This is a genomic window from Sulfitobacter sp. (genome assembly GCF_036960155.1).
In the GTDB taxonomy this organism is placed as follows: domain Bacteria; phylum Pseudomonadota; class Alphaproteobacteria; order Rhodobacterales; family Rhodobacteraceae; genus Sulfitobacter.
This window is the reverse complement of the sequence record NZ_JBALWB010000019.1, coordinates 1-57,671: the sequence shown is the minus strand read 5'-3', so window position 1 is coordinate 57,671 and position 57,671 is coordinate 1. Positions and strand designations below refer to the sequence as shown.

Sequence of the window (57,671 nt, the reverse complement as noted above, 5' to 3'; positions counted from 1 at the left end):
TCGGGCGACACGCCACAGCGTGTGTTCGAAAGCGGTTCGATCATGATGTACCTCGCTGAAAAATTCGATGCGTTCATCCCCAAAGATCCCGCACAGCGCACCGAAATGATGAGCTGGCTGTTCTGGCAGATGGGCTCTGCCCCCTACCTTGGTGGTGGCTTTGGTCACTTCTACGCTTATGCGCCCGAAAAATTCCAATACCCCATCGATCGCTTCACAATGGAAACCAAACGCCAGCTTGATGTGATGGATCGCCACTTGGCCGAAAACGAATGGTTCGCGGGTGAGTACTCAATCGCGGATATGGCGATCTGGGCTTGGTATGGACAGCTGGTTCTTGGGCGCCTCTATTCGGCGGCTGAATTCTTGGATGTTGAGAGCTATGAAAACGTCATGCGTTGGGCCAAAGCCGTTGATGCACGTCCTGCCGTAACACGCGGGCGCATGGTCAACCGCGCCTTTGGCGATGATCTGTCGATGCAATTGCACGAACGCCATGACGCGTCCGACTTTGAAACAATGACCCAAGACAAAATCGCAAAAGAATAACAACTAGGGGCCAGTGGCCCTTTTTCCTTGCGAAATGGTAGCGGCCTCTTGAATATGTTTCATATATTCAAGAGGCCGCAATGCATCCAGACTTTGACCCCCAGCCAACGTTGACAGACGGCAATCTAACACTGAGGCCTTTGCAGGCAGATGACCGAGACAATCTGCATCAAGCGGCAAGTGACCCCGCCATCTGGGCAGGCCACCCCGCAAAAGAGCGACATCTGCGCGCCGTCTTTGATCCATACTTCGACGTATTGCTGGCTAGCGTTTCAACCCTTGTGATTGAACACCAAAATCAAATCATCGGCTGCTCTCGTTATTACGAAGCTCCAGACCACCCAAATAGTATCTCGATTGGATATACGTTCCTAAGCCGCCCTTATTGGGGCGGGCAAACAAACCGCGACATGAAAGACCTCATGTTCACCCACGCATTCGCATGTGTTGATACCGTCTGGCTGCATATTGATCCCAGCAATATTCGCTCCCAACGCGCCACAGCGAGGTTGGGTGCAACGCATGCTTATACCTCACAGCTTGATCTGGGGTTGGGTGCCACTGAAAGGCAGTCTTGGTCAATCAGCAATGCTGCATGGGTTGCTCAGCGACGGCCAACCTGACGGCAAATCAGGATCACAGGCAGCAATCCCATCGCGACAATAACAAGGCTAGGCACTGCGGCGCCTTCAAGGCGTTCATCGCTGGCCAAGCGGTAGGCCTGAACGGCCAGCGTGTCAAAATTGAAAGGCCGCATGATTAATGTCGCGGGCAGCTCTTTCATCACATCAACAAAGACGATCAGCAACGCAGTCATCAGACTCGGTGCAAGGATCGGTAGGTGCACACGACGCAAGGTAGCCACTGGCCCCTGCCCCAACGAGCGCGACGCAGCATCCATATTCACATGAACCATCGCCTGACCGCCCTCATAGGCACCCAACGCAGCCGCCAAAAACCGCACCATATACGCAATGATCAACAACCAGATTGAGCCCGTAATCAGCAATCCGGTAGAGATATCAAAGGTACTGCGCATCCACGCATCCAACGTATTATCGAACGCCGCAAAAGGCACCATCAGCCCTACTGCGATCACACCACCCGGCACTGCATACCCCAGACGGGCAACGTAGGCGGCGCTTTGCGACACGCGGCCACTACGCATACGTTGAAAGAATCCAACACTAATGGCAGCCGCCACCGTGACCACGGCTGCGATAGACGCAAGTGTAGCTGAGTTTTGTATGAAACCAAGATAGCGCGCACTTAACAGGTTTTGCTCTGACCCCAGCCCCATGGAGAACAACACAGCAATCGGCAAAATCGCCCCAAAGACGACGGGCACAGCGCAAAGCGTCATCGCCAATCCAGCATGCACTCCCCGCAGTTTCAACGCAGGCGCTGCCTTGGCGCGTCGCGCCGGATCATGATATTTGGCGTTCCCACGTTGAAGCCGTTCCAACATAGCTAACAGCAAGGCGAAGCTTAACAAACATAACGCAAGCTGCGCCGCACCTACGCGATCAAATAGTGAAAACCAACTGGTATAAATACCTGTAGCAAAGGTCTGGACACCGAAATAAGCAACCGTGCCGAAATCTGCGATCGTTTCCATCACAGCTAACAAGACGCCACCAGCAATTGCAGGGCGGGCCAAGGGCAAGCTCACCTTAAAAAAGGCCGCCCAAGGCGATGACCCAAGCGCACGCGCGGCCAAAAATGTTGTGCCACTTTGTTGTAAGAACGCAGCGCGAGCCAGTAAATAGACGTAGGGGTAAAGCACCAGAATAAGCATGGCTGCAGCACCACCGAGCGAGCGTATTTCAGGGAACCAGTATTCCCGCGGGCCCCAGCCCGTCACCTCTCGAAGGGTTGATTGCACAATACCAGGGTGATCCAAAACATGGGTATAGGCATAGGCCAATACGTAAGCGGGAAAAGCCAACGGAAGCACCAAAGCAATTTCAAAGATTTTGACGCCCGGGAAACGGGTCATCGTCACCAACCACGCAGCGCCTACACCAATGGAAAATGTACCAATTGCGACAAGAACAACTAGCGTCAGCGTGGTGCGCGCATAATCCCCCAAAACCGTACTTGCCAAGTGTTGAACAGTTTCTGTTCCACCCGACAGCGCCGCAAGCAACACAGCCAACATTGGAAGGGCGCAAAGGCCCGCAACAACAAGGGCGATCCACGATAGCGCGCGTGCGCCATCGCGTTTTTTCGGTGAAAGAAGGGGCGTCACATGTGCCATAGCCGTATGTCGACCATTTTACTCAGAAAGGAAAGTGTTTCGACATCATCGATCAGTCGTAAGTCCGTTGATCTTCGATCACCAAACCGTCTTTGGGCAAGCTACCGGGTGCCACTACTTCGATGCGGCCTTTGAGCTTGAGAAGCTGGCCCACCGATTGCGCATAGGCATCTGCATCGGGTGACGCGCTCTCGATGTGAACTGTCATCAAATCCTGCTCTCCCTCACGGGTGGCAATCACGCGCGCACGGGTGACTTCTTCATGATGCGCGACAAGCGCGGCAACCTGTTCAGGACGCACAAACATACCTTTGATTTTGGTTGTTTGATCGGCACGCCCCATCCAGCCTTTGATCCGCATGTTGGTCCGGCCACATGGGCTTTGCCCAGCCATGACTGCGCTCAGATCACCTGTTGCAAACCGGATCAGGGGGTAGTCTGGATTAAGAGTGGTCACCACAACTTCACCGACCTCACCTGTCGGAACAGGGTTTCCCGTGCCGGGTGTTACGATTTCGATGATGACGTTTTCATCGACGATCATGCCTTCAGCAGCGGGGGATTCGTAGGCAATATTGCCCAGATCAGCGGTGGCATAACACTGCAGGCAGGTGATGCCGCGCGCAGTGTACCAATCACGCAAGCTAGGGAACAGCGCGCCGCCACCTACCGCCGCGCGGGTGATGCCAAGGGTCACACCCATTTCATCCGCTTTTTCCAAAATGATCTTTAGGTAATCAGGCGTGCCAGCATAGGCAGTTGTACCAATGTCACGTGCCGCGATCACCTGCAGTTCGGTCTGGCCAGTGCCCGCAGGCAAAACCGCAGCCCCAACAGCGCGCGCACCACTTTCGAAAATCATACCAGCAGGCGTGAGATGATACCCAAAGCAGTTGTGAACGATGTCACCCGCTCCAATACCCATCCCATGCAGGAAACGTCCCATGCGCCACCAATCAGGATCAGTGGAGGAAGGTTCATAAATCGGACCCGGTGACTGGAAAACGTGAGAAAACCCATGCGCGGGTTTCGTCGTAAAGCCGCCGAATGGTGCTTGGGCTGCCTGCGCCTTGCCCAAATCAGATTTTCGCAGGACCGGCAAAGATGCCAAAGCACTAGCCTGCGTAATACTGGCGGCATCTACATCAGCAAGCGTATCGGCATAGCCGCTCAACGCTTGCGCGCGGGCAATTTGAGCGGGAAGCGCAACCGCAAGGTCTTGCGCGCGCTGATCGGGACTACGTGTTTCCAAATCGTCAAAATGGGTCATGTTGTTCACTCTGCTCATTCATTCGTTACTGCCAAAGCACTGCTTTGATTATTAAATTGATCGCTCTAAACCGACACGCCAAACAACCATCCCACCAAGGCGGTCACAGCCATGGCTAGGCCACCCCAGAACACGACACGCACAGTTGCTGGCAACAATGCCGCGCCGCCCGCCTTTGCGCCCAAAGCCCCAAGGCCCGCCAACGCAATCAACGTTGTCACCACAACGACAGGGATCACCACAGCCTGCGGAGCAAGTACCGCAGCGATCAGCGGGATTGCCGCAAAAATACTAAACGTCACCGCCGAAGTTACAGCAGCCAACAAAGGCTGCGCCGCTTGGGAATCGCTAAGGCCTAGTTCTTCGCGAACATGGGCGGCCAATGCGTCTTTTTGCGTCAACTCACGGGCAACCAATACTGCCGTTTCTCGCGATAGGCCTCGTTCTTGATAAATCTCGGCCAGCTCCGTTTCTTCGCCAACAGGGTCATCAATCAGCGCCTGACGCTCACGCTCAATATCTGCAGCCTCCAAATCGGCTTGGGACGAAACACTGACGTATTCGCCTGCTGCCATCGACATTGCACCAGCTGCTAAACCGGCAGTGCCAGCTATCAGTACGGCACTGCCAGTAGGGTCAGCCGCAGCGACCCCAACGATGATCGACGCCACCGATACAATACCGTCGTTCGCCCCCATAACCGCCGCACGCAGCCACGACACACGGTCGACCAGATGAGGATCATCACTATGCGCCGATGCTCCCAACTTAGGACAGCCAGCGTTTGCGGCGGCGATAGCTGCGCACGTCACGGAAGCTTTTGCGGCCTTCATCAGACATACCGAGATAGAACTCTTTTACGTCCTGATTTTCGCGCAGATCTTTTGCAGGGCCGTCCATCACAACGCGACCACTCTCTAGGATATAGCCATAGTGAGAATAGCGCAGCGCGACGTTTGTGTTTTGCTCAGCCAGCAAGAAAGTCACGCCTTCTTTTTCGTTGATCTCTTTGACGATCTCAAAAATCTGTTCGACCAATTGCGGTGCCAAACCCATTGAGGGTTCGTCCAGCAGGATCGTTTCAGGGCGGCTCATCAATGCGCGGCCGACAGCACACATCTGTTGTTCACCGCCAGAGGTATAGCCTGCTTGGGATTTGCGGCGTTCACGAAGGCGCGGGAAATAATTATAAACCATCTCAAGGTCTGCAGCGATCGCCGCCTTACCATCGGTCCGTGTATAAGACCCCGTCATCAGGTTTTCTTCGATGGTCAGATGCTCAAAACAGTGACGGCCTTCCATCACCTGCACGACACCTTTTTTAACCGTTTCGGCAGGATCCTGATGTTGGATCAAATTGCCACGATATTTGATTGAGCCTTTGGTGACCTCACCGCGCTCAGATGCCAGCAAACCCGAGATCGCCTTTAGCGTCGTCGTTTTACCTGCTCCGTTACCGCCCAAAAGAGCCGTGATACCGCCCTTTGGCACATTCAGGCTCACGCCTTTCAGCACAAGGATCACGTGGTTATAGATCACTTCGATGTTGTTCACTTCGAGCAGATTCTCGACCTGCACATCGGTGGTGGTTGCGTCCAACATGTCCCTTGTCCCCTTCTTAAAATTCTAAAATCTCCGGCCGCCACAATGCAGCGGCCAGAGGAAAGTTGGTTTACTTACAACCAGCTTCGATTTTGTTTTCCGCAGCGTATGCAGCAGAGTCTTCTGTGATCAGCGCGCCGATAACATCCATATCGCTTGGTGCGAACTCAGAAATCAGGCTCCATGTTTTGGCTGTCGCATCCCATTGGGTCACACCAACAAGACCATCACCACCGTGGTTTTGGCAGGACACTTTGAATGCTGGACCAAAGTTTGGCAGGCCAAGGGCCGCCATCTTAGCTTCGGTTATTTCCAGCGCTTCCATGCCATCACGCATCATCGCAGGTGTGATATCCATTTCGCCGTGAATCGCCTGTGCTGTTTTCACAGCTTCGGCAGCCAGCATCGCAGCATACAGACCACGGTTATACAGAACTGTACCGATCTGATCGCCAGCGCCAGCCGCATTACCCTTGTCTACAACATGCGCTTTGATATCGTCGAACACTGGGAAATCGGACCCAACACCGTGGAATGTAAGCGCCTTGTAGCCGTCTGCCGCAGGACCAGCCGCCAAAACGTCATTCTCGGAGCCGGACCACCAAACGCCGATGAAGTTTTCCATCGGGAAGCGGATGTTGGCAGCTTCTTGAACCGCAACTTGGTTCATTACGCCCCAGCCATACATGATCACATAGTCAGGCTTGTCGCGGCGAATCTGCAGCCACTGGGATTTCTGCTCTTGGCCTGGGTGGTCCACTGGAACACCTTTGAACTCAAAACCGTGCTTTGCAGCCAGCTCTTCAAGTGTGCGGATTGGCTCCTTGCCGTAGGCAGAGTTGTGATACACCAGAGCAACTTTTTTGCCCTTAAGATCACCACCGTTTTCGCCCAGCAAATAGTTGATCGCGCCGGACGCGCCATTCCAGTAGTTCGCAGGATAGTTGAACGTGTGGCTGAATACTTCGCCGTTTGCGGCGGACGTACGGCCATAGCCCATTGTGTGCATTGGAATGTTGTCAGCTGTGGTCTTCGGGATCAGCTGATACGTGATGCCTGTGGACAGCGGTTGATACACAAGTGAGCCTTCGCCCTTTGTGCTTTCATAGCATTCCACACCTTTTTCGGTGTTATAGCCGGTCTCGCATTCCAGAACGCGCGTCATAACGCCGCCAATACCGCCATCACGCTCGTTTAGCATGTTGAAATAGTCGGCGTAGCCGTCTGCAAACGGGATACCGCCAGCAGCGTATGGGCCTGTGCGATAGCTAAGTGATGGAAAAACAAGATCCGCCATGACGGGGCTTGCTGCCATAAGGGCCGCTACGGCCATTGTACCTAGTTTATATTTCATCGGTGTTTCCTCCCTTGGATTTAATCCGATTAGTCTTTTTGAACGGGGTTCTCCCCGTCTCCGTTTTCAGTGACCGCCCCGCGTTAGTGCGGGAAGGGCCACAATCTTAGTTTCTCTTTGGCCACGCGCCACAGCTGGGCGATGCCGTGCGGCTCAGCGATCAGGAATATGATAATCAGCAGACCAACAATCATCAGCTGCAAATGCGCTACGATATCCGTCGGCCAACCCAGCCAATCTACACCCACAACCTTCAGAGCAACAGGCAGCAACACAAGAAACGCCGCACCCGCGAAGGAACCAAAGATACTGCCAAGCCCGCCGATGATGATCATGAACAGGACAAGGAATGATTTTGTGATGCTAAACGCTTCGCCAACTTCGACGGCGCCAAGATAAACAGCGAAAAATAGCGCGCCCGAGATCCCAATAAAGAAGGAGGACACGGCGAAAGCTGTCAACTTGGCACGCAGCGGGTTCACTCCGATGATCTCGGCCGCGATGTCCATATCACGGATCGCCATCCACCGACGCCCAGCCGCACCACGCGTCAGGTTCCGCGCAACGTAGGCACAGATGATCGTGAAGAATAGGCAAAACAGATAAGCAGCCCAAGGCGCCACAGAAGGTCCTGTAATCAAGACGCCAAAAAGGCTGCGCTCGGGTGCGCTGATCTGACCAGAGGCGGAATAGTTGTAAAACCATGCAATGCGGTTAAACAACCAAACCAAGAAAAACTGAGCAGCAAGCGTTGCCACGGCCAGATAGAACCCCTTGATCCGCAGGCTAGGAAGGCCAAACAAGACCCCGACAATCGCGGTCATGATGCCGCCCATAATGACTGAGAAAAAGATGTTGAATTCCGGCAGACGGTACAGCAGCTCGCCGCCCCACCAGATATCAATGCCCGTCATGAACTTGTAACAGCTATACGCCCCCACAGCCATAAAGCCGCCCGTCCCCAAGGACACCTGACCGCAATACCCCACAAGGATATTCAACCCCAGCGCCGCGATCGCATAGATCAAGAACGGCAGCAGCAGTGAGTTCACCCAATAGTCGTTAATAATAAATGGGATCACTACAATCGCAATGAAAAGAACAACGTAATAGCGATACCGGTCAAACTTGATCGGGAACGTCTGCTGGTCTTCAGCGTAGGTCGTACTAAAATCGCCTGCTTCACGGTAGAACATTAGCTTACCTCCGCCAGAATAGAGTGCTTGGATGATGGAATAACGAGGAGGGATGTTGCGGCTAGTGAGCCGTAGCAGTTATCAAACACGCTCAATGATCTTCTCCCCGAATAGCCCTTGTGGACGGAACACCAAGAACAACAGCGCCAGCATGTAAGCAAACCAGTTCTCTGTCGCGCCACCAAGGAACGGTGCACCGATCAGGAATTCAAACAGCTTCTCACCCACACCGATGATCAAGCCACCAACGATGGCCCCTGGAATGGACGTAAACCCACCCAGCATCAGAACCGGAAGTGCCTTGAGCGCGATCAAGGACAGCGAGAACTGCACACCCGATTTTGCGCCCCACATGATACCTGCAACCAAAGCGACAAATCCCGCCAGCGACCAAACCAAAATCCAGATAAAGTTAAGCGAAACACCCACGGACAAAGCCGCCTGATGATCATCCGCCACAGCCCGCATCGCGCGGCCTTGTTTGGTGTACTGCGCAAACATCACCAATCCAGCAACCAGCAGCACCGCAATTATGCTTGCCACGATATCAAGATTATCAATAAAGAAGCCGTACCCGAATGCCTCATAGGTTGTCCCTTCGAGCCACATGTTCATGCCTTGCGGCAAACACGCGCCTTCTGCCGCACAGACGTTCAACGCCTTCAGCTCAGAACCCCACATCAGATCGGCAGCCCCTTCAAGGAAGTAAGCCAGACCAATGGTCGCCATAAACAGGATGATCGGCTCTTGGCCAACCAGATGTCGAAACACAAATCGCTGCACAGCCCACGCTAAGGCTATCATGACAAAGACCGTCAAAATGATCGCGAGGAACGAATGAATATGCCAGCCAAACTTGTGCACCTCAGTCCCAAAGATCGCGTTGATCAAATGCGCAAATGGTACCTGACCATTTTGGATTCCCACCAAGGTCATCGCGGCAAACAGCGCCATAACACCTTGCGCATAATTGAAAATACCAGATGCCTTGTAAATCAAGACAAACCCAAGTGCGACAAGCGCATACAGCACGCCCGCCATCAATCCGTTGAGGAATACCTCAATTGTGTAAGCTAGTTGTTCATTCATGACACAACTCCTAAAATATCAATCATGTGCCACACCCAAATACGCATCAATCACCTCTTGGTTGTTGCGCACTTCATTCGGAGTTCCGTCACCAATTTTCTTGCCGTAGTCCATCACAACCACACGGTCGCTCAGGTCCATAACCACACCCATGTCGTGTTCGATCAGTGCGATTGTCGTGCCAAATTCGTCATTCACGTCCAGAATAAAGCGGCTCATGTCCTCTTTTTCCTCAACATTCATGCCCGCCATTGGCTCGTCCAGTAGCAACAGCGACGGTTCAGCAGCTAACGCGCGCGCCAGCTCGACCCGCTTTTTCAAACCATAGGGTAGACGCGCTACTGGTGTTTTACGAATGGCCTGAATCTCCAAGAAATCGATAATCTTTTCCGCGACTTCACGGTTAGCAACTTCTTCACGTTCCGCTGAACCACGCCAGAATGTCTGGGCCAGCATGCCAGATTTCATATGCGTCAAGCGTCCGGTCATCACGTTATCCAGAACGCTCATCCCCTCAAACAAGGCAATGTTCTGGAATGTCCGCGCGATCCCCTGCTCGGCCACCTGATAGGGTCTCATGGGTGGCCGCGGCGCACCTTGATACCAGACCTGACCTTCTTGGGGCACATAAAACCCCGAGATCACATTGAGCATCGAGGACTTACCAGCACCGTTTGGTCCAATGATCGCACGAATTTCGCCCTCACGAATATCAAACGAGATATCCTTGATTGCCTCCACACCACCAAAACGCAGCGTGATATTCTTCATTTCCATGACAACGGGGCCAATCGTGCGCCCGTCTTCGGTCACATAGCTGTCTGCGGTATCTTTCACGCGATGCCCCCCTGCTTCAATTTACCAAACTGCTCAATTCCCGATTCCGCCACCACAATAACTTGGGATGGTGGGCGGGGCGTCGGCGCAGCCGCGCGTCGTATCATCATCATTCCGCCGCCATTTTATGTGCAACAGCCACAACCTTGGCAGAGCGCACTTCCAACGTCGCCTTGATCGAGCCCTTGCGACCATCTTCATAGGTCACTTCGGTTTCTGTGCTCACCTGCTCAGAACCGTCATAAAGAGCGGTAATAATATCGTGGTACTTCTCTTCGATGATCCGGCGACGCACCTTACGTGTGCGCGTCAACTCACCGTCATCGGCGTCCAGTTCTTTGTGCAACACAACAAACCGGTGCACCTGACAACCAGACAACATCTCATCCTCAGCCACACTCACGTTCACCGCTTCCACATGTTCCTGAATTTGGCCCATTACCTGCGGATGACGTGCCAACTCTTGATAAGACGCATAACCGATATTGTTGCGCTCAGCCCAGTTTCCAACCGCCGTCAGGTCAATATTGATGAATGCGGTGCACTCATCTTTGCCATTCCCAAAAACAACCGTTTCCAAAATATTTGGAAAGAACTTGAGCTTATTTTCAACATACTTTGGCGCAAACAACGATCCGCCCGCCATCTTACCAACATCCTTGGCACGATCGATGATACGAAGATGCCCTGTGTCAGGTTCAATGAAACCGGCATCGCCCGTCGCAACCCAGCCCTCAGCATCTTTGGTATCCGCAGTACTTTCTGCGTTCTTATAATACTCAACAAACACACCCGGAGAGCGATAGAAAACTTCGCCGTTATCGGCGATCTTCAGCTCAACTCCCGGGCATGTGACACCCACGGTATCGCTGCGCACTTGCCCATCCGGCTGCGCGGTGATGAAGACGGTCGCTTCCGTCTGCCCATATAACTGCTTCAAATTGATCCCCAGCGAACGATAGAAATCAAATATCTCAGGTCCAATCGCTTCGCCCGCAGTATACCCTACCCGCACCCGGCTGAAACCAAGCGTGTTCTTGAGTGGGCCGTAGATGAATAATTCACCCATACGGTATTTCAGACGATCACCAAAGCTCACTTCCTCACCATCAAGGATGGCAGGTCCAACCTTGCGAGCATGCGCCATATAGTAATCAAACAGTTTCTTCTTGAAAGGACTGGCATCTTCCATACGGATCATCACGCTGGTCAGTTGCGTTTCAAACACGCGTGGCGGTGCAAAGTAATACGTCGGCCCAATCTCGCGCAAATCAACGTGCATCGTGTCTGCGCTTTCAGGACAGTTTGTGCAAAAACCCGTCCACAGCGCCTGACCTACGGAAAAGATGAAATCTCCCACCCATGCCATCGGCAAGTAAGCAAGGATTTCATCCGTCTGACGCAGATTATCAAATTCGGATGACGACTTGGCCGTCTCGATGACATTCCGGTTACTTAACACAACGCCCTTTGGCTTGCCCGTTGTCCCGGAGGTATAAAGCATCACGCCCGTGCTATCGTAGTTCAATTTGGCCTGACGCGCCTCAAGCTCTTTGATGTGCTTATCGCGATTCTTACGGCCCATCTCCTGAACGGCTTGATACTGGTCCAGAACCGCATGATCATATTTGCGCAGGCCCCGTGAATCGAGATAGATCATCCGCTCAAAATCAGGCAACTCGGCCTGAACTTCGAAAATCTTGTCGACCTGCTCCTGATCACCCACAACGGCGAAACGTGCACCACTGTGGCTCATCACATAAGCCATCTCTTCAGCGTTAGCGTCCTGATACAACGGCACAGGAACAGCGCCGCACATCTCGGCTGCCATCATCGCCCAGTATAGGTAGGGGCGGTTGCGTCCGATGATGGAAACAAAGTCCCCCTCATTCAGACCCAGCTCCATAAAGCCCAGCGCCAACGCCTCGACTTCATCGCGTGTCTGGCTCCATGTCCAGGTCTGCCAAATACCGTATTCTTTTTCACGGTAGGCAGGCGCGTCCGCGAATTGCGATGCATTGCGATGCAAAAGCGCCGGAACAGATGCGGGTTGTCCCGCAGGACATTGTATCGTGGCCAAAGTGTATCCTCCCAGTCCCGTCTATCTCGACAGGCAGATCGCGTTTGCGCGATTCAGTATGGTGCCAAGAATGGCATGGATACTTTCGACGTCAACTTTTTCCTGATGTTTTCTCAAACCTTACGAATTGTAACAAGGCGCAGTGTTCCTTTGACACCCCTGCGCGCGGGTGCAAACTACACCTCATGCAATTCGGTGATGATCAAACCAAAACAATGACAATGGCGGGCCTGAACCTTATTGGGCAGGCCCTGACCATCTATGACCAAGACCTGCGTCTTGTCGTTTGCAATGCGCCCTTCCAGACCATCTTTGATCTACCGTCAGCGCTCGTAACACCCGGCGCCACGTTTCGCGATACGATCACCCACCTTGCGCAACGCGGCGAATACGGAGAGGTCACTGACGTCGAGGCTTTTGTTCAAGAGCGCATAAACCAAGCGCGCGCGTTTGAGCCCCATTATATGGAACGCACCCGCGCCAACGGGCGCACCATCTCGGTAGAAGGATCACCTCTGGCGGAGGGCGGCTGGGTAACGGTCTACACCGACATCTCAGCGACCAAATCACAAGAAGCGTTATTGCGCGCGCACTCTGATGCGCTCAGTGATCAAGTCCTCGCGCATACTGAAAAGCTCTCTCAGACCAACCGCGAACTTGCTGCAATGATCACTGCACTTGAGGAAACCAAACGCCAACTCACTGCGTCCGAGGCACGCGCGCGCCTCACGACCGAAATGATGCCAGCCCACATCGCTCATGTCGATCCGACAGGTCACTACACTTATTCAAATCTGCGCTTTAGCACAATCTTCCCGGATCGCGGGTCCGATATATTGGGCCGTCATATTCGGAACGCATTAGGGCCCGACAACCACGACAAGGTACGTGATGCACTGAATACGGCCTTTGGCGGAGCACCCGCCATTCAAGAATTCACTGACCCCGCCAGTGCGCGCCGTATTCGCACCGCTCTTACACCTGATCTTGCTGGTGGTGCTTACATCCTATCCATGGACGTCACAGAAGAGACCCAAACCCGTGCTGCCCTGCAGCAGACCCACCGCCGCGCCCTTGCTGCACAAATCACCTCCGGCCTTGCCCATGACTTTTCAAACCTTTTGACAATCATCCTAGGCCTGCAATCAAGGTTGGGGCGCCTACCCACACTGCCTGCCGACGCCGCGCCCTTGATTGAGGGCACCCTCGCAGCAGCGCGCAGGGGAGGCACCTTACTTAGCTCCATTGCAGAAATTTCTGATCCGCGGAGCTTGCGTCCGACAGCCACAGATGTGTCGGCGTTGATGCAAGACCTTGTCACATTGGCAGAACCGACGCTGCCTGCCGGAACAAGGTTGCACCTGAACGTCCCCGATATCGGCACTGTATTGCTAGACCGCGGTAAGCTTCAGGATGGCTTACTAAACCTGATCCTCAACGCCCGTGATGCTATGGGAACCAGCGGAGAGATTTCGTTAAACGTGCGCCGCGTGCATGATACGTGGATCGAGTTTCAAGTCACCGATACGGGTCCAGGTTTCTCCGCGGCCGCCCTAAAGCAAGGGCTTGATCCATTCTTCACCACCAAAGGGTCAGAGGGTTCAGGCCTTGGCCTACCAATGGTCTATGACATGACCAAATTGGCGGGTGGAGATTTACGACTGGGCAACACCGAAACGGGTGCTCGCGTCACGATGCGCCTGCCCTTTCGCGAAGCCGTTCAGGCCAGCACCGGTCTCGCTTTGTTGGTGGAGGACCGAGATGATCTTCGCGCCTTGTTGCGCGATATGTTGATGGCACTGGGGTATTCTGTCATCGAAGCCGCATCAGCGGACGAAGCAACTGCGTTGCTTGCGGATCTGCCGGATATTGCCCTCATCCTATCGGATTTACAGTTGGAGGGCGAAGCAACCGGAATAGACCTCGCCCAGCGCCTTGGCCCCAATAGCCCGCCATTGGTATTGATGACCTCACTCCCGCCAGATGCAGCTCTTTTCCTAGAGGCTCAAAAGCATGCGCCTGTTTTACGCAAACCCTTCTCGGCTGACGATCTCGCGGCCCTCATTACCCCTTCACAGGAAGCATCCCTATGACAAAGCCCCTCGTCAGCATCCTTGATGATGAACCCGAAATTCGCACCTTGCTATCTGACGTCCTGCAAGAGGCAGGATTTGAGACACAAAGCTTTGGTCGCGCATCTACCTTTGAAGCGGCATTGGCTAAACGGACGCCTGATGTTTGTCTTGTTGATCTATCGCTGCCGGATACCGATGGCCTCGCCATTGTTCACCGCCTTGCATTAGAGCAGGGCGCAGTTGTGATCATCATTTCGGGCCGCGCACAGGTACAAGACCGTGTGACGGGTTTGGAATTGGGCGCGGATGATTACATCAGCAAACCCTTTGATCCCGCAGAGGTTGTTGCACGTATCCGTGCCCGTTTGCGCGGTGCCCGCCCTACAACACGCGCCAGTAATACAGCTGCCTTTAATGGGTGGACCGCGCACTTTGACCGCTACGTTCTTGAGGATGATACGGGCTTGGAAACGTCCTTCAGCCATGCAGAGGGAGAAGTTTTGCGGCTGTTTCTAGATGCGCCCAAGCGCCTCATCAGCCGAGCACAGATGCAAGAGAGCCTTGGCGGTGCCGCATCAGAGAGCTTTGACCGCGCCATGGATGTTCGCATTTCACGCCTCAGAACCAAATTGCGCGAAGACCCCAAAAACCCACAGTTGATCAAAACAATCTATGGGGCCGGATACATCTTTTTGGGGGATGTCGCGTGGATTTAACTACCCAAGGATTGAACGGCCGCCTCCAGTACCTTTAGACCCGCAACCAGATCAACCTCCGCAGTGTCTTCTTCAAACGCATGACTGATGCCGTTGATCGATGGTACAAAAACCATCGCTACAGGCATTAAACGCGAAACATTTGTGGCATCGTGCAATGCCCCAGAAGGCATGACACGCCAGTTTCCAAGTGTCACAGCCTCTGCTGCCCCCTCTAAAGCAGCGCGCAATTTGCCATCCATCGCCACCGGTTCGAGCCCCAACAACGGCCCAAAGGTTACCTGCATTCCACGGTCATCTGCCACCTCGTTTGCAAGTGTACGGATGATCCGCTCCATCTGCTCCAACCGATGAGTATCGCCGTCCCGCCACTGCATAGAAAACACAGCGCGCCCAGGCACGATTGATGACGCGTTTGGATGCAAGTTGATATGGCCAATAGTCCAGACGGTTGATGGCGTTACGACGTTGGAAAACCGCTGCTCCAGCGCGTGATTAAAGGCCGACACTGCCTGAAACGCATCTTTGCGTACATGCATAGGTGTTGTCCCCGCGTGGTTTTGCTGGCCCTCAAATGTGATCTTCACATCGCGGATGCCCACGATGTCGCTCACCACGCCGATCTGCTTATTTGCAGCATCCAAAACGGGGCCTTGCTCAATGTGCATCTCGATAAATCCAGTAAACTGGTTGGCATCCACCTCACCTGTCACATTCACCACGCGACGTGCATCAGCCAAGGAAATTCCCTCATGATCACATAGTAAATCCGCTTCCTTAAGCGCCAAATGTCCAGACCAAACAGCGCTGCCAGTGGTCACACCAAAACGGCCCTCTTCATCCTGAAACGAAACAATCGACACCGCTGGACCACCTGCCGCGCGGCATGTTCGCGCTACTTCAAGGGCAGCAATGACGCCCAGCGCACCATCAAGCCACCCTCCTTCAGGCTGGCTGTCACTATGTGATCCCAACAGCAGCGATGGCCCCTCAGCCAAACCGAACAAATTGCCCATTGGATCAACAACGACACGTAATCCAGCATCCAGCATCTGTTGCGCAAGCCAGTCACGTGCGGCCATATCAGGTTGAGAATAGGCGGGTCGCACGACGCCCTTGCCGACACCGGACGCACCAAAGGATCGCAATGTATGAAGGTCTGCTAAGAACCGTTCGGCATTCACAAGCATGGCGTTTCCTCTTATTCCGTTTCACCAATAGCATAGGGGGGCGGGAACATTATCCCACCCCCCTATAATTTCGCCAAACCGCCTAAGTTATTCCGCAGCTACAACTACAAGAACTGCCTCAACCTTAACTGCCGAGAACTTGAACTCAGGGATTTTTCCGTAAGGATCAACTGCAGGGTTGGTCAGGATGTTCGCAGCTGCTTCGACATAGGCAAATGGCAAGAAAACCATATCCGGTGAAACAGCGCGGTCCATACGGGCCATAATCTCGATGCTGCCGCGCTTGGTTGTTAGGCGCACCAGCTCACCCGCTTCGACACCCAGCTTGCGCAGGGTTGATGGATGCAACGAACAGTTCGCCTCCGGTTCCATCGCATCCAAAACAGTTGAACGGCGGGTCATAGACCCTGTGTGCCAGTGCTCTAGCTGGCGACCCGTTGTCAGGATCATCGGGTATTCGCTGTCTGGCGTATCATCAGGTGCAATGATGCTGGCAGGTGTAAACCGTGCGCGCCCACTTGGACGCGGAAAACCATCCGTGAACAAAATTGGCTGACCGGGATCTTCTGGGCTGAGTGACGGGTAGGTCACGGCACCTTTAGTATCCAAACGCTCCCACGTGATGTTGTTGAGCGATTTCATGTTCAGCTTCATTTCTGCGAAAATCTCCGCAGGTGAAGCATAAGTCCAATCCAGACCTAGACGCTTGGCAAGCTCAACTTCGATCCACCAATCTTCGCGGGCCTCACCCGGAGGTGAAACTGCTGGACGGCCCATTTGGACCTGTCGGTTGGTGTTCGTGACAGTACCCGACTTTTCAGCAAAGGCGCTGGCAGGCAGGATCACATCAGCATAGTTCGCTGTTTCGGTCATGAAAATATCCTGCACAACCAAATGATCCAGCTTGGCCAGAGCATCACGCGCATGCACCACATCAGGGTCAGACATGGCGGGATTTTCACCCAGAATATACATGCCTTTGATATCGCCCGCATGCACCGCATCCAAGATCTCGGTAACGGTCAGGCCCTTTTCGGCGCTGAAATCACCGCTTTCCCATACATCCGTAAAGGCAGAGCGCACGCCATCATCGGTGACGGATTGATAATCAGGCAAGAACATCGGAATCAGGCCCGCATCAGACGCGCCTTGCACGTTGTTCTGTCCACGAAGTGGGTGAATACCCGCGCCGGGACGACCAATCTGCCCAGTCATTAGCGCAAGGCTGATCAAGCATCGTGCATTGTCTGTGCCGTGAATGTGCTGGCTTACGCCCATGCCCCAGAAGATCATCGCTGATTTTGCACCCGCAAAGGTACGCGCAACATCGCGGATGGTTTCAGCATCGATGCCGCAGATCTCTGACATCTTTTCAGGCGTGAAATCCTTGAGGTGCGCCTTCTCGGCCTCCCAGTTCTCGGTGTAACCTTCGATGTACTGCTTGTCGTACAGCTCTTCTTCGACAATCACATTCATGATCGCGTTCAGCATAGAAACGTCTGTTCCGGGCCGGAATTGGCACATCTGATATGCGAACCGCTTGAGCGCTTGGCCGCGCGGGTCCATCACGATCAGCTTGCCACCGCGTTTGGTGAACTGCTTGAAATAGGTCGCAGCAACGGGGTGGTTTTCAGTTGGGTTCGCCCCAATCACAATTGCCACATCCGCATTTTCGATCTCGTTAAACGTAGCAGAAACGCCACCAGAGCCGACATTTTCGAGCATCGCAGATACGGAAGACGCATGGCAAAGACGCGTGCAGTGATCCACGTTATTGTGGCCAAACCCCTGACGGATCATCTTTTGAAACAGGTATGCTTCTTCATTTGTGCATTTAGCCGAGCCAAATCCAGCGACACCTTTGCCACCAATGTCTTTCAAACCATTTGCAGCAGCATCCAGCGCTTCATCCCAAGATGCTTCGCGGAAAAACTCATGGTAGTTGCCGGGATCAACATTGAGACCTTTAGCAGGCGCATCATCACGGCGGATCAATGGTTTCGTTAGCCGGTGGTCGTGATTGATATAATCAAATCCAAAGCGACCCTTCACGCACAAACGACCCTCATTTGCCGGGCCATTGATACCATCAACATATTTGATCTTATCGTCTTTGATCTTAAGCGAAATCTGACATCCCACGCCGCAAAAGGGGCAGATACTTTCGACTTCATTGTCAAAATCGGCGCTATCGCCCACTTGATTTTCATCAACCACGTTGGCGGGCATCAACGCACCTGTTGGACAGGCCTGAACACATTCACCGCAGGCAACACATGATGACGCACCCATCGGGTCAGCCATATCAAACGTTGGGTAGCTGTCATGCCCGCGTCCCGACATGCCAATCACATCGTTTACCTGTACTTCACGACACGCCCGAACGCACAGCCCGCAGGAGATGCAGGCATCAAGATTTACGCTCATCGCGACATGACTGTCATCCAACAGCGGAATGCGACCTTCTGCGAGCTTAGGAAACCGGCTCTCTTCGACGCCATTCAAAGCTGCCATATCCCACATGTGGCTGGATTTATCGTGTGCGATGTCTTGCTCTGGCTGGTCCGTCATCAGCAGCTCAACCACCATCTTACGGGCGCTTTGTGCGCGGGCGTTGTTGGTGACAACAACCATGCCATCGCTAGGCTCACGGATACAGGATGCCGCCAGCGTGCGCTCACCTTCAATCTCCACCATACAAGCCCGGCAGTTGCCATCGGGGCGATAACCGGGAGCGGGTTTATGACACAGATGGGGGATGATCAGGCCGCGGCCATTGGCCACTTCCCAAATCGTCAATCCGGCATCTGCCTCAACAGTCTGCCCATCGAGCGTGAATGTTACCTTATCCGTCATGACAATATCCTCTAAAGCGCTTTCAAACTTTCTAGACCTGCATGGCCGTACCAGAAGGGCTGTTCCCGACACGACGCCTCGCATTTCCGCCATGCACCTGCTTGAAGGTTTCCGATAGACCTCTTTCGCTGCCCCGCGACCTCCCCTATCAACAACATCAACAACAGGAGCGTGCATGTCTACAATCACCCTTATCCGCCACGGTCAGGCCAATTCCACAGCCAAAGACGAGCTTAGCTATGATCGCCTCAGTGACCTTGGTCATGAACAGGCGAAATGGCTGGGGGAGCACCTACGTGACACAGGGGCCCATCACACGCGGCTTTATACAGGTACATTGCGTCGACACATCGAAACCGCAGATGGCATGGCAACAGGTCTTTCGGCGACACGTGATGCCCGCCTAAACGAGTTGGAATATTTCACCCTTGGCAATCTACTCACTGAGCAGCACGGCGTTCCCTTCCCGACCGAACAAGCCGGCTTCATCAACCACCTTCCTCAAGTGTTCCAATACTGGAAAGACGGCAAGCTGGAAGGCGCACCAGAAACCTATGCCGATTTTCAAACCCGCATCAGCGACGCGCTTGCGCAGATCGCCGAAGGTACCGGCCCCGCATTGGTGGTTACATCAGGTGGATTGATCGCCAATGTGATCGGCCAACAGATGGAATTGAGCATTGCGGCCACCGCACGCACAGCGATTGCGATATTCCACACCTCTCTGCACCAGCTGCACCCGATTGGCGGACATCTTTCTCCTGTATTGTTCAATGCTACACCTCACCTAGACACGCCTGCGCGCAGCCTGTCGAAAACCAACATCTGAAAGGTCCCAAAGATGAACTTATTTTATGCTGATGGCACGATCTCTATCGCACCCGCCATCGCCCTGATCGAAGCTGCTTTGGAACATGACCTAACCCGCATTGATTTTGCAACAGCTGAGCAAACAAAACCCGAGTACCTTGTGGTCAATCCAAAGGGCCGTGTGCCTGCGCTGGTGCTAAAAGATGGCGTGATCCTGTCAGAAACCGGCGCCTTGCTCGATTACATCGCCGCCCTCGCGCCCAGCGCCTCCCTCATTCCATCAGCACCCGAAGACGCCGCACATATGCGCAGCGTCATGTATTATCTTGCCTCTACCATGCACGTGGCTCACGCCCACAAAATGCGCGGTAACCGTTGGGCTGATACCGCCGACAGCCTAGCAGACATGTCCGCCAAGGTGCCCGAAACCATGACCGCCTGCACCGCCCATGTAGAGACCGAATGTCTACGGGGTCCATATGTTTGCGGTGACGATTTCACCGTTGCTGATGCCTATCTGTTTGTCGTCTGCAACTGGCTAGCTGGCGATGGTGTAGTCCTATCTGATTTCCCTGCACTGACAGTCTTTATGGCTCTCATGGAAAGCCGCGATAGCGTCATCGAGATTCGCCGCAAAGGTATGCTCTGACACGCTCTCGTCTATCTCGACATCAGACTGCGGACTACCGACAGCATATAGATGTCCTGACTAATAGAATGAAATGCCGCCCGGAAGGGCGGCACATTCAGATCACGATACTTTAACTACCTCAGCGCATGAGGCGAAAGTAAAGCGCGTCTGGAAGAAATTGCGCCGCGCGGAACAACATTGAGAACACAAACGGGAAGCTCTTTTTGAACTTGTCAGTGTTCATGTGCTCAAACACTTCACGTGCGGCATCGTCAGTTTCCATCAAAAACGGCATCTCAAAGTTATTTTTGTCCGTCAATTGGGTCTTGATGAACCCCGGATTGACCACCTGCACTTTTACACCCGTCTTGCGCAGATCAGCGTACATGCTTTCAGCAAGTGACAGCGTTGCGGCCTTGGAGGCCGAGTACCCTATGGATTTTGGCAGCCCGCGATATGCAGCCAGGCTAGACGTGATAACGACATGCCCCTCGTCGCGCTTCACCATCTGTGGGACAACTTGCCCCATCACACGCATCAAACCTGTAAAATTAATATCAGCCATGGCGTTGCCCTGTTCGGCATTCCAATGCTTTGCACTAAAGGGCCAGTAAACCCCGGCAAGATAAACGACACCGTCCACTTCACCAATCTCTTCAGCTGCCCGCGCAACGCTATCCGCATCCGCTACGTCCAGCTTAACAAAGCTCGCCTTGCCTGGTAGGTTGTTCACAACATCCTCCAGCTTATCGCCAGAGCGAGCTGAAAGAATAACCTCCGCGCCAGCGCGGCTTAATTGTTTTGCCAGTGCGGCGCCCAGACCGTCACTTGCGCCTACCAGCCAATACCGTTTGCCTTGCCATTGTGTCATATTTTTCCGTCTTCCCTGTAGTCGTTACTATTTAAACGGCCCTAAAGCCAAACCTGTCGCCAAGAGTGCAGTTCCGTTGATCCAGCCAGATCGCCCATCCGGACATTTGAAAAAACCGACCTGACTCACAACCGCAACTGCCTTTTCTGACAACAAGGTGCTAAAGTCTTCGCTTTCTTGGTTATGATCTAGGCGTTCCTTTAACCGGAACAAGAGGGTTTGCGGTTTCCGCACTTTCCACTTCCTCAAAATCAAAGTTGTCCAGTCGTGCTGCCCGCTTGCCTGCACGTTCTGATGCCGTCCCAATCCCTTCAAGATCAGCCCGCGCTTGGCGAAAATGAGTATCCAATTTGCCAACGCGTTCCACGATTAATTCAACATCGCGATGCAGCATGCGCAGGTGTTTGCGGATTTCGCCTGCCTGTTCCCGCATCCGCGCGTCTTTTAGAATGGCGCGCATCGTATTCAGGGTCGCCATGCACGTTGTCGGAGACACAATCCAAACATGTGCATCAAATCCTTCGCGCACCAGCTCGGGGAAATTGGCATGCAGCTCAGCATAGACGGCCTCAGAGGGGAGAAACAACAACGCGCCATCCGCAGTCTCGCCATCTAGAATGTATTTCTCGGCGATATCGCGGATGTGCTTTCGCACGCTTGTCCGCATGTTTGCGACTGCCGATTTTAATTCCCAATCCGATTGCGCACGGTGCAATGCCTCATAGGCTTCCAGCGGAAACTTGGCGTCGATAACAATCGGGCCAGGTGGGTTGGGAAGATGGATCAGGCAATCCGCACGACGACCATTTGAGAGCGTCTTTTGCATTGTGTAGCTGTCTTTGGGCAACGCCTTAGAAACTATGTCATTGAGCTGAATTTCCCCAAAGGCACCCCGCGTTTGCTTGTTGCTCAGGATATCTTGAAGCGACAAAACATCGCCAGACAGTTTGGTGATGTTGTCTTGAGCCTTATCAATTGATGCAAGGCGTTCTTGAAGTTGGGTCAGGCTGGTTGTGGTGCGTTGCGCTGAACCATGCAGGCTTTGATTGGTCCGTTCCTGCATTTGGGCCAGTTGCTGCTGCATCTGCAATTGCACAGTCGCAAGGCGCGTCTCAAGGCTTTGGATTAGCTGTGTCTGTGCATGGGCCTGCGTGTCAGAAACCGTTTGCAGATTGCCACGCAACTGTTCCTGTCCGCTGCCAAGACGGTGCAACTGCTGGGCAAGCGGCGCAGGGATGCGCGCGGGGCGAAACAGCATGACACAAAGCAGAATAAGGATCAGCGCAAGAACACAGACGCCTACAAAGACCCCCAGCATGATAGGATCGTCCACCGAAAGCTGCACATCGCCAATCTGGATCATGTACGCCCGAACAACCGTTCAATATCCGTCAGCTTTAGTTCCACATAGGTCGGTCGTCCGTGATTACATTGCCCAGAATGCGGCGTTGCCTCCATCTCGCGCAAGAGCGCGTTCATTTCTTCGGCCCGCATCCAGCGCCCCGATCGAATTGAACCATGACAGGCCACTCGGCTGAGGATTGCTTCAATTCGCGCTTGGACCAGCAGGCTTTCGCCCTCACCTTCCAACTCATCAATGATGTCGCGGATCATAGCCTCGGCGTTGACCTCACCCAAAATCGCAGGCGTTTCGCGCACCGCAATTGCATCCCCGCCAAAGGGTTCAATCCCAAGACCAAACTTCGCCAACTCCTCACTCACGCTTAGGATCGAGGCCCGGTCAGAGGAGGACAGTTCGATGATCTCGGGAATGAGCAGCGCTTGAGCAGCCACTCCGTTTTCCGCCATCTGGTTTTTTAACTTTTCATACACCAGCCGCTCATGTGCTGCGTGTTGATCCACAATCACCATGCCTGTCGAGGTTTGGGCGATGATGTAATTCTCATGCACTTGTCCGCGCGCCGTTCCCAAGGGGAAATCAACTGGCGGTTCGGCTCCGTGCGGGGCTTCTTCATTGGGTGTTTCCACCCTGCCCCACATGCCCTTCATCTCGGCAAAACCTTCAGGCGCTTGAGCTTGATATGCCGCATGGCGCGCACCCGTTGAAGGGCGGTCCATTTGGTACACGCGCGCTTCGCCCTGAAATTCGGGGCGCATAGCCCCTAGCGTCGCATCGGCAACAGTACTGGATGCGCGGTGGCCCGCGTTTGAAAGTGCGAGGCGCAGCGCGGAAACGATCAACCCACGCACCAAACCTGCATCGCGAAACCGGACCTCGGATTTGGCGGGGTGCACGTTTACGTCCACCAAATTCGGATCACAGTCTACAAATAGCGCCGCGGCTGGATGGCGATCACGGCTCAGGAAATCAAAATACGCACCGCGCAACGCGCCGATGAGCATCTTATCCTTTACAGGGCGTCCATTGACGAAAAGGTACTGCGTCACCGCGCTGCCGCGCGAATAGGTAGGCAAAGCCGCAAAACCCGTCAGGTGGAAACCTTCGCGTTCGGCATCAATCGGCAATGCGTTCTCTGCGAACTCACGCCCCAATACTTGGCGCAGGCGTCCGTGCAACGCATCAAATAGATCCCCCTGTTCGGCCTCGGCACGAAACACATCACGGCCCGCACCATCACCAGAGACATCACGTAGAACAAACCGTATAAACGGCTCTGCCATGGCCAGACGTTTGATCACATCGCCAATGGCCTGCGCCTCGGCGCGGTCCGTGCGCATAAATTTGAGCCGCGCAGGTGTCGCAAAGAAAAGGTCGCGCAAAGTCACAACTGTGCCTTCGCTTAAGCCCGCCGGCTTTACGCCTCCGGTTTTCCCGCCACTCACACTGATTTCCGCGCCGTCATGGCCTTTGGCGCGGCTGGTGATGGTCAAACGCCCAACGGCACCGAGGGATGGCAGCGCCTCACCTCGAAACCCAAATGAATGGATGTTAAGCAGATCCGATCCGTCGATTTTCGAGGTCGCGTGACGCGATAGGGCAAGCGGCAGATCCTCACCTGCGATGCCACAGCCATCGTCCGTCACACGGATCAGTGTCTTGCCGCCATCCGCATATTCAATCGTGATACGGCGCGCACCCGCATCTATTGCATTTTCTACCAGTTCCTTGACCGCCGAGGCGGGCCGCTCCACCACTTCACCAGCGGCAATACGGTTGATTGCGATATCATCCAACTGGCGGATAACGGGCTGAGAGGTGCTTATATTGGGGTTACTTTGGGCCATGACGCAAAACCTAGCATAATCGTCCGCGATTCTAAAACCCGCAACGCGGAGTTATCCCCCGCTATTTATCAAACGTGGCATCATATGGCGCATTGGATTTTCAATGCGCCATAACGCCTTCAAAGCGGCATATGACGGTTCACGTCTTTATATAGCAAATAGCGAAACGGCTGGTCGCTTGTCGTGATGCATGCCTGCGGGCAAAACGCGCGGAGCCACATGAAATCACCGGCCTCAACAGGCACCCAATCCTTATTCAAGAGATAGTCGGCCGTGCCTTGCAACACATACAGGCCGTGCTCCATCACGTGGGTTTCTGCGAACGGGATACGCCCGCCGGGCTGGAAGGTAACGATGTTGACGTGCATGTCATGGCGCAGATCATCAGGCGCAACAAACCGTGTGGTCGCCCAAACGCCATCACAATCAGGCATCACAGTAGGTTCAACAGCCTGATCAGAGGTCACAAACACCTCAGGCATATCGACACCGTCAGCACCAACATAGCGTTTGCGAATCCAGTGAAACTGGCTGGCCACATCGCTATCATTCCAAACCGTCCAGACGGTATCTGGCGGAATATAAGCGTAGCCACCTGCATCTAGAACATGACGCGCGCCATCGATATTTAGTGTGATTTGCCCTGTGGCTACAAAGATAACTGATTGCGCCTCTTCGTCGATTTCAGGGGCATCCGAGCCGCCAGCTGGTGCAAGCTCCACCGCATATTGGCTAAAGGTCTCCGCGAAACCAGACATTGGGCGCGCCAACACCCACATGCGCATGCCCTTCCAGCCGGGCAGGAAACTGGTGACGATATCGCGCTGCGTCACGGCGGGCAGCACTGCATAAGCTTCTGTGAACACAGCCGTCCCTTCGGGAGAAACCGTCTGGTCAGGCAGACCACCAATGGGAAAGGCATAGCTCATAGAATTTGCTCCAAACGAATGCGCGCGATGCGCTCTACCTGTTTACAGGCGGTGGTGAATTCAGTTTCAGTGTCGTTGGCTATGCGTGCCTCAAATGCGCGCAAGATGCCATCTTTGTCGTGATCCTTAACCGCGATGATGAAGGGGAAGCCGTGTTTCGCCACATAGGCTGTGTTCAACTCGGTAAACTGCGTCCTCTCAGCATCAGTGAGCGCATCAAGACCAGCACTTGCTTGCTCCGATGTACTTTCTGCCGTGAGGCGATCCGCAGCCGCCAGCTTACCCGCCAAGTCAGGGTGGGCCGTCAACACGCCAAGACGTTCATCGTAACTCGCAGAGCGAAACATCCGCGCCAAGGCACTGTGCATTCCTGCGGCGCTATCATGGGCTGGCCCAAGTTCTAACTCAAACGCACGTTCTGCAATCCATGCGGAATGCTCAAAAATGCCCCCAAAGCGTTCAACAAACTCGTCTTGCGGCATACGACTAGGGTTCAGGCGGCCCGCAACTGGTGGATGCTTCGCGCGCCAGTGATCTGCAATTTCAATCCGGCGCGGGGTCCAGACACCTTCAAACCCTTTAATGTACTCAAGGAACCGCGCGAGCGCTTGAACACGCCCCGGTCGCCCGATCAGACGGCAGTGCAGGCCCACTGACATCATTTTAGCCTGCCCTGTGGCGCCTTCGGCATACAGCGCATCAAACGTATCACAGAGATAGGTGTAAAACTGATCACCCGAATTGAACCCCTGCGGAGTGGCAAAGCGCATATCGTTGCAATCAAGAGTGTAGGGAATAATCAACTGATCAGTTCCGGCAATGTCAGACCAATAAGGTAAATCATCGTCATAGGTGTCAGAGATGTAATCAAACGCACCTGTCGTGGCGGCTAAGCGAACTGTCTGGGCACTTGTGCGGCCGCAATACCAGCCCTGCGGCGCCTGACCAGTCACCTCGGTATGAAGGCGGATGGCCTCTGCCATATCCGCAGCTTCGGCTTCTTCGCTGTGGTCGCGATAGTCGATCCATTTCAGGCCATGACTAGCGATTTCCCAACCCGCGTTCTGCATCGCCTCTACCTGTTCAGGGGCACGGGCCAATGCGCTGGCCACACCGTAAACTGTGACCGGAACATTCGCGCCCGTGAACAGGCGGTGCAAACGCCAAAACCCTGCGCGCGCGCCGTAGTCATAGATGCTTTCCATGTTCCAATGCCGCTGGCCGACCCACGGAGCAGCACCTACAATTTCAGACAGAAACGCCTCTGATGCGGCATCTCCATGAAGGAGACAGTTCTCCCCTCCTTCCTCGTAATTCACAACAAACTGCACGGCGATGCGCGCATCATTTGGCCACTCAGCATTTGGCGGCGTGGCGCCATGGCCAGAAAAGTCTCGTGGATATCGCGTCATAGTGCATCCAGTCATGATTGTTTTATTCACCTTGCACAAATCCAGCCTCCGCCGCAATTTGCAACAGGCCCTAAAACACAGTCAGGCCGGACATTTCTGTCCAGCCCGCTGCTCACCCGACGCCGTTGAGGCATCATTTATTATTTTTATATCAGCTGGGTATGATTAACCGCTGGCCTACTTGGATCTTGTCGGGTGATTGTAGGGTGTCTCGGTTTGCTTCCAAAATACGCGTATAGGCGTTAAGCACTCCGAAAAATTGTAATGAAATATAGGCTAAGCTGTCGCCAGCCCGCACAGTGTAGACACGCATGCCATCTTCAACAGTGGTGCCAGCATTGGACGCTGCAAAAGCCTTCCGCGACATTTCATGGGCCGCGTCCCTGCTCTCACTCGTTTGATCCCCAAGAAACGAGTTTTGAATAAGGCTAAAGATCATCGTATCGGTGTCGACCTCCCCCTCAGGCGTGCGCAACGCATCTGCCATGTCAATTCTGCCCGCATCAGCAGCGTTGATCAAGGTATCAACAATGACCGGACTGTTGGCACTTCCACTCAAAGGACGAAGACGTAAACGCTCAATGCCTTTGTCTTCGACCATTGCGATATTATAGGTTCTCGCCAGAACTCCTTCGCGTAGTATCCGAAGGGTATTCGGCTGCAAAACATCTATAGGATCCGTGGCGTTTTGAACCAAATTACCTTGGGGCGCTGCTGCTACGACACGTGGTTTCAACCGTTCTAATGCGACCTTCACCAAATCTTGTTCGTTTACGCTGGCTTTCGTAGTTGAAGGCACAGGCCCGCCAACATCCGTCAGGTCCGCAGATGCCGCACGCGTTGCGACAGATCCGAAATCCTGTTCGTTAACAGCCAACATGGTTCCTTGAGCCGGCTCTATCTGCGCCAATGGCGTTGGGTCATCGTCCGCCACAAACCAAAACACCGTCAACAAACCCAGCACAAATGCCCCGACCGCAACCGCAGCAAGACCAAGCACACGTCCCTTGGATCCAAAGAGAGTAGGATCGCGATGGCCCATCAACCCTGTTTCAGCGAACCCCGGTGCAACAGGTGGTTCTTCATCGACAGTCATCGGGATACGTACAGTTTGCCTCTTTTGGCGCGGCGGCTCGGCAGACAAATCGGTTGTCTTGATCTTCTGCGCTGACGTCCCAGAGTCGACGGGTGTTGTGCTGAAGGAAATTTTTGGGTTTTGCTTTGTCATTCTAGATTATTCCTGAACAGTCAGCCCAAGAACGGACCAAACCTGCATGCCACCTCGGTAGTATTTAATTTGCTCAGCAGGATATCCTGCCTCCAAAAGATGCGAGATCAATATGCCTGCATCATTTTGGGTTGGTCCGTTGTCGAACACGACAAGCTGTTGCGAGTCCGTGAAATTGAAAACCCCTTCAAATGTACGCACCCCTAATGCTTTGAGGACGTCGCCGCGGAATTCATTATTTTTTTCAACTGTTTCATGCGGCAGATTCACGGAACCGGGAATAAACCCCAACTCACGGTCTAGCGGCATGCGAGCATCCACCAGCAGCCCATCTCTGCGCCCTACTGCCGACATAAGAAATGCGAGCACGCCATGTTCATCTATTGTCGTGATCCCATTTGCAGTCTGTTGAGGGACCACACAATATGGATCGCACGACGGTTCTACAGCTGCAAATTTTGCCGCATATTCGCTCGCTCTGGGAAAGGACGGTCCAATGCTCACCTCTTTGCCATCAAACAATATGTTTACTTGGCCAGAAGCTTTTTGCTCACCAGCAGCAACAGAAGTAACACCTAGCGCCAAGGCAAAAACTAAATTCGATATACGTATTTTCATCCTGCCCCCAGCTGAAGACACCAGATATAGCAATTCCAGCTACAAAAATGGCATTTTTGAATTCTCCATCCAGATATAGGCTGAGAGCGAATCACTCGTCAAAGCAAAAACGAATCGTTTTGAGCAAAATAGGGGAATCATTTTGAAATTGGCCGAATCATCTTGATACTTGGTCCGGCAAATCCCCTATTTGAGTATGAGCTACTTCTATTTTTACAAACCGACGGCTCACATTGGCTCGTCCAACTTACCTAAGCATTCATCCTGTGCCGCGTTCCACCCACTGCGGTTTCTCCGCTGACCTAACGGCCCATCCACGGCTACACCTTGCACATCAGCCCGATCACATGCGAGTTTGCCTTAGCATTTACCGAAAGGTGCAGCACCATGTCTGTTGAAACAATTTCATCCGCCGCGACACATGCCAGGCATCTGCCGCAAGTGACCGAGCCGCGCAACGCCGGCATGCCGCTAGACCTTAATTGGGTGTTGAGTGCACAGGCCAATACATCTGCGATTGAGCGGCGCGCGGCATCCCTGCCTGCACGTCGTTCTGTCAAAAAAACCTATCAGGCCGCATGGCTTCTTAAAGCTGTGACCTGCATCGATTTGACCACCTTGTCCGGTGATGACACCGCGCGCCGTGTTGCACGTCTTTGTGCCAAAGCACGCCAACCAGTTGCCGCATCTACGCTTGATGCGCTTGGCATGAGCCCCATCACCACTGGTGCGGTCTGCGTGTATCACGAAATGATCCAACCTGCTGTTGCAGCACTTCGCGGAAGCGGTATTCCTGTTGCAGCGGTTTCCACAGGGTTCCCTGCTGGCCTTTCGCCGTTCCCCCTACGCATTGCCGAAATTGAACAGAGTGTCGCCGCTGGCGCAGCCGAGATCGACATTGTGATTTCGCGCCGTCACGTATTGGAGGGGAACTGGCAGGCCCTTTATGATGAAATGCGCGCCTTTCGCGCCGCTTGCGGTGACGCGCATGTAAAGGCGATCCTCGCAACTGGCGAGTTGGGCAGCTTGCGAAATGTCGCGCGCGCCTCGCTTGTCTGTATGATGGCTGGTGCTGACTTCATCAAGACCTCCACCGGCAAAGAGAGCGTGAACGCGACCCTGCCTGTGACACTGGTGATGATCCGCGCAATCCGCGACTATTTTGAGCACACCGGATACCGGGTTGGCTATAAGCCCGCTGGCGGTATTTCCAAAGCAAAAGACGCAATCACGTATCTGGCATTGATCAAAGAAGAGCTGGGTGACCGCTGGCTACAACCTGATCTGTTCCGTTTTGGGGCATCCTCGTTGCTCAATGATATTGAGCGCCAGCTAGAGCATCACGTTAGCGGGGCCTATTCTGCTGGCTACCGCCACCCCACATCCTGAGCCAAGAGGCGACACACATGACCGTTTCCGAAATTTTCGAGACCATGGACTATGGTACCGCCCCTGAATCAGCCGCCGAAGCGCTAGCTTGGATTGTTGATCAAGGTGGAGAATTTGGCCACTTTATCGACGGGCAAATGACTGCCACTGGCGCAATCTTTGAAAGCCGAAATCCCGCCACTGGCGAGGTTTTGGCGAATTTGACCCAAGGCACGCAAGCCGACGTGGACAGTGCAGTAAAAGCTGCCCGTCGTGCCCAGCCTAAATGGGAAAGCGCAGGTGGCCCGGCCCGTGCGAAGGTGCTTTATGCCCTTGCCCGTTTGCTGCAAAAACACAGCCGCCTGTTTGCCGTACTGGAAAGCCTCGACAACGGCAAACCGATCCGCGAAGCGCGCGACATTGATGTGCCTCAGGCGCAACGGCATTTCTATTTCCATGCTGGCATGGCGCAGCTGATGCCCTCAGAATTGCCCGATGCCGCAGCCATTGGCGTTTGTGGTCAGGTCATCCCGTGGAATTTCCCGCTGCTGATGCTTGCATGGAAAGTTGCGCCTGCGTTGGCGATGGGCAACACGGTTGTCCTTAAGCCCGCAGAATACACTTCTTTAACCGCGTTGCTATTTGCCGATATCTGTGGCCAGGCTGGCGTTCCAAAGGGTGTTGTTAATATTGTCACTGGCGACGGTGCCGTTGGGGAAATGATCGTCACCGCGGACGTGGACAAGGTTGCCTTTACTGGTTCGACCGCCGTTGGCCGCCGCATCCGCGAGGCCACTGCTGGCAGCGGCAAGGCCCTCACATTAGAGCTGGGAGGCAAGTCACCCTACATCGTGTTTGACGATGCCGATCTGGATTCCGCTGTGGAAGGGTTGGTTGACGCGATTTGGTTTAACCAAGGTCAGGTTTGTTGTGCTGGCTCTCGTCTGTTGGTGCATGAACCCATCGCAGATTTGTTTTACGCGAAACTCCGCGCCCGCATGGACAAGCTACGCATTGGTTCTCCGCTAGACAAAAGCATCGACGTCGGCGCAATTGTCGACCCAAGCCAGCTTGAGACCATAAGGTCCATGGTTGCTACAAATACAGCTGGTACAACCTATGTCGCCTCATGCGACATCCCATCAATGGGCAGCTTTTATCCGCCCACCCTTGTCACCGATCTGCAACCTGCAGATACATTGATGCAGGAAGAGATTTTTGGACCCGTGCTGGTTTCAACCACCTTCCGTACCCCAGCTGACGCCGTAAGCATCGCCAACAATTCACGCTACGGTCTTGCCGCTACTGTCTGGAGCGAGAACATAAATCTTGCGCTCGATATTGCGCCTAAACTGGCGGCGGGCATTGTCTGGATCAACGGTACAAACATGATGGACGCTGCAGCAGGATTTGGCGGCGTACGCGAAAGCGGCTTTGGCCGTGAAGGCGGTTGGGAAGGTCTGGGTGCCTACACCAAATCGAAAACAACAGGTAAGCCTGTAAAAACCATCTCAGCAATGAGTGGCAGCGGCGCGCCCGAAGAAGGGATCGACCGGACAGCAAAGCTGTACATTGGCGGAAAACAAACTCGCCCTGACAGCGGGTATTCCACATCTGTCTGGGCCAAGAACGGCGCACTGTTGGGGCATGCCCCACAGTCCAGCCGCAAAGACGTGCGCAATGCTGTAGAGGCGGCACATGCTGCCAAGAGCTGGAGCAAAACCACAGGCCATTTACGCGCGCAAATCCTGTATTTCATTGCTGAAAACCTAAATGCCCGCGCGGATGAATTCGCGCATCGCCTTGATCAAATGCAAGGCGGGAAATCAGGCGCTAAAGAAGTTGAAGCGGCGGTTCAAAGCCTGTTCACCTACGCCGCTTGGGCCGACAAATATGACGGCCAAGTACACGGTGTCCCTATTCGAGGTGTTGCTCTTGCCATGAAAGAACCTGTTGGAGTGATCGGCGCGCTGTGCTCGGCCGCTTCACCGTTGGGGGGGCTTGTCGGCGTGATGGCTCCAGCGATCGCCATGGGCAACCGTGTGGTCCTTTGCGCATCCGAGCCCTTCCCGCTGTCTGCAACGGACTTTAGCCAAGTATTGGAAACATCGGATGTGCCCGCAGGTGTCGTCAACATTCTCACAGGGCCCCACAGCGACGTTGCTGATCCAATGGCACGCCACATGGATGTCGATGCAGTTTGGAGCTTTAGCGATCCGGAACTAGATGCCGTTGTTGAGGGTGCCTCAGCGACCAATCTTAAGCGGACTTGGGTGCAGAATGGTCAGGCGATGGATTGGGCTGCGCCGAATGCAAAGACCTTCCTCAGCCATGCAACCGAGATCAAAAATATCTGGGTTCCATACGGCGAGTGAGTTTATTAGTGCCTGCGCCCCGAAAACGGGGCGCAGGATATATCTGCCTTACTCGGTTGGCAGACCTTCAGGTTTTCCGACAACAACAAAATGCAGGTTCTCTGGGTCCATTAAGTCTCCGGCAACGCGCTTAATGTCTTCGAGGGTTACACGCTCAACCCGCTCATTGCGGGTTTTGACGTATTCGGAATCAAGACCAATCATCTGCATCCCGACCAAAATACCTGCAATCGTTCCATTCCCGTCAAAACGCAGCGGATAAGCCCCTGTAAGGTAGGTCTTTGCGTCCTGCATCTCTTTTTCTGTGATGCCCTCGCTCGCGGCAAGGCGCCACTGATCCTGAATAACGCTGATGGCCTCGGCGATACGGTCATTGGCCGAACTGACCGAACCCATGTAGGCATTCGCCAAATCACGCGGGTAAAGGTAGGAATAGACACCGTAGGTTAGGCCCCGCTTTTCACGGACCTCTTGCATAAGACGGCTCTCGAATGAGCCACCACCCAATACATGATTTAGCAGCACAGCGGCAAAGTAGTCCTCGTCATCCACAGCAATTCCGCGCTGTCCAAACAGGGCAACCGATTGCGGCGTATCAAAATCAACGACAGTAATTCCGCCTGTGATTTTAGGTTCTATCACTGGCGGCGCGGCGGGTCCGCTTTGCGGTAGTCCTGCTAACAATACATCCAAAAGGGTGCCCAGTTGTTCAGGAGTGATGTCACCAACGGCTCCTACCAACACTTGGTCACGCGCCAGCACATTTTGATGCGCTTGAATTAAATCATCACGCGTCAAAGCCGTCACAGATTCTACTGTACCGGACTCTGATGTCCCGTAGGGATGATCCCCATAGGCCATCGATGCGAATGTTTCACCCGCAATATTGTTGGGGTCTTTGGCATCAAAGGACAGACCAGAAATGACCTGACCGCGCACGCGTTCTACATCCGCGTCATCAAATCGCGGATTTTGAATTGCATCGCGCAGCAAAGCCACTGATGCATCAAAATTTTCAGTCAAAAAGCGCGCAGAGATCGAGACGCCTTCAGAATTCGAGCTAAAGCCAAAGCTGGTCGCAAGCGCCTCTGTTGCACGTGCAAAACCGCGTGCGTCCAGATCACCTGATCCTTCTTCCAGCAAACCCGTCATCAAGTTCACTGCGCCGCGCTTACTTTCCACATCCAGCGATGTGCCGCCCAGGAACGAAAGTTCAAGCGCCACAAAGGGCAGTGAATGTTCCTCAACCAACCATGCCTTTATACCGCCTTCGGAGGTAACGGTTTGGATGTCGACTTCGGCGTGGGCAGGCAGTGCTGCTGCGGCCCCTACAAACAGAGCTGTTGCGAAACGGATCATTGATCTTCTCCTTCTGGGCGCATCAGCCAACCAGTCACCGACGCTTCGCGACGTAACAAGGTTGCCGCTGTCATGATGTCTTCTGCGGTGACCGCGTCCAAAATAGCGGGCCATGCTTCAATGTCGGCAACCGTCAGGCCAGAGGTCAGAGCGCGACCATAGCGATTTGCAATACCGTCCACGTTATCTTGCGCGTAAATCTCGGCAGCGCGAATTTGCAATTTGATGCGGTCAAGTTGCTCTGCGTTCACGCCAGTTTCTAAAAAGTCCGCAAAGGCCTTATCAAGGGCCGCTTCGCCCTCTTCCAGGCTGACGCCCTCAGATGGAACGATGATCATCCGAAACGTTGTGTCATCCAGAGACACGCCAGAGTACCACGCCGCAGAATAGGTCACCGTTTGCGTGTCAAACTGTAGCTTCTCCGTCAGGTAAGACGTGGAACCACCCCCGAGGATTTCACCCAAAATGGTCAATGCTGCTGCAGTTTCTTGTGCGCCACTGTCGCGTTCTGGGACCAAATAGCTGCGCGACACATAGGGTTGTGCAACACGGGCATCGCGAAACAGCACACGGCGCTCTGCGTTTTGACGTGGCTCTTCGGTACGTAGCCGTTCAGGAAGGTCGGGGTTCGCGGGAATTGGGCCATAGTGTTTCTCAGCCAAAGTCCGAACCTCATCAGGTGTCACGTCACCAGACACCACCAAAACCGTATTGTTGGGAGAATAATAAAGCTCGTAGAAACGATGTGCATCATCCAGATCCAGCTCTTCCATCTCATGCATCCAGCCGATGACTGGTGTGCCGTATCGATGGTTGAGGTATTGAACCGCGCTAATTTGCTCCCCAAACAGAGCCTGCGGATTGTTCTCTGTACGCTGATTTCGTTCTTCGATGATAACCTTACGCTCGGTTTCGATATTCTCTGGCGTCAGGCGGATGTTTTTCATCCGGTCTGCCTCCATAGTCATCATCAATTCCAGCCTATCAGCAGCGATGCGTTGAAAATAGGCGGTGTAGTCATAGCTGGTAAAGGCGTTGTCACGTCCGCCATTGGCTGCAACTGTCGCCGATAGCTCACCCGCTTCCAGCTTATCCGTTGCTTTGAACAACAAATGCTCAAGGAAGTGTGCCACCCCGGATGACCCTTTGGGTTCGTCAGCCGAGCCAGCGCGATACCACAGCATATGTTGAACAACGGGCGCGCGGTGGTCTTCGACCACAACCACCTGCATGCCATTTTCAAGTTCGAAATCAGTTACCTTACCACTTGTTTCGGCCAACAAGGCCGTGGGCAGGAACATTGCAGACAGCAATGCAGTTCGGGCGTATCGCAACATCAAGGAGTTCCTTTTCGTCATCCAAAGGGCGCATGACACATAGGTACTCCCTGCGTGCCGAGGTTCAAGCCGCACGTTGGATTATCACAGATATGTAATGCAGTATCAGGGAGCGGGCGGCGCAGAAGGGACGCGTGCACCAGCACGGAGCCAACGGCCTTGTTCAGCCTGCGCATCAAGCGCTTCCTTGCGATATGCCTGATTATAACGATCCACCGGCACGATGCGGTATTGCGTCAAACGCGCCTTACGTTTGCGAAACGCAGCATCGGTTTCAGCTAAAGTTTCGCGGATATTTGGATTAACGCCTAACCGGCTAACATGCCGAACCAAAGCACCATCGCGCGCCGGCACAGGACCATTGGCATCGCCAAGGTTGCCACCAAAGGCTTTTGCCCCTTCGGCGAGCGCTGACCGGTCAGCCCGGTTTGACCCACCCGGTGTGGGCGTAGGCAATTCACTATAGTTTAAAGGTTCCTGCAGTGCACCTACGGGTGCAATACCAAACTCATCAGGACCTTTGGATGTGCTCTTCAAATCACGAAGACCCACGTTGGCACATCCCGCGACCAGCGCAGTTAGTACAAACAAGAAAGCAAGTTTACGCATCAAAGGCCTCCAGACCACCGTTGCCACTCAATATCGCAGGCTGGACTACATTGTCACCCAGCTTTTTTCACCCGTGATTTACGCGGCTTGTTCTTGCCGCTGTTCTTTTTTGGCCCGTCATCGCCGTCTGTGAAAAAAATCAACCCAAGCGCGCCGGCAAAGATGAACACATCCGCAATATTAAACACAAATGGGTTGTTGATCCCACAGCAAGACATATTAAGAAAATCAAGTACATACCCGTAAATCAAGCGATCCAAAACATTGGCCAGCGCACCACCGATCAACAATCCTACGCTGAACTGTGCTATGCGCGTCGGGGCGTTACTACGCGCCCAAAACAGCACGGCTATGCAAATCGCTAACGCAAATAAAATCAATATCCACCGGCTTGCGTCAGATCCGTCTCCGAAGAGTCCAAAATTAATGCCGCGATTTTCGCCGTAACGAAAGTTTACCAAGGGCGGAAACACGTCGATGCTGCGGATGCGGGCAAGCTCCATCATGTGGATAACCACATATTTGCTGATCTGGTCGATCGCAAATGCTAAAAAGCCTGCCCAAAAGATCATCCGCATCGCGCTTGTGCTCCTGTTAGTGCCTAAAGTGGCGCATGCCAGTGAAGACCATGGCCAAGCCAGCCTCGTCAGCCGCCGCGATCACTTCATCGTCACGCATTGAACCACCCGGTTGGATCAGTGCAGTTGCACCAGCTTCTGCCGCTGTTACCAAACCATCCGCGAAGGGAAAGAATGCATCAGAGGCAACAACCGATCCTCTGGTCAGCGGCGCAGGCAAGCCCATGGCCTCGGCCATATCAACCGCTTTGCGTGCTGCAATGCGTGTACTGTCAACGCGGCTCATTTGCCCAGCGCCCACACCAACTGTTGCACCGTCTTTAACATAAATGATTGCGTTAGATTTGACATGTTTCGCTACTGTCCATGCAAACAGCATATCGCTCAACTCTTGATCCGTTGGCTGACGTTTGGTCACAACCTTGAGGTCATCCATGCTGATCCGGCCGATATCACGGTCTTGGACCAACCAGCCACCTGAAACCTGACGGGGGGCCAGACGTGCCGCCCGTGGATCAGCCAAGCCGCCCGTGGTCAACAAACGCAGGTTCTTCTTTTTCGCAAAGATCGCGATGGCATCTGCATCTGCATCCGGCGCGATAACAACTTCGGTGAAAATACCTGAAATCGCTTCGGCAGTGGCGGCATCCAGCGTCTGGTTCAGCGCGATGATCCCGCCAAACGCGCTGGTGCGATCACAATCAAACGCGCGGGCATAAGCTTCGGCCATTGTCGCGCCGGTCGCGACGCCACAAGGGTTTGCGTGTTTGATGATCGCAACAGCCGGGCCATTTTCAGGGGCAAATTCGGACACCAATTCAAACGCGGCGTCTGTGTCATTGATGTTGTTATAGCTTAGCTCTTTGCCCTGATGCTGTTTGGCTGTCGCAACACCTGCGCGCGAGGAACCATCAGAATAGAACGCTGCCTGCTGATGCGGGTTCTCACCGTAACGGAGCGTTTGGGTCAATGTCCCACCAAAGGTGCGACGGCGCGGCGTGCCACCAACCGCTCCGGCCATCCATGTACTAACGGCAGTATCATAGGCAGCGGTACGCGCATAAGCCGTTTGGGCAAATCGCTGGCGCAGGTCATATGTCGTCTGGCCATCGTTGGCCTCAAGCTCGTCGAGGTAAGGCGTGTAGTCTTCGACATCCACAATCACACTAACAAAGCCGTGGTTTTTCGCGGCAGAGCGGATCATTGCGGGGCCACCAATGTCGATGTTTTCGATGACTTCATCGTATTCCGCGCCTTTGGCTACGGTTTCTTCAAAGGGGTAAAGGTTGACCACAACCAGATCGATCTCACCGATCCCGTGTTCCTTCATTGCGGCGACATGGGTGTCATTGTCACGCAGTGCCAACAGGCCACCATGTACAATGGGGTGCAGCGTTTTCACGCGGCCATCCATCATCTCGGGAAAGCCTGTAACCTCAGAGACATCTTTCACTTCTAGCCCTGCTTCACGTAGCGCTTTTGCGGTGCCGCCTGTTGAAAGCAGTTCGATGCCGCGTGCAGCTAGGGCACGGCCGAAGTCTACTAATCCGGTCTTGTCAGACACAGAAAGAAGGGCGCGTTTTACGGGGTGAAGATTAGCCATGGCAGGGCTCCTTTGGTCAGTCGTCGTCAAGATACGGGTCATCCCGTTCTAAATCACGCACGCCAATCGCAGTTTCCTGCGCTTTGGACAAGGACCACCGCACCCGAGTAGCCGGATTAATTGCGCGCCCTGTCAAAACAATTTGCTGGGCTGCGCGCGGTTTAAGGCGCGTTGTCTCTAGATATGCGCCCGCGTCTAACGACAGTTCAGTTGTCCCATCATGGCGGAAAACCCATATTTCCCCTGACTTTAGCGCCATGGACACAGCAGCACCACCTAGGTCAAGTGTCGCGTCGACCTCTGGGTGCAGATGAAAGCGTATCTCAAACAACAAACCCTTGAGTTTGGTTCGATCCAATGCACGATCAAATCGGCGTTTTTCCGCGTCTTCCATCGCAAGTAGCATATCTTCGCCAGCAACAGCACGCCCATCATGCGTAAGTTCCAGCGTGCGTGCGTGGGTCAGACCATGTGTCAGGACATAACTGTCATGCCCACCTTGAAACTTCATGCCGTCATTTAGCGGCGTTATTTCTACGGGAACATGAGTCGGGCCATCAATTAGCGCCTCAACACCTGTGCGCCGATCCGCTGTGTCCAGCCGCGCGCTGGAATAACCACCTAGACTAAGGGCCGAATGTGACGGAGTCGCACGGCCTGCACGCCGCCAATCCAGCCCAAATGATGCGCCAGAACCGCAGCTTACGATTAGCGGGCGTCGCCCGGATGTAAGCTCAAATGCAAGTGTAGATGCGTGAGCGTTTGCTGATGCCGCTCCATCTGGTGGCGGGCTGGCATCAATAATCACACTGGTACGCCCCGCAGACAGCCGAGCATACCCCATCGACAACCCCTCTGGCTGCATCGTCCGCACGCCTGAAGAGGCAAGCGCATGATCAAGCCAGCCTTCGGCCCCGCGTCCCCCGCCGTGAAAGCGGGCAAGGCTGCCATCTGAATGGCGTAATGTACGCAGTGTCGGTGCGATCCGTTCAATCGCCGCTAAATGCGGCTGAGGCGTTCCACGACCCGCATCCGACAGCGCCGCGGCGGCCCATGTTAACAAGGTGAATACACCCAACAACTCTTCGGGGTTTCGCGTAGGAAGGCCGCCTTGCGCATCAATCTGTGTCTCACACTCGCGCGCCAATGCTTTGATCGCGGGATCAGCTAGGTCTTCCAACCCCTCCAACGACAAACCCGCATAGATCAGACCCGTCAGCGCTTCAAAACGGGCAAGCCCTGGGGCCGCAGCATGCCAGCGTTTGGATAAAAAGCGGGTTTGCTGCATCAACGAGCGATAGAATACTTCGCTGTCAGGCGCGTTTTCGCCGCTACCATGCAATACAAACAAGGCGTGGTTGATCCAACGGATCAGGCGGCGGCCTGTCAAATCTGGCGACCACCCAAGGCCGCGACCACCGCCATATAATTCAATCCACTGCCACAGCCATTTCTGCGCAGCGCGGCGAGACGTCATATCCCCAACCGCCGCCAGATCATCGAGCCATGCAAAACCATTAAGGGCTTCGGCAAAGGCCGTATCTGGTGCCTCAACTTCCCAAGGGGTCTTGTCCGGTGCTGTGATCAGGCTGCCTGCAAACAGAAAGTTTCCCGCCGCTAGCTGCCGCCCACGTGCAAATGAACCAATTGTACGCGGTTCTGGAGAGGACACGAATCCGCTCGCCTGTCCACGCGTACGGGCAGCGGCGCGCGCGTGCCACTGGTTTAACAAGCGCGTGCGATGCGCGCCGAACTGGGGAAGTTGGATCATGTGCTCTGCCTATACGCTCTCTTGGCGTTTGCAGCATCTTAACCTGAGCACGTTAAAGTGTCACCGCTTTTCCGGCGCAATCCCGCTCATTGGCTCGTTTCGGCGGCGGGCCGCCCGAAATGACGGCCCTTTTTTCCGATTTGCATCTGATTTTGGTGTCGGGAACGCGGGTTACCCTAGGCGTCTTTCCGCAGGCAAACGATGTAAAACCCGTCCATGCCACCCAATTCCTCCAAGAAGTCAGGCCGTAGGCGCAAACCTCCCTCAGAGGAAATCCACGCTGGATCAATTCCGGGCAGGTCTAACGCTTCACGGTCTACTGTCATATCTGTGTGACGTTCCAGCGCTTCGTCAATCTGAACTTCGCCTTCATCAGGCAGTAGACTGCAGGTACAAAAGATCATCCGCCCACCGGGTTTGAGCAACGACCACGCGTGATCCAGCATCTCTTCTTGCAAGGCAATCAACGCGCCGAAATCAGAACCGTCTTTTGCATGTGGCAAATCGGGGTGGCGGCGAATGGTTCCTGTGGCAGAACACGGAGCATCCAAAAGGATCGCGTCAAACTCACCCTGAAACTGGCGCACGTCTTTGATAAAAGTACGCGCCGTTAGCCCTGTACGTGCAAGGTTTTCTTTGACGCGCTGCATACGGGAGTGATTGTCATCCACTGCGCGCACTTCGGCGCCTGTAGTGGCCAACTGCATCGTTTTACCACCCGGAGCTGCGCAGAGATCTAGCACCAGCTCACCTTCTTGGGCGTTCAAAATCTTCGCTGGCAAAGCGGCGGCGGCATCTTGCACCCACCAATCGCCCTCGGCAAAACCGTCCATCGCAGAGACCTGACCACCGCCGTACAAACGAACCGAACCTGTAGGCAACAGCGTCCCTTCAAGACGCTCTGCCAAAGCGGCAGCATCACCTTTTGCAGTTAGATCAAGTGGCGCACCTTTGAAGTGCGCGGCTTCAATCGCGGTCATCGCCTCTGCTCCCCAAGCGTCAACCAGCGGGTTACGCAACCATTTTGGTAGGCGTGGCGCGCGGCGCGCGGTCCATGCTTCGGGGCCTTCGGCTGCTACTTTGCGCAAAACAGCATTGGTCAAACCTTTTAGGTGGCTCAGAAACCGATCACCGGCCACAACCGAGACCATCGCATTTACCACTCCATGCGCCGCGCCGCCTGTACACAGCTCTACCGTGCCGATCCGCAGCGCATTGTGCACCGTAAGCGGCGGCGTTTTATTGAGATGCTTTTCCAAAATGCGATCTGCACGTTCCAGCCCACGCAGGGTGTCCTGAGCAAGGCGTTGTGCACGCGCGCGATCATCTGGCGCCAACCTGTCCAGCACACCTGCGCCCAACAGTTCGGACATCAACTTACCCTCGCCCAAAATTTCATCGAGGAGGAAAACAGCGGATTTACGGGCGGATACGCCTGTGTCTGACATGATTTGAGCTTTCTCTTAGCGGTCTGACGGTTGTCTGGGGCAAGAGGGGCTGTATATCAAGGGTGAGTTGAGAAAGGAACGCCCCATGGTCAACGAAGTATCTCGGGAAACCGATGCCCCAAAAGACAGCCAAGCAACGACAGAAACTGAACTGCCCCCCGCCGCCCAACGCGCCCTTGCCGAGGCAGCAGAACGTCGCAAAACTGCGGAGAAGTTAGAACTGCCTGCAGAACTGGGCGGTCGCGAAGGGCCTGAGCCCGTGCGCTATGGCGACTGGGAGAAAAAGGGCATCGCAATCGATTTTTAAGGCTGGAACGGCTGTTTCAGTCAGCCAACCCTAAGACATCCATCATATCATACTCACCCGGTGCGCGCCCTTGTCCCCAAAGGGCGGCCTTTAATGCTCCGCGTGCAAACAGCGACCGATCTGACGCAATGTGGCGCAGCACGATACGCTCGCCGGCGCCTGCAAACATCACATCGTGTTCGCCAATGATGTCACCACCACGAATTGCCGAAAAACCGATATCGCCACGTTTGCGTGCACCAGTAATACCATCTCGACCCGAATCGCTTACGTCTGTTAGCGCGACACCGCGTCCTTCAGCCGCTGCTTCACCCAGCATCAACGCCGTTCCAGAAGGTGCGTCGACTTTTTGATTGTGATGCGATTCGATGATTTCGATATCAAAATCCTCGTCCAATGCCGCAGCGACTTTGCGTGTTAGCAACGTGAGCAGATTAACGCCGAGACTCATGTTGCCTGCGCGCACAATTACGGCGCGGGATGCTGGGGCCTTTAGCTGTGCAATCTCATCCGCGCTCATCCCTGTTGTGCCAATAACGTGCACGATTCCCGCATCGGCCGCCGCTTGCGCAAAAGCCAAAGTCGCTACAGGCGCAGTGAAATCAATGACCGCTTGGGCGTTTGTGAACCCGATAGCAGCATCATCCGATACGGTTACGCCAATCGCGGCACCGCCCATCGCAACACCAACATCTTGTCCAACCCAATCATGCCCAGCGCGCTCAATCGCGCCAGCAAGATGCATGTCGGGATGCGCGGCGACCGCGCCTGCCAACATCTGACCCATACGGCCCGAAATCCCCGTAATGGCGATACCTGTAGTCTGTGTCATATGCTGTTCTCCGCTTAATCAGTTAATCAGCGGTGTAGCGCGCACGCACGTCCTTGGCAAAGAAGTTCAGACGCCTTAGATGGAAGATATGGCTAATAACAAATCTCATGAGAGCACCGGCCCCACCCAGCGACAGCTACGTGTGGCAGAAACCATCCGCCGCGCACTTAGCGATGTGCTGGCGCGTGGGGACGTGCATGATCCCGACCTCAACCGCATGTCCATAACCGTGGGCGAAGTGCGTACTTCAAATGATCTAAAGGTCGCGACAGCCTATGTCCTGCCTTTGGGCGGCATTGGGCAGGAGGATATTTTAAAGATCCTTGGCCGCAATAAATACGAGTTGCGCAAACTGGTCGCGAAAAGGCTCACGCTGAAGTTCTCGCCCGAGTTGCGGTTCCAGCTGGATCGTACATTTGATCAGATGGATGAAACACGGCGCATGCTGGCGCAGGATGTTGTGCGGCGCGATGCGGATGCTCCTGATGACGAGACCCCCGAGCTGTGATGCTACGCGCTGCCTTGGCAGCGATTGTGCTGCTACTGGCACAAACCGCGCAGGCCGCGACCTGCCGCGAAGAAACCTACGAGGGCGTCGATTACGCCATTTGCGAGGTCGATCTAACGCAAGACGTGCTCAGGTTGTTTTTATACGAGCCAGTCAACGGACGCCCCTATGGGTATTTTGGAAAGCTAAATTCGACCCTTGAGGAACAAGGGTTCGCCCTTGGATTTGCGACAAACGCAGGCATGTACCACGATGATCGCGCGCCTGTCGGGCTTTATATTGAAGACGGTAAAACAGCACAAAAGCTGATCACCCGCAAAGGTCCGGGTAATTTTGGCCTACTTCCTAATGGAGTCTTGTGTCTGCGCCCGCGTCGTGCCGATGTGATCGAAACCCTTCGATATGTAGAAGAAGCACCTGAATGCATAAGTGCCTCTCAGTCCGGTCCAATGCTGGTCATTGATGGCGAACTACACCCCCGCTTCCTGCGCAATTCGGCTTCGAAATATGTCCGCAACGGCGTCGGGACCAGTGATGACGGCCAAATGGCCACATTTGTGATTTCCAATAACCCTGTAACCTTCCATGCTTTTGGCAGCGTGTTTCGGGATCACCTCGGCATTCGCAACGCGCTTTATTTTGATGGAAACGTCTCGCGGATGCGCGCGCCAGATCTAGGACGCAGTGACATCGGGTTCGGCGCGTTAGGGCCAATTATCGGTGTCGTTGAGGGGCAAACGCCACCTCCCCCTCAGGTTGACGCAGTTCCTAACGCTGACGACAAAGAATAACGCCCAGTTGCGCCCGCGCGCGCAATCTGCAAAACGCCCCCAAACACTATTTATTCCAAGGACAGCACATGGCACGTAAACGCAAAGGGCGCGATATTTCCGGCTGGGTTGTGATCGACAAACCCGCAGGCCCCACTTCGACCGCTGTCGTCAACAAAGTACGTTGGGCGTTTGATGCCCGCAAAGCGGGCCATGCAGGTACATTGGACCCAGATGCCACAGGCGTTCTGGCCATCGCATTGGGCGAGGCCACAAAAACTGTCCCCTTCATTACCGATGCACTTAAAGCGTATGTTTTCACGATCCGCCTCGGCGTTTCGACCAACACCGATGATGCTGAGGGTGAAGTCCTTGAGACTTCGGACCTGCGCCCAGATGATGCTGCGATCAAAGACGCGCTTAACGCGTTTGTTGGTGACATCGAACAGGTCCCGCCTCAGTTCTCGGCCGTAAAAATTGACGGTGAACGTGCGTACAAACGTGCCCGCGACGGCGAGACAATGGAAATTGCCGCCCGCCCTCTGTTCGTTGAAAGCCTGATCATGATGGATCGCCCTGACGCGGATCACGTCACCCTTGAGATGGTATGCGGGAAAGGCGGCTATGTCCGCTCAATCGCGCGCGATCTGGGTAATGTGCTGGGGTGCAAAGGCCACGTTCGTGAATTGCGTCGTACTTGGTCTGGGCCGTTTGACGTCGAGAATGCAATCACGCTTGCTGAGGTTGAGGAATTGGCAAAAACGCCCGCACTGGATGAGTACCTTGGCCCCCTTGAGACAGGCCTTCAAGAGCTCCCGCAGGTGACAGCCAGCAGTGAAGGGGCAATCCGGTTGCGCAATGGAAATCCTGGTATGGTGTTCGCTAATGATGTTGAATACGGCGATGAATGCTGGGCTTCTCATGAAGGATCAGCTGTTGCTGTGGGGATATTCAAAGCAGGTGAGCTACACCCCTCCCGCGTATTCAACACCCCCGAATAAACAAGACAGAGGCGTCGCGCATGATTACCCGCAGTCATACAAAAGGCGATGCCCCTTCAACTGCAGTTTATTCAGACTGCGAACGCTACCGTTATAGCTTGACCAGAGTTTGGGACGCTGTGGCCCCGCGTGTTGTTTTTGTTATGCTCAATCCATCAACAGCGACTGAGGTCCAAAATGACCCTACCATTGAACGGTGTGAACAACGTGCACGCCGTTTAGGGTTTGGTGGTTTTCGCGCCGTGAATATCTTTGCTATGCGCGCCACTGATCCGCGCGACATGCGTGCGGCCGATGATCCCGAAGGCCCAGAAAACACACAACAACTGAATGAAGCCGCAGCATGGGCGGATACGGTCATCGCTGCGTGGGGTGTTCACGGAGAGCACCGCAACCAGGGGCCATTGGCCGCAGATCGACTACGCGCAGCGGGATACCTGCTCTACAATCTGGGCCTGACCAAGGCCGGACATCCGCGGCATCCGCTGTACCTTCCCTATAGCGCACAGCCTGTTCTTTGGGATCAAAGCACCTAATCTGGGGTAGATATCATCCACCGTTAACCTTTTTCCCATTACAGTTTTGACGATTCGCGCCTAATCTGTCCTTATATAGTTGGGGCATTGGCCCAGATAAGAGTGGGATATACGGTATGTTGTGGTTGGCGGGACTAATGGGAATTATGGCAGTTGGCACTGTTGCCTTTGTTGAGCCCCAAACAAACGACGATGACGAAGACGATTTTGAGGAAACACCAGAGCGCTCTTCTCCCGAACAAGCCACACTAGACATCCCCGCAGATAATTTTGAGCCGGACTATGATCCGCGCGGCGGTGACGATGCCGCACTGCTTGACCCTCTTAGCGTTTCGGATGCCGATGTTGTCACGTTGCAAACTGGCACTGACGATGATGATCAAATCGATGGCACAGATAACAATGATCGCGTTAGCGGACTTGACGGTGATGACGTGCTAAGCGGCGGCCTGGGTAATGACGAATTGCGCGGTGATGACGGTGACGACACTCTGTTTGGCAATACTGGCGATGACACATTGCATGGGTACGATGGCGGCGATGTCATCAATGGCGGCGCAGAAAATGACGTTTTGTTCGGCCATAATGCCAACGACAGCCTAGATGGTGGTGCTGGTGATGATGCCCTCCAAGGGTCCGCGGGCAATGATGCGCTGTATGGTCGTCAAGGTCACGATACGATGCAAGGCGGATTGGACGACGACACACTCGTTGGTGGCGCAGGTTCAGATGCTTTGTTTGGCGGCTGGGGCAATGACGTGCTTAGCGGCCTGATGCGAAATGCGTTGGGCGAGGATGAAGATGACAGTGATTTCCTGAATGGTGGCGGCGGTGATGACAGCATCCTCGTTGGGAGCGGCGACATCGTGACGGCAGGCGATGGCGAGGATGAAATCGTTCTCGGGGATTGGCTTACGTCTGGCAACGCCGCGCAAATCATGGACTTCACTCCAGCGGATGACAGCCTTGTTCTGGTCTGGGACGACAGCGAAGAGGATAGTAGCGAGCCGTTGATCACAGTCAGCGCCGATCCCGACACTGATGATCAGACTCTTGTAATGATGGATGGCGCGGTTGTTGCCACCGTGAATGGGTCAAACATTGTGCCTGCTGATATCGCGTTGATCCCCTTCAGCACAGCAACACACGTAGGTCTTGCAGCATCATAATGCCTAACAGACTGGAAATTTACGAAGTGGCTGAACAATAAGCCTTTGCCAATTTTTCAAAATCTGACTATACGCCCCCATCGCACACTTTTGTTTGCGATTCCTCCATGGGCCTGTGCTGGACGACATCCCGGCCTGCGCCATCCATTTTAACCTTTTGACAAGGAGACCCCGATGTCGATTACAAAAGAAGAAAAAGCACGTGTAATGAAAGAATTCGGTGCCAAAGACGGCGATACCGGTTCCCCAGAAGTTCAAGTTGCTGTTCTTAGCTCGCGCATCGCGACTTTGACAGAGCACTTCAAAACACACAAAAAAGACAACCACGGCCGCCGTGGTCTGCTCAAAATGGTCGCAACGCGCCGCAAACTTTTGGACTACGTAAAGTCCAAAGATGACGCACGTTACCAAGACCTGATCAAACGTCTGGGCCTGCGCCGCTAAGCGCTTACCTGACAGATCTATTCAGATTGAACCGCGCCTTTTCCAAGGTGCGGTTTTTTCTATTGTAGCCCCGCTATGGTGTCACAACGGCAATCGCCTCGCCTCGCGCTTCGATCACCTCTGCAGCGTCCAGCAGGATATCCTCGCGGTAACGCCCCGAAATCAGCTGTGCGCCCAAAGGCACTTGGCCCATTTCACTTTCTCCAAATCCGGTGAACACCGACATCCCCGGCAAGCCCATCAGCGGCAAACCTACTTGTGTTAGTTGGGCCTCCATAACGCGGGGGAAATCTTCTAAATCAAGCAAATCAGGGAACGGTGGCTCCGCTGAGTTTGGGCAAATCAACACAGGGTATTTTTCAAAGAACAACTGCCATTCGCGCAAAAATCCCAACCGCGCCTGCATAGCGTCTAACACACCATTCAGGTCAGGAACCGCCGTCAGCTTGTGCATCTCGGCCAACACGTGGATGGCATCTGGATCATCTTCTTGCGCAAAGGCGGCCTGCGCACCTCGCGCCATTTCCGCCAACCAAAGCTGCGCCTGACATCGCGCAGGTGCACGGAACGGCGGACTTTCCACTTCGTCAACTTTCCACCCCGCATCGATCAAACGTGCAGCTGCATCCCGCAAAGCCTGTTCAACGAGTGGATGTGTGTTCAACCCTTCGGGAGCCACACACAATGCCGCGCGACGGGGATACTCTGGACCATTCATGGGTGCAGATACATGCCACGGATCACGCAGATCAGGCTGTGCCATCACTTCCAACGATACACGAACATCGCGAACAGAGCGGGCATGCGGGCCTGAAACGGCCATCAACTGTGCCCCAATATGGCGATCAGGACTAGACCCGTTCCATGCCGCCACACGCCCTAACGTGGGCCGTATGCCCTGAAGCCCACAAGCATAAGCCGGATATCGAATCGAACCGCCAATGTCAGTGCCGTGCCCCACTGCACCAATCCCCGCAGCAGTCGCAGAGGCCGCCCCACCGGACGATCCACCAGGCGTGATCCGTGCATTGTGCGGATTCTTTGTATGCCCATGCAGCGAATTCCTAGTGAACCACCGCAGTGAAAACGCAGGGGTGTTCGTACGCCCAACAATCACCGCACCAGCCCGCCGTAAATTAGCCACTACAGGATTGTCCGTCTCTGCTATTAAGTTCCTTTGGATGCGCAACCCGTTGGTCGTAGCACAGCCCGCCTGATCGACGTTTTCCTTGATTGTGACAGGCACACCCGCCATTGAAGCTAGGGCCTCACCGCGCCCGCGCGCCATGTCCACCTCATCTGCAGCAGCCAGTGCGGCCGCGTCATCACGCGCCACAACTGCATTGATCGCGGGGTTCACTGCATCCATCCGCGCCAGCGTTGCTTCGGTCACCTCCCGCGCGCTTACCTCACCATTCGCGATCTGTGCGGCAACTGCCACGCCATCCAATTCCCAAAGCGCCATATATTCCTCCTGATTTCTACTCAGCGTGGCACGAAGCGGGCAATGCTACAATCCTGTTGTCCTGCCGCTTGCGCGCCGTCCTGTTTGCTCTTAACAATTTGATCAAATCAAACGCAGGGAGCGCGTCATGCAAAAAACAGTGGTCAATAGCTGGAACGAGTGGGATCCGCTCAAACATGTCATCGTTGGCCGTGCGGATGATTGCCATATCCCCCCAGAAGAACCCGCGCTGGATGCTAAGGTTCCTGAAGACAGCGACATGCGTGGCCAGTGGGGTCGTCGCCCGCAAGAAACCATCGATCGCGCAAACGAGTTGTTGGATAACTTTGCCGGAATGCTGGAAAAGCGCGGCGTTCGTGTAGATCGCCCCACCAGCATCGACCACTCCGTGCCCGCCAATACGCCCGACTTTCACACCGAAAGCCAGTTCGGCTGTATGCCGCCACGTGACGTATTGCTGACCGTCGGTTCCGAGATGTTGGAAGCAACTATGTCGTATCGTTGTCGCTGGTTTGAGTACCTCAACTACCGCCCACTGATGCAGCAATATTTCGATGAGGATCCGAATTTCCGCCACGAAAGCGCGCCCAAACCACGATTAACAGATGCGGATTATCACCCCGATTACCTGTCCGAGAAAATCGGCGATACAAAGCGGCTAGAATGGGCGGCAAAGAAGTTCTTTGTTACCACGGAAGAAGAGCCGCTGTTTGACGCTGCCGATGTTCTGCGATTTGGAAAAGACTTGGTTGTGCAGCATGGTTTCACCACCAACCTCAAAGGCATCGAGTGGCTGCGCCGCCACTTCCCTGATCACCGCGTCCACACTGTCAACTTCCCAGGTGATCCCTATCCCATCCACATCGACGCGACCTTTACGCCATTGCGCCCCGGTTTGATCCTAAACAACCCGCACCGCCGTCTGCCAGAAGAGCAGCGCAAAATGTACAACGACAATGGCTGGGAAATTGTGGATGCCGAAACGCCTGCGCATAACTCTCCGCCGCCGCTGTGCTATTCCTCTACTTGGCTCAGCATGAATGTGCTGGTGCTGGACCCGAAAACCGTCTGCGTGGAAAAATCCGAGGTCTATCAAGCCGAACAGATGGATAAACTGGGCATGGAAGTTATCGAGGTTGAGCTGCGCGATGCCTACGCCTTTGGCGGCGGGTTGCACTGCTGTACCGCCGATGTGTACCGCGAAGGTGTCTGCGAGGATTACTTCCCAAGCCTCAGCAAGTAACCCTCGTGCATTGCACTGTCAGGGCGTCCACTCTATGGCGGTAACTCTTATTTCAAAGGAAACCGCCATGACCGCCCCGATGAGTGTTGAAGAACTGCTTGCTGCCGCTGAGGCAATCGCGAACAACGCCGATGCTGACGTTTCTGAAATCGAAGCGTCGGTTGTTGAAACCGTTTCCGCATTCGAGGCGCGCTTGCAACACCACTTTGCGCGCGGTCCATTCTTTGTGAAGCTGCGCAACAAGCTCACCGCAGAAGGTCACACGGACCTCGCGCAGAGCGTATTTCACTACTACCTTGCCGCAAATGTCCTCAAACATGGCGGCGGCAAGAGTTTGCGGGAGTTGGAGAAGATCGAACCGCAGCCATTCACGTTGCAGAACGAAGAGGGCAAGGCGTTGATTGATGTGACCGCGAATGGTTTTTTGGCTAAGTTGGTTGGGGCCTTGCAACAGTCACGTCAAACTTTTGATGGGACCTAGAGGTCACTCCGTCAGCTTAACAATTTCACCGCCCTCAAAAGCAATCATATCCAAAGTCACTTCGACGTTACCCGAATTGTTTGTGACCATTGGAAGTAGTTTGTCGTACGGCTCGCCAGACATAAACTGATTGTCCTCAAAATAATAAAATAGATTATGTGTTGACGACTTATCAGTGGCAATCGCTTCGTTGAGCTCACCAGAAAAAGAAAATATCTCGTCGCCGAAAGCGTTAGAAAACTTTGCTGTGAATTTTGCTGCAATTATCTTCTTGCCTGAGATATTTTCAAATACTGGCATAAAACGTACTCGATTTTGACCGTATTCCCCAGCATGATGAACGAAGTAGTGGTCTTTGTACTCTACAAATGTAGCGTCAGTAACAATTTTGGACTCAAGAAATTCGTAACTGCCATCACTCTTCAACTCGATAGTGCGTCCATCGGTTGTCTGTACTGTTTCCGCAAAAGCAGGCCACGCCAGTATGAACAATGACAAAAGGCTGACAAAGTTTTTCAAATTTTCTATCCTCATTAACAAAATTCAATGGAAACAAATTGCTAGCAAAGCTCTGCCCCGTCAACTCATCAAAGCAAAAATTGCTCATCAATTAATTGGTCACCAAGGCCTTCCCCCAGAAAACTCCCCTCCCTTCCCATCTCCCCTTACTTCATGTACACGCCGCACTATCTGAAAGCCTGCGCTCGGACCCCAGCACAGGCCAAAGCAAGATATAGGGGTCAGAGGGAATACGCCCTCTATGCAAAGGCCAATGGGCCAACAAGGAAACGATGATGTTTAACGAAGTTAAAAAATCTATCCAGTGGGGCGAAGAGACGCTTACGCTGGAAACAGGGAAAGTCGCCCGTCAGGCCGACGGTTCCGTCATCGCCACATATGGCGAGACATCCGTGATGGCGAACGTCACTTTTGCACGCAAGCAAAAGCCGGGTCAGGACTTTTTCCCGCTGACCGTTCACTACAACGAAAAATACTATGCCGCGGGTAAAATCCCCGGTGGTTTCTTCAAGCGCGAAGCGCGTCCTACCGAAAAAGAGACGCTGACATCCCGCCTGATCGACCGTCCGATCCGTCCATTGTTCGTCCCTGGCTTCAAAAACGAAGTTCTGGTGATGTGTACTGTATTGTCCCACGATCTGGTCAATGACCCAGACATGGTAGCAATGATTGCCGCATCTGCAGCGCTGACCATTTCTGGCGCGCCGTTCATGGGCCCAATCGCTGCTTGCCGCGTTGGTTTTGAGGGTGGCGATTACATCCTGAACCCAGAAATCGACGACATGCAGGACCTCAAGAACAACCCTGATCAACGTTTGGACCTTGTTGTTGCAGGCACCAAAGACGCCGTGATGATGGTTGAATCCGAAGCCTATGAGCTGTCCGAAGAAGAAATGCTGGGTGCGGTTAAGTTCGCCCATCAGCAAATCCAACCGGTTATCGATCTGATCATCGAGCTGGCAGAAACAGCGGCAAAAGAGCCGTTTGACTTCCAGCCTGTTGATTACTCCGATCTGTCCGCAGCTGTAAAAGCCGCAGGCGAAACACAGATGCGCGCAGCATTTGCCATCGCAGACAAGCAAGACCGCACCAACGCTGTTTCCGAAGCACGCGATGTAATCAAAGCGGCGCTGAACGAAGAACAGTTGGCAGACGCCAACCTTGGTTCCGCAATGAAGGGCCTTGAGGCCTCTATTTTGCGCGGCGATGTTGTTAAGACGGGCACGCGTATCGATGGTCGTAAGACTGACGAGATCCGCGATATCGTTTCTCAGACTGGCCTACTGCCACGTACACACGGTTCCGCCTTGTTTACACGCGGCGAAACTCAGGGTCTTGTTGTGACCACGCTGGGTACCGGAGACGACGAGCAGTTCATCGACGCACTGCACGGCAACTTCAAATCCAACTTCCTGCTGCACTATAACTTCCCTCCCTACTCGGTTGGTGAAGTTGGTCGTGTGGGCCCTCCAGGCCGTCGTGAAATCGGTCACGGTAAACTGGCATGGCGCGCGCTTCAGGCTGTTTTGCCTGCTGCAACAGATTTCCCATACACAATCCGTCTGGTGTCAGAGATCACTGAATCCAATGGCTCGTCTTCCATGGCGTCCGTTTGTGGTGGTTCCCTGTCCATGATGGATGCGGGTGTTCCGTTGAAATCTGCGGTTGCTGGTGTTGCTATGGGTTTGATCCTCGAAGAAGACGGCTCCTACGCGATCCTGTCCGACATCTTGGGTGACGAAGACCACCTTGGCGACATGGACTTTAAGGTTGCGGGTACCGAAGCAGGTATCACGTCACTGCAGATGGACATCAAGATCGCGGGCATCACGCCAGAGATCATGGAAAAAGCATTGGCTCAGGCCAAAGCGGGTCGTCTGCACATCCTTGGCGAGATGAGCAAAGCCATCACCGGCGCACAGGAATTCTCTGTGCACGCACCACGAATCGAAACCATGCAGATCCCAACGGATAAAATCCGCGAAGTGATCGGTTCCGGTGGTAAAGTGATCCGTGAGATCGTTGAAGTGTCTGGCGCAAAAGTCGACATCAACGACGAAGGCATCATCAAGATCGCATCGCCAAACGGCGAAGCAATCAAAAAAGCCTACGACATGATCCACTCGATTGTGGCCGAGCCAGAAGAAGGCATGGTTTACACGGGTACGGTTGTGAAAATCGTAGACTTCGGTGCATTCGTGAACTTCTTTGGCAAGCGCGACGGTCTGGTGCACGTATCCCAGATCGAAAACCGCCGCCTGAACCATCCTTCAGATGTTCTGAAAGAAGGTCAGGAAGTGAAAGTGAAGCTCTTGGGCTTTGACGATCGCGGCAAGGTTCGCCTGTCCATGAAAGTTGTCGATCAGGAAACTGGCGAAGAAGTAAAAGAAGAAGCGAAGTCAGAAGACTAAACTTCGCAAGTCTAAAATCAAAATTGGGGCCTCGTCAAAACATGACGGGGCCCTTTTTTGTGCGACCCAAGAATTAGCGACAAGCCACCCATTACAGATTTTCCAGATGATCCCACTTTGGAAACATGCGAAAAGGCCCCATGAACAATACTGATACAACGCCCCCCGTCCTCATTTTGACCATGAAATGGGGCACGCTTTATGGTCCCGAATATGTGAATAACCTTGCGCGCGGCGTCGCGCGGCATTTGTCTCGACCGCATCGTTTTATCTGCTTTACGGATGACACTAGCGATCTCATCCCCGGCATCGAGACATACCCCCTACCCAAACTGGGCCTGCCCGATGGCCTCGGCGACACCCGTTGGCAAAAACTGGCCCTCTTTGCTCCTGAGCTTTTTGATCTTAAAGGTACGGCATTGTTTCTGGACCTGGATTTGGTGATCCTTGACGATCTAGAGGTGTTTTTCAATGATGATGCCCCATTCCGCATTATCCGTGATGATACGCTTTTCCGCGCAAAGCCACTGCGCGCACTGAACCCGAAACGCGACAGTTTTCTTGCTTCGGTCGGTAATTCGTCAGTGTTTCGCTACGAAATCGGCGCGCACAGCTACATCCTTGAGAATTTCGTAGCTGCACCCGAAGTCGCAACAGCACAGTTCCAGATTTCTCAACAATACCAAACCGCACAATTGGCTGAAAACGGAAATTTGAATTATTGGCCTGAAGAGTGGTGTGTCAGTTTCAAAAATCGCTGTGTACCGCGTGGCATAAAAAGTTACTTTGCTGATCCGACCCTACCAAACGGCGCCCATATCGTTGTTTTTGCTGGTTCGCCTAAGATGCATGATGCTCTGAATGGTCACGGCAGCAGGCTGCACCGTCGTATTGGCAATGTCGATTGGCTCCGAAACGCATGGGAAGCAGTTTGAAGGCCCTTCGACATGCATTTCGCGCGTTCAAACACCGTCGCCGCATTGCCCGCGCTCTAGAAATTCTGGAGCAGCCAGTACCCGAGGCCGCCCCACATGGCATGGACACTCCGCTTGTCGTTTCCCTGACCAGCTATCGACCGCGTTTTGACCATCTAGCCCTGACACTGCGTTGTTTGACGCAGCAATCAGTCCGCCCTGATCAAATTATCCTGTGGATTTCTGCTGAAGACATGCCTCATTTGCCGCCCAACGTGCTGGCATTGCAAGGCGACGGGATCACGATACGCGAAACAGAAGACATGCTGTCTTTCAAGAAAATAATACCTGCCCTTCGTGACTATCCTGACGCGACCATCGTGACCGCCGACGACGATGTCTTTTACACCCGGGACTGGCTGGGCAAACTGGTCGATGGACACGCGGTATCAGGCGCAAAGGTTGTATGCTGGCGTGCGCATGAAATCCGCTATGATGCGGATGGTACGCTGCTGCCGTATACTCAATGGCATACCAATATTGATGGACCTCACCAGTCAAAGTTGCTTTTTCCTACCGGTGTTTCAGGTGTGTTGTATCGCCCTGACGCATTTGATGATCGGGTCCTTGACTATGATCTAGCCAAAACCCTTTGCCCGCAAGGTGACGACATTTGGCTCTATTGGATGCAGCGAATGGCCGGAACAACGGCCTATCGGTTACCTGGTCATACACGCGTTTTGGAGTGGGAGCTGGAGCCAACAGTCTCATTAAGACAAGACAATTTGGGCAAAGGCGGTAATGATACCCAGATCAAAAAAATGATTAACCGATTCGGAATACCCACCAACTGAACAGAGCCGATATTTAAATGCTCTAAAGATCAGTAATTCAATTTATAACATCTGGAGACACTGCCATGTCGCTATTTGACCGTCGAAAACTGCTATTAACCGGGGCTGCCGCCCTTGCTGCTGGTCCCTCATTTGCAGCCACAAATGGCTATCAAGTGCCCAACCATTTGCGCCCGCGCATTGTTGATATCCAAGATCAGTTTCGCCCTAATGAAATTCATGTCGATCCAGGTCTATTTGCCTTGTACTGGACACTGCCGGACGGAAAGGCGATTCGCTATTCCGTAGGCATCGGCACGGCTGGTCGCTATAAATCAGGTACCTTCCGTATCCGTAGAAAGGCCGAATGGCCCAGCTGGACTCCGACCCAAGCCATGATCCGTCGTGAGCCAAACATCTATGCCAAACATGCAGCAGGTATGAAAGGTGGAGGGCTAAACCCGTTGGGTGCGCGCGCTCTATACCTCTATAGTGGTGACCGAGACACGTATCTGCGCATCCATGGCACGCCCAAACCACAAACCGTTGCGGCTCGTGTTTCCAACGGCTGTGTGCGGATGATCAATGAACATGTGATTGATCTGTATAACCGCGTGCCAAACGGCACCCGCGTCGTATTACACTAGCCCTATCGACCTCGTGTTGAACGAAGAAAGCCCCGCAATTTGCGGGGCTTTCTTGCAAAAATAGACCTGAATTTAGTCAGCCAGTTTCGTCATGCGCAGGTAAGGTAGCACGGTCTTAAATGCACCAAACTTCGCTTTGGCGTCTTCATCAGACACACTGGTCGGGATAATCACGTCATCACCCACGTTCCAGTTTGCAGGAGTAGCAACACCTCTGCCCGCAGATGTTTGCAAGCCATCCAATGCACGCAATACTTCTGCAAAGTTGCGACCAACCGTCATTGGATAGGTCATGGACAGCTTAAGCTGCTTGTCTGGTCCGATGATGAAAACCGAACGCACAGTTGCGCTATCAGCAGGTGTACGGCCATCGGGCAAGTATGCCTCAGCTGGCAGCATGTCGAACGCTTTGGACAGCTCTAGGCCAGAATCCGCAACAATTGGAAAACCCGCAGTGGCGCCGCCAACTGTTTCGATGTCGCCTTTCCACTTTTTGTGGTCCTCTACGCCGTCAACGGAAACACCTAGTACCTTGGTGCCGCGTTTTTCCCACTCGTCTGCCAACTGTGCAACCGCACCGAATTCAGTGGTGCAAACAGGTGTAAAATCCTTTGGATGCGAAAACAGAATGGCCCAGCTGTCGCCGACAAACTCGTGAAGGCTGAATGTGCCCTTATCTGTTTCTACCGTAAGATCGGGGATCGTGTCGTTAATGCGCAAGCTCATTTCATCGTTCTCCATTAAGTGATCTGATGAACCTAATTTAGTCATTCATGCGCCGACTTCCATAGCCATCTTGCACGATACAACATGCGGTGACACAGTGCAGCCAAATTTGATCAAAAGGAGCACCCCAATGCTTGAGAAACGTAACTTCTACATCAACGGTCAATGGACCGCACCAGCAGCAGCCAATGACTTCGCAGTGATCGATCCCTCAACCGAAGAACAATGCGCAGTCATCTCTTTGGGCGATGAAGCTGACACAAACGCGGCTGTTGCTGCTGCCCGTGCTGCATTCGACAGTTGGTCGCAGACATCCAAAGAAGAACGTGCAGCCCTGATCCGCAAGCTGGCCGAAATCTATGACTCCCGTCAGGAAGAAATGGCCCAAGCAATGTCCATGGAGATGGGCGCGCCCATCATGCTGAGCCGTCAGCAACAGGTCGGAGCAGGCAGCTGGCACATCGGTGGCTTCCTGAACGCATTTGAAGATTTCTCATTCGAGCGTGATTTCACCTCGTCAGAAAAAACCCTGCTAGAGCCAATCGGTGTGTGCGCGTTGATCACACCATGGAACTGGCCAATGAACCAGATCATCCTCAAAGTAATCCCAGCAATCGCTACAGGCTGTACCGTCATTCTGAAACCATCAGAAATTGCGCCCCTTTCCGGTGTCCTTTTCGCTGAGTTCATGGACGAAGCGGGCTTCCCCGCTGGTGTATTCAACATGGTCAACGGTGACGGTGTTGGTGTTGGCAGCCAGCTGTCGGCTCACCCCGAAGTAGACATGGTCAGCTTCACTGGCTCCACACGCGCTGGCATCGCAATTTCGAAAGCAGCGGCAGACACGCTCAAGCGGGTATCGCTGGAACTGGGCGGCAAAGGTGCGAACATCATCTTTGAAGACGCTGATCCAAAAGCTGCCGCACAGGGCGCGATCCGTTGCTTCCGCAACACGGGCCAGTCGTGCAACGCGCCAACACGTATGCTGGTGCACAAATCCCGCTACGACGAAGCCGTGGCATCCGCCTCTGAGGTAGCAACCAATACCCATGTTGGTCCAGCGTCAGAAGAAGGTAAGCAGATCGGGCCGGTTGTGTCCGAAGCCCAGTTCAACAAAATCCAGGGCTTGATCGAAAAGGGTATGTCTGAGGCACGCCTCACTGCGGGTGGCCTTGGCCGTCCAGACGGTTTGAACCGCGGCTATTTTGTAAAGCCAACGGTCTTTGCCGACGTCACAAACGACATGACCATCGCGCAAGAAGAAGTCTTTGGCCCAGTTCTGTCGATCATCCCATTCGAGACCGAAGAAGAAGCAATCGCTATTGCGAATGACACGCCTTATGGCCTGACAAACTACGTTCAGACCTCGGATGACGAAACGCGTCGTCGCGTTGCACGCCGTTTGCGTTCTGGCATGGTTGAGACAAACGGTCAGGGCTTTGCACAAGGCTCCCCATTTGGTGGCTACAAGCAGTCCGGCAACGGACGTGAAGGTGGTGTATACGGCCTCGAGGAATTCCTCGAAGTCAAAGCCGTGTCTGGCTGGGTCACCAAGTAAGAAATCGACAAGTGATACAAGAAGGGGCTGCCTCTTGGGTCACCCTTGACGGTAGATGTTGAAACCCAGCGACCGAAAT

51 protein-coding genes (1 of these 51 running past the window's edge) are annotated in these 57,671 nt (G+C 54.0%); 22 read left to right on the top strand and 29 right to left on the bottom strand.

The annotated features are described in order from the left end of the window. Positions 1–549 carry the 3' portion of a glutathione-dependent disulfide-bond oxidoreductase gene (gene yghU / locus V7775_RS22755; protein WP_335754233.1) on the top strand. The gene continues 324 nt to the left of window position 1, outside the view, so 549 of the gene's 873 nt are visible here — the last part of the coding sequence; the start codon falls outside the window, past its left edge; it ends in the stop codon at positions 547–549. An 80-nt stretch (positions 550–629) separates the two neighbouring features. Next, positions 630–1,172 (top strand): GNAT family N-acetyltransferase, encoded by a 543-nt coding sequence (locus tag V7775_RS22750; RefSeq protein ID WP_335754232.1) that lies wholly within the window; start codon positions 630–632, stop codon positions 1,170–1,172. Here the strand turns inward: V7775_RS22750 and V7775_RS22745 are convergent. The 9 genes from V7775_RS22745 to V7775_RS22705 form a co-directional block, all read right to left on the bottom strand. Continuing rightward, positions 1,154–2,800: an ABC transporter permease gene (locus tag V7775_RS22745; RefSeq protein ID WP_335754231.1), complete on the bottom strand. Its 1,647-nt coding sequence runs from the start codon at positions 2,798–2,800 to the stop codon at positions 1,154–1,156. The genes V7775_RS22750 and V7775_RS22745 overlap by 19 nt on opposite strands. Before the next feature lie 61 nt (positions 2,801–2,861). Further along, entirely contained in the window at positions 2,862–4,079 is a 1,218-nt protein-coding gene (locus tag V7775_RS22740) for a phenylacetate--CoA ligase family protein (RefSeq protein WP_335754230.1), read from the bottom strand. Between the two features lie 65 nt (positions 4,080–4,144). Beyond that, positions 4,145–4,912 carry a VIT1/CCC1 transporter family protein gene (locus V7775_RS22735; protein ID WP_335754229.1) on the bottom strand — a complete coding sequence of 256 codons (768 nt, stop codon included), beginning with the start codon at positions 4,910–4,912 and terminating at the stop codon, positions 4,145–4,147. Beyond that, positions 4,848–5,681, bottom strand: a complete 834-nt coding sequence (locus V7775_RS22730) for an ABC transporter ATP-binding protein (protein ID WP_335754228.1) — start codon at positions 5,679–5,681, stop codon at positions 4,848–4,850. Before V7775_RS22730 ends, V7775_RS22735 begins: the two co-directional genes overlap by 65 nt. A gap of 70 nt (positions 5,682–5,751) precedes the next feature. Continuing rightward, positions 5,752–7,035 carry an ABC transporter substrate-binding protein gene (locus tag V7775_RS22725; RefSeq protein WP_335754227.1) on the bottom strand — a complete coding sequence of 428 codons (1,284 nt, stop codon included), beginning with the start codon at positions 7,033–7,035 and terminating at the stop codon, positions 5,752–5,754. An 83-nt stretch (positions 7,036–7,118) separates the two neighbouring features. Beyond that, positions 7,119–8,231 (bottom strand): branched-chain amino acid ABC transporter permease, encoded by a 1,113-nt coding sequence (locus V7775_RS22720; protein ID WP_335754226.1) that lies wholly within the window; start codon positions 8,229–8,231, stop codon positions 7,119–7,121. A gap of 81 nt (positions 8,232–8,312) precedes the next feature. Next, the gene (locus tag V7775_RS22715) at positions 8,313–9,320 is read right to left on the bottom strand and encodes a branched-chain amino acid ABC transporter permease (RefSeq protein ID WP_335754225.1); all 1,008 of its coding nucleotides are present in this window, start codon (positions 9,318–9,320) and stop codon (positions 8,313–8,315) included. 18 nt (positions 9,321–9,338) lie between these two features. After that, positions 9,339–10,157: an ABC transporter ATP-binding protein gene (locus V7775_RS22710; protein WP_335754224.1), complete on the bottom strand. Its 819-nt coding sequence runs from the start codon at positions 10,155–10,157 to the stop codon at positions 9,339–9,341. A 109-nt stretch (positions 10,158–10,266) separates the two neighbouring features. Beyond that, positions 10,267–12,237, bottom strand: coding sequence for an AMP-binding protein (locus V7775_RS22705; protein ID WP_335754223.1), 1,971 nt, complete (start codon positions 12,235–12,237; stop codon positions 10,267–10,269). Between the two features lie 185 nt (positions 12,238–12,422). Here V7775_RS22705 and V7775_RS22700 point away from each other — a divergent pair, with 185 nt between their 5' ends. Together V7775_RS22700 and V7775_RS22695 are read left to right on the top strand one after the other, a co-directional pair. After that, positions 12,423–14,330 (top strand): hybrid sensor histidine kinase/response regulator, encoded by a 1,908-nt coding sequence (locus tag V7775_RS22700; protein WP_335754222.1) that lies wholly within the window; start codon positions 12,423–12,425, stop codon positions 14,328–14,330. Continuing rightward, entirely contained in the window at positions 14,327–15,028 is a 702-nt protein-coding gene (locus V7775_RS22695; protein ID WP_335754221.1) for a response regulator transcription factor, read from the top strand. Before V7775_RS22700 ends, V7775_RS22695 begins: the two co-directional genes overlap by 4 nt. On the opposite strand, the gene V7775_RS22690 is transcribed toward V7775_RS22695, so the two are convergent. Both V7775_RS22690 and fdhF read right to left on the bottom strand, forming a co-directional pair. Then, complete coding sequence (locus tag V7775_RS22690; protein ID WP_335754220.1) at positions 15,025–16,218, bottom strand: hydantoinase/carbamoylase family amidase; 1,194 nt, start codon at positions 16,216–16,218, stop codon at positions 15,025–15,027. The two genes, V7775_RS22695 and V7775_RS22690, sit on opposite strands and share 4 nt — an antisense overlap. Positions 16,219–16,305: 87 nt before the next feature. Further along, positions 16,306–19,074: a formate dehydrogenase subunit alpha gene (fdhF, locus tag V7775_RS22685; protein WP_335754219.1), complete on the bottom strand. Its 2,769-nt coding sequence runs from the start codon at positions 19,072–19,074 to the stop codon at positions 16,306–16,308. Positions 19,075–19,249: 175 nt separating this feature from the next. Here fdhF and V7775_RS22680 point away from each other — a divergent pair, with 175 nt between their 5' ends. Together V7775_RS22680 and V7775_RS22675 are read left to right on the top strand one after the other, a co-directional pair. Further along, positions 19,250–19,903, top strand: coding sequence for a histidine phosphatase family protein (locus V7775_RS22680; RefSeq protein ID WP_335754218.1), 654 nt, complete (start codon positions 19,250–19,252; stop codon positions 19,901–19,903). 12 nt (positions 19,904–19,915) lie between these two features. Further along, positions 19,916–20,533, top strand: a complete 618-nt coding sequence (locus V7775_RS22675; protein WP_335754217.1) for a glutathione S-transferase family protein — start codon at positions 19,916–19,918, stop codon at positions 20,531–20,533. Between the two features lie 121 nt (positions 20,534–20,654). Here V7775_RS22675 and V7775_RS22670 read toward each other — a convergent pair whose 3' ends face one another. The 7 genes from V7775_RS22670 to V7775_RS22640 form a co-directional block, all read right to left on the bottom strand. Next, complete coding sequence (locus V7775_RS22670; RefSeq protein ID WP_335754216.1) at positions 20,655–21,386, bottom strand: SDR family NAD(P)-dependent oxidoreductase; 732 nt, start codon at positions 21,384–21,386, stop codon at positions 20,655–20,657. Positions 21,387–21,567: 181 nt separating this feature from the next. After that, positions 21,568–22,749, bottom strand: coding sequence for a DNA recombination protein RmuC (locus V7775_RS22665; protein ID WP_335754215.1), 1,182 nt, complete (start codon positions 22,747–22,749; stop codon positions 21,568–21,570). Further along, complete coding sequence (gene mutL / locus V7775_RS22660; RefSeq protein WP_335754214.1) at positions 22,746–24,593, bottom strand: DNA mismatch repair endonuclease MutL; 1,848 nt, start codon at positions 24,591–24,593, stop codon at positions 22,746–22,748. Before mutL ends, V7775_RS22665 begins: the two co-directional genes overlap by 4 nt. Positions 24,594–24,712: 119 nt before the next feature. Next, complete coding sequence (locus V7775_RS22655) at positions 24,713–25,522, bottom strand: bifunctional allantoicase/(S)-ureidoglycine aminohydrolase (protein WP_335754213.1); 810 nt, start codon at positions 25,520–25,522, stop codon at positions 24,713–24,715. Then, complete coding sequence (gene puuE / locus V7775_RS22650; protein WP_335754212.1) at positions 25,519–26,934, bottom strand: allantoinase PuuE; 1,416 nt, start codon at positions 26,932–26,934, stop codon at positions 25,519–25,521. Before puuE ends, V7775_RS22655 begins: the two co-directional genes overlap by 4 nt. 151 nt (positions 26,935–27,085) lie before the next feature. Then, positions 27,086–28,162 carry a LysM peptidoglycan-binding domain-containing protein gene (locus tag V7775_RS22645; protein ID WP_335754211.1) on the bottom strand — a complete coding sequence of 359 codons (1,077 nt, stop codon included), beginning with the start codon at positions 28,160–28,162 and terminating at the stop codon, positions 27,086–27,088. Positions 28,163–28,168: 6 nt separating this feature from the next. Beyond that, complete coding sequence (locus tag V7775_RS22640) at positions 28,169–28,813, bottom strand: rhodanese-like domain-containing protein (RefSeq protein WP_335754210.1); 645 nt, start codon at positions 28,811–28,813, stop codon at positions 28,169–28,171. 354 nt (positions 28,814–29,167) lie between these two features. Here V7775_RS22640 and deoC point away from each other — a divergent pair, with 354 nt between their 5' ends. Continuing rightward, positions 29,168–30,169, top strand: coding sequence for a deoxyribose-phosphate aldolase (gene deoC, locus V7775_RS22635; RefSeq protein WP_335754209.1), 1,002 nt, complete (start codon positions 29,168–29,170; stop codon positions 30,167–30,169). Between the two features lie 17 nt (positions 30,170–30,186). Beyond that, positions 30,187–32,523 (top strand): aldehyde dehydrogenase family protein, encoded by a 2,337-nt coding sequence (locus V7775_RS22630; RefSeq protein WP_335754208.1) that lies wholly within the window; start codon positions 30,187–30,189, stop codon positions 32,521–32,523. 48 nt (positions 32,524–32,571) lie between these two features. Here the strand turns inward: V7775_RS22630 and V7775_RS22625 are convergent, their stop codons facing one another. From V7775_RS22625 to V7775_RS22595, 7 genes are all read right to left on the bottom strand, one after another. Further along, positions 32,572–33,882: a M16 family metallopeptidase gene (locus V7775_RS22625; protein WP_335754207.1), complete on the bottom strand. Its 1,311-nt coding sequence runs from the start codon at positions 33,880–33,882 to the stop codon at positions 32,572–32,574. Next, on the bottom strand, positions 33,879–35,183 hold the full coding sequence (locus tag V7775_RS22620; RefSeq protein WP_335754245.1) for a M16 family metallopeptidase: 1,305 nt from the start codon (positions 35,181–35,183) through the stop codon (positions 33,879–33,881). Before V7775_RS22620 ends, V7775_RS22625 begins: the two co-directional genes overlap by 4 nt. 141 nt (positions 35,184–35,324) lie before the next feature. Further along, positions 35,325–35,828 carry a DUF3035 domain-containing protein gene (locus tag V7775_RS22615; RefSeq protein WP_335754206.1) on the bottom strand — a complete coding sequence of 168 codons (504 nt, stop codon included), beginning with the start codon at positions 35,826–35,828 and terminating at the stop codon, positions 35,325–35,327. Between the two features lie 53 nt (positions 35,829–35,881). Beyond that, entirely contained in the window at positions 35,882–36,406 is a 525-nt protein-coding gene (lspA, locus tag V7775_RS22610; RefSeq protein ID WP_335754205.1) for a signal peptidase II, read from the bottom strand. A gap of 16 nt (positions 36,407–36,422) precedes the next feature. Continuing rightward, positions 36,423–38,009 (bottom strand): bifunctional phosphoribosylaminoimidazolecarboxamide formyltransferase/IMP cyclohydrolase, encoded by a 1,587-nt coding sequence (purH, locus tag V7775_RS22605; RefSeq protein WP_335754204.1) that lies wholly within the window; start codon positions 38,007–38,009, stop codon positions 36,423–36,425. 16 nt (positions 38,010–38,025) lie between these two features. Further along, on the bottom strand, positions 38,026–39,780 hold the full coding sequence (locus V7775_RS22600) for a heparinase II/III family protein (RefSeq protein ID WP_335754203.1): 1,755 nt from the start codon (positions 39,778–39,780) through the stop codon (positions 38,026–38,028). A 176-nt stretch (positions 39,781–39,956) separates the two neighbouring features. Continuing rightward, positions 39,957–41,228 (bottom strand): RsmB/NOP family class I SAM-dependent RNA methyltransferase, encoded by a 1,272-nt coding sequence (locus tag V7775_RS22595; RefSeq protein ID WP_335754202.1) that lies wholly within the window; start codon positions 41,226–41,228, stop codon positions 39,957–39,959. Positions 41,229–41,313: 85 nt separating this feature from the next. Here V7775_RS22595 and V7775_RS22590 point away from each other — a divergent pair, with 85 nt between their 5' ends. Further along, positions 41,314–41,535 carry a DUF1674 domain-containing protein gene (locus tag V7775_RS22590; RefSeq protein WP_335754201.1) on the top strand — a complete coding sequence of 74 codons (222 nt, stop codon included), beginning with the start codon at positions 41,314–41,316 and terminating at the stop codon, positions 41,533–41,535. A gap of 16 nt (positions 41,536–41,551) precedes the next feature. Here V7775_RS22590 and dapB read toward each other — a convergent pair whose 3' ends face one another. Continuing rightward, positions 41,552–42,367, bottom strand: coding sequence for a 4-hydroxy-tetrahydrodipicolinate reductase (gene dapB, locus V7775_RS22585; RefSeq protein WP_335754200.1), 816 nt, complete (start codon positions 42,365–42,367; stop codon positions 41,552–41,554). Between the two features lie 88 nt (positions 42,368–42,455). Between dapB and rbfA the strand changes: the two genes are divergently transcribed. The 6 genes from rbfA (at position 42,456) to rpsO (ending at position 46,795) form a co-directional block, all read left to right on the top strand. Further along, complete coding sequence (gene rbfA, locus V7775_RS22580) at positions 42,456–42,875, top strand: 30S ribosome-binding factor RbfA (protein WP_335754199.1); 420 nt, start codon at positions 42,456–42,458, stop codon at positions 42,873–42,875. After that, positions 42,875–43,666: a phosphodiester glycosidase family protein gene (locus tag V7775_RS22575; protein ID WP_335754198.1), complete on the top strand. Its 792-nt coding sequence runs from the start codon at positions 42,875–42,877 to the stop codon at positions 43,664–43,666. Before rbfA ends, V7775_RS22575 begins: the two co-directional genes overlap by 1 nt. Positions 43,667–43,734: 68 nt before the next feature. Then, on the top strand, positions 43,735–44,646 hold the full coding sequence (gene truB, locus V7775_RS22570) for a tRNA pseudouridine(55) synthase TruB (RefSeq protein ID WP_335754197.1): 912 nt from the start codon (positions 43,735–43,737) through the stop codon (positions 44,644–44,646). Between the two features lie 20 nt (positions 44,647–44,666). Further along, positions 44,667–45,182, top strand: a complete 516-nt coding sequence (locus V7775_RS22565) for a DUF1643 domain-containing protein (protein ID WP_335754196.1) — start codon at positions 44,667–44,669, stop codon at positions 45,180–45,182. 137 nt (positions 45,183–45,319) lie between these two features. Further along, positions 45,320–46,351, top strand: coding sequence for a calcium-binding protein (locus tag V7775_RS22560; RefSeq protein ID WP_335754195.1), 1,032 nt, complete (start codon positions 45,320–45,322; stop codon positions 46,349–46,351). 174 nt (positions 46,352–46,525) lie between these two features. After that, positions 46,526–46,795: a 30S ribosomal protein S15 gene (gene rpsO, locus V7775_RS22555; protein ID WP_335754194.1), complete on the top strand. Its 270-nt coding sequence runs from the start codon at positions 46,526–46,528 to the stop codon at positions 46,793–46,795. A 73-nt stretch (positions 46,796–46,868) separates the two neighbouring features. Here the strand turns inward: rpsO and V7775_RS22550 are convergent, their stop codons facing one another. Continuing rightward, positions 46,869–48,260, bottom strand: coding sequence for an amidase family protein (locus V7775_RS22550; protein ID WP_335754193.1), 1,392 nt, complete (start codon positions 48,258–48,260; stop codon positions 46,869–46,871). Positions 48,261–48,387: 127 nt separating this feature from the next. Here V7775_RS22550 and V7775_RS22545 point away from each other — a divergent pair, with 127 nt between their 5' ends. Together V7775_RS22545 and V7775_RS22540 are read left to right on the top strand one after the other, a co-directional pair. After that, positions 48,388–49,503, top strand: coding sequence for a serine/threonine protein kinase (locus V7775_RS22545; RefSeq protein ID WP_335754192.1), 1,116 nt, complete (start codon positions 48,388–48,390; stop codon positions 49,501–49,503). Between the two features lie 67 nt (positions 49,504–49,570). Next, positions 49,571–49,984 carry a hypothetical protein gene (locus tag V7775_RS22540; RefSeq protein WP_335754191.1) on the top strand — a complete coding sequence of 138 codons (414 nt, stop codon included), beginning with the start codon at positions 49,571–49,573 and terminating at the stop codon, positions 49,982–49,984. Positions 49,985–49,987: 3 nt separating this feature from the next. On the opposite strand, the gene V7775_RS22535 is transcribed toward V7775_RS22540, so the two are convergent. Beyond that, a complete protein-coding gene (locus V7775_RS22535; RefSeq protein ID WP_335754190.1) occupies positions 49,988–50,503 on the bottom strand; it encodes a hypothetical protein in 516 nt (171 codons plus the stop codon). 275 nt (positions 50,504–50,778) lie between these two features. On the opposite strand from V7775_RS22535, the gene pnp reads away from it, so the two are divergent. The 4 genes from pnp to V7775_RS22515 all read left to right on the top strand — a co-directional run bounded on the left by pnp (position 50,779) and on the right by V7775_RS22515 (position 55,308). Beyond that, positions 50,779–52,914, top strand: a complete 2,136-nt coding sequence (gene pnp / locus V7775_RS22530) for a polyribonucleotide nucleotidyltransferase (RefSeq protein WP_335754189.1) — start codon at positions 50,779–50,781, stop codon at positions 52,912–52,914. Positions 52,915–53,054: 140 nt separating this feature from the next. Further along, positions 53,055–53,849 (top strand): hypothetical protein, encoded by a 795-nt coding sequence (locus V7775_RS22525; protein WP_335754188.1) that lies wholly within the window; start codon positions 53,055–53,057, stop codon positions 53,847–53,849. After that, positions 53,846–54,682, top strand: coding sequence for a glycosyltransferase family 2 protein (locus V7775_RS22520; protein ID WP_335754187.1), 837 nt, complete (start codon positions 53,846–53,848; stop codon positions 54,680–54,682). The genes V7775_RS22525 and V7775_RS22520 overlap by 4 nt, the downstream gene beginning before the upstream one ends. A 65-nt stretch (positions 54,683–54,747) precedes the next feature. Continuing rightward, the gene (locus V7775_RS22515) at positions 54,748–55,308 is read left to right on the top strand and encodes a L,D-transpeptidase (protein ID WP_335754186.1); all 561 of its coding nucleotides are present in this window, start codon (positions 54,748–54,750) and stop codon (positions 55,306–55,308) included. A gap of 72 nt (positions 55,309–55,380) precedes the next feature. Here V7775_RS22515 and V7775_RS22510 read toward each other — a convergent pair whose 3' ends face one another. Beyond that, on the bottom strand, positions 55,381–56,034 hold the full coding sequence (locus tag V7775_RS22510) for a peroxiredoxin (RefSeq protein ID WP_335754185.1): 654 nt from the start codon (positions 56,032–56,034) through the stop codon (positions 55,381–55,383). A gap of 130 nt (positions 56,035–56,164) precedes the next feature. Here V7775_RS22510 and V7775_RS22505 point away from each other — a divergent pair, with 130 nt between their 5' ends. Beyond that, the gene (locus tag V7775_RS22505; protein WP_335754184.1) at positions 56,165–57,592 is read left to right on the top strand and encodes an aldehyde dehydrogenase family protein; all 1,428 of its coding nucleotides are present in this window, start codon (positions 56,165–56,167) and stop codon (positions 57,590–57,592) included. Positions 57,593–57,671: the final 79 nt, after the last annotated feature.

Bases quoted from the DNA above. Each gene is read 5' to 3' on its own strand.
- V7775_RS22750 (WP_335754232.1), top strand. From the start codon at position 630: ATGCATCCAGACTTTGACCCCCAGCCAACGTTGACAGACGGCAATCTA.
- V7775_RS22720 (WP_335754226.1), bottom strand. From the start codon at position 8,231: ATGTTCTACCGTGAAGCAGGCGATTTTAGTACGACCTACGCTGAAGAC.
- V7775_RS22545 (WP_335754192.1), top strand. From the start codon at position 48,388: ATGCAAAAAACAGTGGTCAATAGCTGGAACGAGTGGGATCCGCTCAAA.
- V7775_RS22690 (WP_335754220.1), bottom strand. From the start codon at position 16,218: ATGCTTGTGAATGCCGAACGGTTCTTAGCAGACCTTCATACATTGCGA.
- rbfA (WP_335754199.1), top strand. From the start codon at position 42,456: ATGGCTAATAACAAATCTCATGAGAGCACCGGCCCCACCCAGCGACAG.
- V7775_RS22615 (WP_335754206.1), bottom strand. From the start codon at position 35,828: ATGCGTAAACTTGCTTTCTTGTTTGTACTAACTGCGCTGGTCGCGGGA.
- fdhF (WP_335754219.1), bottom strand. From the start codon at position 19,074: ATGACGGATAAGGTAACATTCACGCTCGATGGGCAGACTGTTGAGGCA.
- V7775_RS22565 (WP_335754196.1), top strand. From the start codon at position 44,667: ATGATTACCCGCAGTCATACAAAAGGCGATGCCCCTTCAACTGCAGTT.
- dapB (WP_335754200.1), bottom strand. From the start codon at position 42,367: ATGACACAGACTACAGGTATCGCCATTACGGGGATTTCGGGCCGTATG.
- lspA (WP_335754205.1), bottom strand. From the start codon at position 36,406: ATGCGGATGATCTTTTGGGCAGGCTTTTTAGCATTTGCGATCGACCAG.
- V7775_RS22560 (WP_335754195.1), top strand. From the start codon at position 45,320: ATGGGAATTATGGCAGTTGGCACTGTTGCCTTTGTTGAGCCCCAAACA.
- V7775_RS22675 (WP_335754217.1), top strand. From the start codon at position 19,916: ATGAACTTATTTTATGCTGATGGCACGATCTCTATCGCACCCGCCATC.
- V7775_RS22695 (WP_335754221.1), top strand. From the start codon at position 14,327: ATGACAAAGCCCCTCGTCAGCATCCTTGATGATGAACCCGAAATTCGC.
- V7775_RS22625 (WP_335754207.1), bottom strand. From the start codon at position 33,882: ATGATCCGTTTCGCAACAGCTCTGTTTGTAGGGGCCGCAGCAGCACTG.
- V7775_RS22665 (WP_335754215.1), bottom strand. From the start codon at position 22,749: ATGATCCAGATTGGCGATGTGCAGCTTTCGGTGGACGATCCTATCATG.
- V7775_RS22655 (WP_335754213.1), bottom strand. From the start codon at position 25,522: ATGAGCTATGCCTTTCCCATTGGTGGTCTGCCTGACCAGACGGTTTCT.
- V7775_RS22740 (WP_335754230.1), bottom strand. From the start codon at position 4,079: ATGACCCATTTTGACGATTTGGAAACACGTAGTCCCGATCAGCGCGCG.
- pnp (WP_335754189.1), top strand. From the start codon at position 50,779: ATGTTTAACGAAGTTAAAAAATCTATCCAGTGGGGCGAAGAGACGCTT.
- V7775_RS22505 (WP_335754184.1), top strand. From the start codon at position 56,165: ATGCTTGAGAAACGTAACTTCTACATCAACGGTCAATGGACCGCACCA.
- V7775_RS22550 (WP_335754193.1), bottom strand. From the start codon at position 48,260: ATGGCGCTTTGGGAATTGGATGGCGTGGCAGTTGCCGCACAGATCGCG.
- V7775_RS22510 (WP_335754185.1), bottom strand. From the start codon at position 56,034: ATGAGCTTGCGCATTAACGACACGATCCCCGATCTTACGGTAGAAACA.
- purH (WP_335754204.1), bottom strand. From the start codon at position 38,009: ATGGCTAATCTTCACCCCGTAAAACGCGCCCTTCTTTCTGTGTCTGAC.
- puuE (WP_335754212.1), bottom strand. From the start codon at position 26,934: ATGACGCGATATCCACGAGACTTTTCTGGCCATGGCGCCACGCCGCCA.
- V7775_RS22715 (WP_335754225.1), bottom strand. From the start codon at position 9,320: ATGAATGAACAACTAGCTTACACAATTGAGGTATTCCTCAACGGATTG.
- V7775_RS22700 (WP_335754222.1), top strand. From the start codon at position 12,423: ATGCAATTCGGTGATGATCAAACCAAAACAATGACAATGGCGGGCCTG.
- V7775_RS22680 (WP_335754218.1), top strand. From the start codon at position 19,250: ATGTCTACAATCACCCTTATCCGCCACGGTCAGGCCAATTCCACAGCC.
- V7775_RS22525 (WP_335754188.1), top strand. From the start codon at position 53,055: ATGAACAATACTGATACAACGCCCCCCGTCCTCATTTTGACCATGAAA.
- rpsO (WP_335754194.1), top strand. From the start codon at position 46,526: ATGTCGATTACAAAAGAAGAAAAAGCACGTGTAATGAAAGAATTCGGT.
- V7775_RS22630 (WP_335754208.1), top strand. From the start codon at position 30,187: ATGACCGTTTCCGAAATTTTCGAGACCATGGACTATGGTACCGCCCCT.
- deoC (WP_335754209.1), top strand. From the start codon at position 29,168: ATGTCTGTTGAAACAATTTCATCCGCCGCGACACATGCCAGGCATCTG.
- V7775_RS22575 (WP_335754198.1), top strand. From the start codon at position 42,875: ATGCTACGCGCTGCCTTGGCAGCGATTGTGCTGCTACTGGCACAAACC.
- mutL (WP_335754214.1), bottom strand. From the start codon at position 24,593: ATGGCCCAAAGTAACCCCAATATAAGCACCTCTCAGCCCGTTATCCGC.
- V7775_RS22730 (WP_335754228.1), bottom strand. From the start codon at position 5,681: ATGTTGGACGCAACCACCACCGATGTGCAGGTCGAGAATCTGCTCGAA.
- V7775_RS22595 (WP_335754202.1), bottom strand. From the start codon at position 41,228: ATGTCAGACACAGGCGTATCCGCCCGTAAATCCGCTGTTTTCCTCCTC.
- V7775_RS22645 (WP_335754211.1), bottom strand. From the start codon at position 28,162: ATGACAAAGCAAAACCCAAAAATTTCCTTCAGCACAACACCCGTCGAC.
- V7775_RS22600 (WP_335754203.1), bottom strand. From the start codon at position 39,780: ATGATCCAACTTCCCCAGTTCGGCGCGCATCGCACGCGCTTGTTAAAC.
- truB (WP_335754197.1), top strand. From the start codon at position 43,735: ATGGCACGTAAACGCAAAGGGCGCGATATTTCCGGCTGGGTTGTGATC.
- V7775_RS22515 (WP_335754186.1), top strand. From the start codon at position 54,748: ATGTCGCTATTTGACCGTCGAAAACTGCTATTAACCGGGGCTGCCGCC.
- V7775_RS22725 (WP_335754227.1), bottom strand. From the start codon at position 7,035: ATGAAATATAAACTAGGTACAATGGCCGTAGCGGCCCTTATGGCAGCA.
- V7775_RS22670 (WP_335754216.1), bottom strand. From the start codon at position 21,386: ATGACACAATGGCAAGGCAAACGGTATTGGCTGGTAGGCGCAAGTGAC.
- V7775_RS22590 (WP_335754201.1), top strand. From the start codon at position 41,314: ATGGTCAACGAAGTATCTCGGGAAACCGATGCCCCAAAAGACAGCCAA.
- V7775_RS22620 (WP_335754245.1), bottom strand. From the start codon at position 35,183: ATGTTCCTGCCCACGGCCTTGTTGGCCGAAACAAGTGGTAAGGTAACT.
- V7775_RS22540 (WP_335754191.1), top strand. From the start codon at position 49,571: ATGACCGCCCCGATGAGTGTTGAAGAACTGCTTGCTGCCGCTGAGGCA.
- V7775_RS22735 (WP_335754229.1), bottom strand. From the start codon at position 4,912: ATGAAGGCCGCAAAAGCTTCCGTGACGTGCGCAGCTATCGCCGCCGCA.